Origin of the sequence: Polaromonas sp. YR568 (assembly GCF_943371715.1) — a bacterium.
In the GTDB taxonomy this organism is placed as follows: Bacteria; Pseudomonadota; Gammaproteobacteria; order Burkholderiales; family Burkholderiaceae_C; genus Polaromonas.
This window is the reverse complement of record NZ_CALRVW010000030.1, coordinates 1-45,565: the sequence shown is the minus strand read 5'-3', so window position 1 is coordinate 45,565 and position 45,565 is coordinate 1. Positions and strand designations below refer to the sequence as shown.

The window sequence follows — 45,565 nt, the reverse complement described above, 5'->3', positions numbered from 1 at the left end:
TGCCGGCCTGGACACGCAGGGTTCTGCGCGCTTCGCGCTCGGCATGGAAGTCGCGGGCAATGTCGTTCAGCGGCGCATTGATGCGTGCCAGCTCGGCCGGCAGCCGGGGCGGCCGCTGGGTGGCCGCGTAGGCGGCGTCAATCTGCTGCAGGGCCCAGGCGCGCGGCCCGGCCTGGGCCGCCTGTGCCGAAGCCGGGGTGGGCGCATAACCAAGGCGCGAGGTGGCACGCCAGGCGGCCGCCGTGTTGGCGGAAGGCGCGCCGGTATCGGTCTGGGCTTGCAGCGCCGGGCTGCCGAAGCTGGCCAATCCTGCCAGCAGGCCTGCGAGCAGTCGGTTGAGCGTGGGGGCTGTGGGCATGGACACTCCTGATGCCCCATTTAACGCCGGGACCGGGCCCGGCGTTGAACCGCAGGCGCAGCTTTACACAGCTTTGCCCTTGCCTACAGCGTCAGGATGGTGCAACCGGTGGTCTTGCGTGCTTCCAGCGAGATGTGCGCCTGCTGCACCTGGGCCAGCGGGAAACGCTGGTCGATCTGGATGTTGACCTTGCCGCTGCTGACCATGGCAAACAGCTGGTCAGCCATGTCCTGCGTGCTTTCGCGCGTGGCAATGTGGGTGAACAGCGTGGGGCGCGACACGTAGAGCGAGCCCTTGGCGGCCAGCAGGCCGATGTCCAGCGGCTCGACCTTGCCCGAGGCGTTGCCGAAGTTGGCCAGCAGGCCGAACGGGCGCAGGCAGTCGAGCGACTTGAGGAAGGTGTCCTTGCCGACCGAGTCGTACACCACCTTCACGCCCTGCCCGCCGGTGATTTCCTTGACGCGGGCGACAAAATCTTCCTTCGCGTAGTTGATGACAAAGGCCGCGCCCTGCGCCTTGGCCAGCGCACACTTGTCGTCCGAGCCGGCCGTGCCGATGAGCTGCAGGCCCATGGCCCGGGCCCACTGGCAGGCGATCAGGCCGACACCGCCGGCCGCGGCGTGAAACAGCACAAAATCGCCGGCCTGCAAGCCACCCTGCGGCAGGGTGCGGTTCAGCAGGTACTCCACCGTCAGGCCCTTGAGCATCATGGCCGCGCCGGTTTCGAAGGAAATGTCGTCGGGCAGCTTGCACACACACTTGGCCGGCATCACGCGCAGCTCGCAATAGCTGCCGGGAGGCTGGCTCGCATAGGCCGCGCGGTCGCCGGCCTTCAGGTGCGTGACGCCCTCGCCGACGGCCTCGACCACACCGGAGGCTTCCATGCCAAGCTGCAGCGGCATGGGTAGCTTGTACAGGCCGGCGCGCTGGTAAACATCGATGTAGTTCAGGCCCACCGCCTTGTGCCGGATGCGGATTTCGCCGGGACCCGGTTCGCCGACAGTCACCTCCACCAGCTTGAGTTCTTCAGGTCCGCCGTTCCTGTCAATCTGGACGGCGAGTGAGGTGGTCTGGGCCATGGTGGTTTTCCTTGAATGCGATGGAGGGGATGCGAAAAGTTGACTGCGGCCTGCATCCTGCCACGAATCATCAGGATCCGCTGACCGCGGACGCGGCCGGCCCGGGCGCCGGACGGGTGTTCAGGCTTTCTTCAGCAATCCCGCGGCGTGCTCGGTACAGTCGCCGCATGACACCCGGCCTGACCCCTCGCACCGCCCTGCTCCTGATCATCCCGCCGCTGCTCTGGGCCGGCAATGCCGTGGTCGGTCGGCTGGTCAACCAGCTCGTGCCGCCGATCACGCTGAACTTCCTGCGCTGGGCGCTGGCGTTTGTGATCCTGCTGCCGCTGGCCGGCTGGGTGCTGCGCCGCCACAGTGGCCTGTGGCCTCACTGGCGGCGTTTTGCGCTGCTCGGCCTGCTGGGTGTGGGCGCCTACAACGCGCTGCAGTACCTGGCGCTGCAGACATCGACCCCGCTCAATGTGACACTGGTCGCGGCCAGCACGCCGGTGTGGATGCTGGGCATAGGCTGGCTGTTTTTTTCCCAGAAGGTGTCGCGGCGGCAGATTCTGGGCGCGCTGCTGTCCATCACCGGCGTGCTGGTGGTCCTGTCGCGCGGCCAGTGGTCGCTGCTGGCCCAGGTGCGGCTGGTGCCCGGCGACCTGTATGTGCTGCTGGCCACCATGGCCTGGGCGTTTTACAGCTGGCTGCTGGCCAAACCCGCAGAGCCGCCGGAGATCCGCAACGACTGGGCGGCCTTTCTGATGGCGCAGATGATTTTCGGGCTGGGCTGGTCCGGCCTGTTCGCGGCCAGCGAGTGGGCCCTGACCGATGCCCACATCCAGTGGGGCTGGCCGCTGGCCGCCGCGCTGATGTACGTCGCCCTCGGCCCGGCCATCCTGGCCTACCGTTGCTGGGGTGTGGGCGTGCAGCGCGCCGGCCCCGCGGTGGCGGGATTTTTCGCCAACCTCACGCCGCTGTTTGCGGCCCTGATGTCGGCCGCCTTCCTGGGCGAGCTGCCACACCTGTATCACGGGCTGGCGTTCGCGCTGATCGTGGGCGGGATTGTGGTATCGGCGCGGCGCTAAACCCGTCCGCCGCCGCCCGGCCTACTTCGCCCGCCAGCCCAGGCTTTTGGCATGCAGGCTCTGGATGTACAGCCTGTCGGTTGTTTCGGTGACGCCGGTGGTTTCCGGGTAAGCCCCGCTGGGGTCCTGCAGGTCGGCGACGATTTTTCCTTCTTCCGTGAAGGCCATGACATGCCCGTACGAAGGTGGAATGGGCCACAGGGCACGCGGAAGCCGCAGGGTGAGCTTGCGCAAAAAGGGCTGGTCCGCGAGTTTGTCAATCGTCGGATTTCTGGGCTTGGCCAGGCCCAACCAGATCCTGCCGTCCAGGCCGCGCATGAGGTTGTCGGGATAACCGGGCAGATTGTCCAGCAACACACTGGCCTGCGGGCCCGGCTGCGCGACATCCAGGTCGCGGGCATCGACGGATACCTTCCACACCCGGTACTTGCCGGTCTCCGCCACGAACAGCGCCTTGCCATCCTGACTCAGGGCCACACCATTGGCAAAACTCAGGCCTTTGGCAACGACACGGGCGCTGCGGGTGGCCGGGTCGTATTCCAGAATGCGTCCGGTGGAAGATTGCTCGAGGATGTCCAGCACGCTGGCTTCGAACGTGCCGCCCCAACGGGCCGGCGCAAACCGTGTGGAGGCATCGCTGAGATAGATTTTCCCGTTGCCGGCCACGATCACCGCATCCGCATAACGAATCGGGTCGCTCCCGACCTTGTCGGTCAGCAGCGTGATCTTTTTGTCCGGGCTGATGGACAGCAGGCCCTTGACCGCATCGGCCGCAATCAGATGCCCGGCCGCGTCAAAGTCGAAACCCAGCACCCTGCCGCCGGTGTTGGCGAACACCTCCTGCGCGCTGCCGTCGGGGTTCATGCGCAGGATGTTGCCGCTGGCCACGGCCACATACAGCTTGCCGTCCCTGGCCATCACCACATGTTCGGGGCCTTCTTCGGCACCCAGCGAAATCGTCTGCAAACCCGCCAGTTTGTTGTTGACCGCATGTGGTCCGGTATAGCCAGGGGCCGTGCTGGCGGTCCAGCGGACAGGCTCTATCGGTACCGGCCAAAAGCTCAGGTAAAGACCGGCCACCGCGATTATCAGGACCAGGATCAAGGCTGCCTTTTTCATAGGCTGGACTATAGCGCTGAGCGCAGCCTGCGCCCGGCCGCACTTCCCCGCCAACAGGTCCGCAAATGGCCAGCGGCGGCCAGGAGTCCGGGGCATGATGCGGGTTTCCGGAGAACAGGCACCCCATGACACCCCCGCTTCCGCGCGCCCTGCTGGCCCTCAGCGGGTCCAACCTCGCGGCGCAGTCGGCCGAGCAACTGAGCCTGGCGGCGGTGCCCATCGTCGCCGTCCTGGTCCTGGGCGCCGGGCCCGGCGACATCGGCTTGCTGGCAACCGCCCAGACCCTGCCCTTTCTGCTGCTGTCGATTCCGCTGGGCCTGCTGGCCGACCGCACCTCGCGGCGCCGCCTGATGGTGTGGGCCGAGACCCTGCGCGCCCTGGCCCTATTCGGCCTGCTGGCTGCCGTGGTGTCCGGCCAGCTCTCCATCGGCTTGCTAGCCGTGCTGGGCTTTCTGGGTGCCGTCGGCACCGTGGGTTTCAGCGTTGCTGCGCCTGCCCTGGTGCCCGCGCTGGTGCCGCGTGAGGCCCTAGCGCGGGCCAACGGCCGGCTGGAACTCGCCCGCAGTGCCGCGTTTGCCGCCGGGCCCGCGCTGGGCGGCGCCCTGGTCACCTGGGCCGGCGCTCCTGCTGCGTTTGCGCTGGCCGCCGTGTTGTCCGTCTCCGCGGTGCTTCTGCTGCTACGGCTGGTGGAACCGCCGCGCCCGCCCATGGCCAGGCGTCACCCGCTGCTCGACATCCGGGACGGTGCGCACTGGGTCTGGCGCCATGCGCTGCTGCGGCCGATTTTTCTGACGGCCGTGGCCTGGAACATATCCTGGTTCGTGCTGCAGGCCGCCTACGTGCCCTACGCCATCCGGCTGCTCGGCCTGGGCGCCGCCGCTGTGGGCATGACACTCGCCGCGTACGGCGCCGGCATGGTGGTGGGCGCGCTGCTGGCTCCGCAGGTGGTTGCCAGGCTGCCCTTTGGCCGCGCGATTCAACTGGGGCCGGCCGTCTCGGTGCTGGCAGCGCTGACCATGGTCGCCACACTGGCCCTTCCGTCCGGCGTGCTGGCGGGCCTGGCGTTTTTCCTTTTCGGCGTCGGCCCGATTGTCTGGACCATCACGTCCACGACCCTGCGGCAAACCGTCACCCCCGGCGCCATGCTGGGGCGTGTGTCGGCGATTTTTCTGGCGGCCAATACCGGGGCCCGACCCATAGGCGCCGCACTCGGCGGTTTCGTGGGTGCGACCTGGGGCGAACCCGCCTGCCTGGTGCTGGCCCTCGCGGGCTTCGCCGTGCAGGCCTGGATTATTTTCGGCTCACAGGTCAGAGGGCTGCAGCGCCTTCCGATGCCGCAGGCTTGAGGCTTGGGCTTCTGCGCTGCACATCCTGTTCCGGTCGTTGCCCAGCGCAAAGTCAGGCTGAACGCCGTAACGTTTCCGCACAATTTCAGGTGGGCGCGCCTCAAGCTTTCTCGTGGTTCTGCCGATAAGCAGGTAACGAGGAAAGCGGTGCATGGCGCTTCGCTCCGCCGTGGGTCCTGGCCAGGAAGCGCGTTTTTCAAATGAAGCGCCGGGTCGCCCCAGGGTGGAGGAAGACACACCGCGTTTTTACTCCCCCTCACCTTCTGGAGTCCCGATCATGTTTCTAGGCAATATCTCTATTGGCAAGCGTCTGGCCCTTGTGGTTGGCATCATCCTTGCGCTGTTTCTGACAAGCAGCGTGCTTGCCGTCCTGAAGCTGCGGCAACTGGGCACTGAAATCAACGCCATGGTCGAGAAAAACGTCAAGACCGAGCGGGCTGGTGCCGACTGGCTGCGCCACACCACCTCGGGCGTGCAGCGGGCCGCGGCCATTGCCAAAAGCAGCGATGCCAGCCTGATTGCCTACTTTGCGCCGGCCACGGCCTCGTCCATCACGCAAACCAACGAACTCCAGAAATTCATCGAAACGCAGATGGACACGCCGGAAAAACGCCAGCTGTTCAGCAAAGTGGGCGAGTTGCGCAAGAACTACCTCGCGGCCCGCGAGGAGGTCAGCAAAGCCAAGCTGGCCGGCGACGTGGAAGGCGCCAATCGCATTTTCAACGAGCGCTTCGAACCCACCTCGCGCAGCTATCTTGCGGGCGTGCAGCAAATGGTGGACACCGAGCGGGCTCAACTGGATGTTGCGGCGCAACGCAGTGAAGACTTGCGTGCCCGGACGAGCACGCTGCTGATCGTCTGCTCCGCGCTGTCACTGGGCCTCGGCATTCTGCTGGCCTGGTTGCTGGCACGCAGCATCACGCAGCCCCTGCAGCGCGCGGTGCAGGTCGCCCAGGCTGTTGCTGCCGGCAACCTGACCAGCCGGATTGAAGTGACAAGCCAGGACGAAACCGGCCAGCTGATGCAGGCCTTGAAGGACATGAACGACAGCCTGGCCAAGGTGGTCGGCGAAGTCCGCAGCGGCACCGACACGATAGCCACAGCGTCCAGCCAGATTGCCGCCGGCAACCACGACCTGTCCTCCCGGACCGAACAGCAGGCCAGCTCCCTGGAAGAGACAGCCGCGTCGATGGAAGAGCTGACGTCCACCGTCAAACAGAATGCCGACAACGCCCGCCAGGCCAACCAGCTGGCAGTCACCGCCTCCAGCGTGGCCGTCAAGGGCGGCAGCGTGGTTGCCGAAGTGGTCGGCACCATGGGCGCCATCAATGCTTCTTCCAGAAAAATCGTCGACATCATCGGCGTGATCGACGGCATCGCCTTCCAGACCAACATCCTGGCCCTGAACGCTGCGGTGGAAGCGGCCCGAGCCGGGGAACAGGGAAGAGGCTTTGCCGTGGTGGCCGCCGAGGTGCGCAACCTGGCCCAGCGCAGTGCGACAGCGGCCAAGGAGATCAAGGGTTTGATCGACGACTCCGTCGGCAAGGTCGAACAAGGCAGCAAACAGGTGGCCGAGGCCGGCAAGACCATGGACGAGATTGTCGACAGCGTCAAACGCGTGACCGACATCATGGCCGAGATCACGGCGGCCAGCCAGGAGCAGACCGCTGGCATCGAGCAGATCAACCAGGCGATCACGCAGATGGATCAGGTGACGCAGCAAAACGCCGCGCTGGTGGAAGAAGCCGCAGCCGCAGCGTCCTCGCTGCAGGAACAGGCCAGCGGGTTGAGCCAAGTGGTCAGTGTGTTCAGGCTGGGCAGCGAGCAGCTGCATCACCAGAATCACCAGGCGCCCGCCCGTCCTGCGAGCCCCAAGGCCAGGCCCATGCAGCCTCCACCGGCCAAGCGTGCCATTGCGGCGCCGCGCAGGCCTGCCGCACCGGCCGGCGAGCTGGCCGCGGCCGGGGGCAGCTGGGAAACGTTTTGAGCTCACCCTGGGCCGCCAGTTTGGTACGCGCCACGCCGGCGACAAAACCCGTCAGCCCGCTACCTCGGCCGATCACGCCAACACCATGGCGTCAAACCGTCACCCCGTTGTTCGCAGCGCAGAGCCACGAGTCTGGTGTCGAACACCCCGAAAGCCGGCTTGCCCACCAACAAAAAAGACCATTCAGACAACATTGATATAAATCAACGGACGGGTCCTGTGCCGGGCCTAGCATGGGCTGAAATTTCACAATGCGGAGACAGCACATGAATGACGGTTTACGCCTCAAAGGGCTGGTTGCGGCCTTGGCTTTGTTTGGCGGTGGCCTGTTGCTGTCATGGCTCACCCACGGCACCGGGGTGGTTCACAACGATCCCAAACGCAATATCAGCATCCCCAAGCAACTGACGGTGCCGTTGCAAGTGCAGGCCGCTTACAACGGCTCGCACATGTTCTTTCGGTACCGCTGGCCGGCCGAAAAACCTGGCATCTTTCATGATGTCGTGAAGTTCGAAGACGGCAAGTGGGTTCGCAAGGGTGCGGGTAATCCAGGCCCGGAGAAAGACGGCATCCATGAAGACCGGGTGGCGATGATGCTGGACGATGGCAGCGTGCCGGAGTTCGCCCGTTACGGCGGTTATATGGCGATTGGCTCAGGCATCGACACTTTCACCAGGCATGCAAGCAAGGAAGAGGTGGAGGCGCACCCCCATCTGGGCAAGAAACTCAAAGGGGATGTGGTCACCAAGTCTCTGCCCGGAACCCGCACGGACATTAACGACTGGACCAGCGTGCAGCCCGAAGCGACGCTCAAGGCGCAACGCGAAGCCGGCTATTTCCTCGACCTGTGGCACTGGCGCGGCCACCGCTCAAACCCGATCAACATGTCGGACGACCAGTTGATTGCAGAAGCACGTTTGGGCGACGCGGGCAAAAGTTCAGCCGGCAGCAACTGGGATGGCGAGAAAAAGCAACCCAGGCTGATGTTCAACGCGGCCACCACTGGCTACAAGGCCCTGAAATGGGATGACATCAAGCAGGGCAAGATTGCCCAGGATTCCACCTATTTCCTGCGTGAAGGCGAAGCGGTGCCTTTTGATCCGGCTGCTGGCTGGGTCAACGGCGACACCTTGCCACGACGCACCTTGCGCACACCCGAGGGCTCCATGGCCGACATCGCGGTGCAGGGCAAGGGCCGCTGGGCCGATGGCTATTGGGATGTCACACTCACGCGCAAACTCGACACCGGCAATCCGCTGGACGACAAGGTTCTCAAGGATCAGGGCGCTTACGCGGTTGCATTCGCCATTCATCGCAATGCCACAGGCGGTCGCTGGCACTATGTTTCCCTGCCTGCTTCACTCGGCCTGGGACGTGCCGGGGATATCGTGGCGACGAGCTTTGCAGGTGATGCGCCGCCATGGGGCGCCCAATGGACCACCGTCGAGCTGTTCTACCCCGGCCAGGTCAGCTGGCCTCACCTCAACAGCACAAAACATGCGGGTGCCGAGTTCATCCGCAAGGGTCAGCCGGTGACAACACACCATAGCGTCGATCAACTCAAACATTACGGCATCGAAGCCGAATTTGCCGACGCCATTTATCGCCAGTGGCTGTGGACTCTGCTTGCCGGTGTTGTCCTGATCGCCGCTTTCGGCATCGCCCTCAACCAGTTGCTCAAACGCAACCCAGGAGTTTGACCATGGCCCCGTATCACGTTTTGATGGTTCACTTTCCCATCGCCCTGTGGATGACCGCCACACTGGCCATCCTGTTGCGCGCTTTTTCCAGTGGGCCGCTGGCCAGGTCGGTGGACCATGCGCTCGTGCCCCTGCTCAGCATCAGCCTGATCTTCGGCGTCATCGCCTTCTCGATTGGCCTCATGGTCTGGCCTTGGGAAACCATTTCCGCTTCAGCCCTCGCGCGCAACCATGTGCTGACGGCGAGCTGGACGGTGGCGTACTGGGCCCTTGTCCTGTTTGTGCGTTGGCGCCGCGGTGAAGCAGTGTGGGATGGCATGACACGCTGGATCATGGCCGATCTGGCACTGCTGGGAAGCGCGCTGCTGGGCATCACCGGCACGCTCGGCGGTCATCTGGTGGGCATCTATACCGAGGTATCGACCGCACTGCGCCTGCTGGGCTGGGAGGTCTACACCACCTACTATGTACCCGACATGGCGCTGGCAGGCATCGGCATCATTGCCGTCCTGCTGCTGGTCCTGGCATGGTGGAGCCGCGCAAGGATCCGGTAAGCGCCAGCGCCCCGTTCAGAAACTTCCCGGATAGGCACCACCATCGGCCAGCACGTTCTGGCCGGTCATGTAAGCGGCATGCGTGCTGCACAGGAAGGCGCAGATCGCACCGAATTCGTCGGGTGTGCCAAAACGACCGGCAGGAATTTGCGCCTGTTGCGTGCGGCGGATCTCCTCGACACTCTTGCCGGACTTCTCGGCGGCGGCACGCACGGTGGTGGCGATGCGGTCGGTGTCGAACTTGCCTGGAAGCAGGTTGTTGATCGTCACACCCTGGGCCGCCAGTTTGGTGCGCGCCACGCCGGCGACAAAACCCGTCAGCCCGCTGCGCGCACCGTTGCTCAATCCCAGAATGTCGATCGGCGCCTTCACCGAGCTGGAGGTGATGTTGACGATGCGGCCAAAACCGCGCGCCGCCATGCCGTCCACCGTGGCCTTGATCAGCTCGATCGGGGTCAGCATGTTGGCGTCCAATGCCTTGATCCAGGCGTCGCGATCCCACTCGCGGAAGTCGCCCGGTGGCGGACCGCCGGCGTTGGTCACCACGATGTCGAAGTCCTTGCGCACCGCGAAGACCGCCGCGCGGCCTTCCACGGTCGTGATGTCTGCCGCAACAAACTGCACGCTGGCGCTTGCCGGCCGGGCGCTGTCAGCTATCAATTTTGCAGCAGTTGCTTCCAGCACCTCGGCGCCGCGCGCGACGATCAGCACGTTCACGCCTTCGCGCACCAGCGCCTGCGCACAGCCCAGACCGAGACCCTTGCTTGCGCCGCACACCAAAGCCCATTTGCCTGCAATACCTAAATCCATAATAATTTCCGCTTCTTCGTTGAAAGTTGATGGGCCATGATACTGAGTAAATCCAGGCGCGTTCGGTGGCTGGGCTCTTGCGTCCTTCTGCTGGGCAGCGCCCTGGCCCAGGCACAAACCGAGGCGGTGCTGGTCAAGCGAACCACTGAATTGCGCGAGGCGCCGGGGGAAACATCGCGCAGCGTGGCCCCGCTGGCGGCGCGCACGCCGGTGACGCGCTCCGGCGCACGCCAGGGCGCGTGGATCCAGGTGCGTACCGCCGAAGGCGCCAGCGGCTGGGTCCACATGTTTGACGTGGGCACGGCCAGCAGCGCCGCGGCGCCCAGCGCCGGCGCCAATGCGCTGCGCGGCCTGACCAGCTTCTTCAACAAGGGCAGCGCCCAGGGCGGAGCCACCACCGCCACCTCCACCGTGGGCATACGCGGGCTGGGCGCGGAAGACCTGGCACGTGCGCAACCCAACATGGCCGCGGTGGCGCAAGCCGACGCGCTGCGCATGGATGCCGACCAGGCCCGCCAGTTCGCCAGCGCGGCGGCCCTCAGCAGCCGGCCGGTGGACGCCCTGCCCGAGCCAGCACCAGCGCCGCTGCAAAACGCCGGCCCCATGGGCAATAGCAACTAGGGAGCCACCCATGAACCTGCCACATCGCCTCCTGCAACCGGCCCGGCTGCTGCCGCTGGCCTTGGCCGCCGGTCTGGCCTGCATGCCGGCGCAGGCCCAGGACGCCGGCAAGGCGCTGAACCTGCTGGGCTCCTTTCTGCGCCAGGCCGCCCCTGCCGAAGCGCCGGCGACCGCCCAGCCGGCCTCGCCCGGGGGAATGTTGGGAAACATGCTGGGCGCCAGCTTCGCCCCGGCTGGCGCTGGCCAGGCATCCCGCGCCGGTGACCTCGGCCTGCTGTCGCAGTCGCTCGAGCAGATCGACGAACCGAAGGAAATTGAAATCGGCCGCCAGCTGGCCGCCGTGCTGCTGGGCAGCAAGCCGCTGCATCCCGACATGGTGCTGCAGCGTTATGTCAACCAGTTGGGACGCTGGATCAGCCTGCAGTCCGCGCGGCCGCAGCTGCCCTGGACCTTCGCAGTGCTGGACGATGCCGGCTTCAACGCTTTCGCCGCGCCCGGCGGTTATGTGTTCGTGACCAAGGGGCTGGTCGAACGGGTTGCCGACGAGGCCGAGCTGGCCGGCATCCTGGCGCATGAAATCACCCACGTGACCGCTAAACACCACCTGCAGGCGATTGCCAAAACCGCGCGGGCCGGCCTGCTCACGCAGGTTATCGGCTCGCAGGTCAAGGGCGACCTGGCGGGCGCGGTGTCGGCCCAGTTTCTCAATCTGGGGCGCGACCTGTATTCACGCGGGCTGGACCAGACCGATGAATTCGATGCCGACCGCAGCGGTGTGGCGCTGGCCGCACGCGCCGGTTTCGACCCCTATGGCTTGGTATCCGTGTTGCAGCAGCTGCGTACCGCCACGCCGGACAACCCGCTGTTTGCCTTGTCGCTGAACACCCACCCACCGGCGCAGCAGCGGCTGGACCTGCTGGAGCAGGCCATGGGCAACCGCATGGACGGCCTGAGCGGACAGCAGCCCGTCACCGTGGCCCAACGCATGGAAGGCCTGGCGGCCGCACGCACGGCCAGCCGTGCCGATGCGCCAGCGGTCACCGTGCCGACCGGGCGGCGAGTCCCTGCGAAAAAGTAAGGACCGCTTTTTCAGCGTTCGGACTGGGCCTATGCGAGCTCGAACTTTGCTTGATTTTTCGTACTAGCCGGGTCTCGCCCCGGCGGGCGACTTACTTTTCTTTGCTTCGCCAAAGAAACCTAAGGAAAAGAAAGGCGACCCGATGGTCTGGGTCCCCTGCGCTGCGCTTCGGGGCAACCTGCGGTGCTCGCCGAAAGTGGGGTCGAGCTCGAACTCGCCTTCGGTTCAGACAATCGCTCGCCCTGTTCCACTTTCAGCTGCGCTCCTCGGCCCAGCCCGACGGGTGGGGGGGAAAGACAAAACACAAATTCCCGCATACCGAATTCATCCGGAGTCCTTGAAGCGTGCAGCGCTTCAAGGACGGGAATCCCAACAGACCGTCATGTTTGCACGCGAGCGCAGCGCACGCGGCCAAATGAAGTCCCCCTCCATCGCCCAGCGGGGCGAGGGAGGGGTTAGGGGTGGGAGTGGGGAGTCAGTCCTACTGTTCAGAACCAACCGGGAACGGAGCGTGACGCCAGAAGCCCCCAAAAACCATCATTTGCCAGAACGGCTAAACACAAAAATCCCCGCAATCACCAGCACCGTCCCAGCCGCCACCCAGGCGGTGAAAGGCTCCCCGAGAATCAGCACGCCCATCAAAATAGTGGACATCGGGCCGACCATGCCGGTCTGCGCGGCCATGCTGGCGCCTATGCGTTCGATGGCCATCATCACCATCAGCACCGGGGCCGCCGTGCACAGCGTGGCATTGAGCACGGAGAGCCAGATCACCTCGGGCGCCACAGCCGCAGCACTGAGCGGCCTGAGCAGCAGGAACTGCAGGATGCAGCACAGGCAGGCCACCGTGGTGGCCAGGCCCACCAGCCGCAAGGCGCCCAGGCGTTTGACCATCTCGCCGCTGTAGACCAGGTAGAGCGCATAACTGACGGCGCTGAGAAACACCAGCAGCGCGCCCCAGGCGGCATCCGGCCCCAGCAGGGTGATCTCGTGGCCGAAGACCAGCACCACGCCGCTGTAGCTGATCGCCATGCCCATGATTTGCGGCGTCGTGATGCGCCTGCGGTACAACACCAGACCCAGCAGCAGGACCAAGGTGGGATTGAGGTAGAGAATCAGCCGCTCGAGCGAGGCGCTGATGTAGGCCAGCCCGGCGAAGTCCAGGAAACTCGCCAGGTAATAACCGGTGAAACCGAGCCAGAGCACGCCCAGCCAGTCCTTGCGGGTCAGGGCCGCCTTGCCGCGGCTGGCCCACCAGGCCATCACGGCAAAGATCGGCAGCGCAAACAGCATGCGGTACATGATGAGCGTGACCGCATCGACGCCGTAGCGGTAGGCGAGCTTGACGATGATCGCCTTGCCGCTAAAGGCGATGGCGCCGAACGTCGCTAGCAGCAAGCCGGATGCTATGCTTTTGGTAGCTGCCTGCGCCCGTTCATCGTGGGCTGGAAGTGCTTTTTGCTCTGAACTTCTGGACAAGGGGAAATTTTAGAAACCGACGGCCTGGCCGTCGCGCCGGCTGTCGCTGGCCGCCACATACCCCTCGACCTTGGGATCGCCGGCGCGGCAGATGAACTGGCCCGCGCCGAAGTCCTGGTAGGAGTCATTGATGACTTCCATGCGGTGGCCCCGGTCCGCCAGGGCCTGCACGGTTTGCGGGTTCATCGCCGCTTCGACATTGATTTCGAAACCGGCGTTGTAGCGCCAGCGCGGCGCATCGCAGGCGGCCTGCGGGCTCTGTTGGTAGTCGAGCATGCGCACCAGCGTCTGCATGTGGCCCTGGGGCTGCATGTTGGCGCCCATCACGCCGTAACTCATCACCGGCTGCCCGTCTTTCGTGAGGAAGGCCGGGATGATGGTGTGGAAAGGCCGCTTGCCCGGCGCCACCTGGTTGACACCAGCCTGCACACTGAAGGCGTGGCCGCGGTTTTGCAAACTGATGCCGAAGTCGGGCTCGACACAACCCGAGCCAAAGCCCATGTAGTTGCTCTGGATGAAGCTGACCATCATGCCGTCCTCGTCGGCCGCGGTGAGGTAAATGGTGCCGCCCTTGACCGGGTTGCCGGCGCCGAAGTCCTGCGCTTTTTTCATGTCGATGAGTTTGGCACGGGAGGCGAGATAGCTGTCATCGAGCATTTGATCGACGCTCACCTCCATCGACGATGGCTCCGCCACGTATTTGTAGACGTCGGCAAACGCCAGCTTCATCGCCTCGATCTGCAAATGCTGCGAGTCCACGCCGTCCACCGCCAGGCCGGCCACATCGAACTTGTCGAGGATGCCCAGTGCAATCAGGGCCGAAATGCCCTGCCCGTTCGGCGGAATTTCGTGCAGCGTGTAGCCGCGGTAGTCCTTGCCGATGGGCTGGACCCACTCCGGCTGGTAGGACGCAAAATCTTTGGCCGTCAGGCTGCCGCCGTTTTGGGCCGAGAATTTCTCAATCGCCTGCGCGATCTCACCGCCGTAATAGGCCGCGCCCTTGCTTTGCGCGATCGCCCGCAACGCCCTGGCCGCCGCCTTGAACTGGAACAGCTCACCGACATTCGGCGCGCGGCCCCAGGGCAGAAAGGACTGTGCAAAACCGGGCATCGCCTTCAGTTCGCTGGTCGCGGCCGCCCACTTCTGCTGAACCACTGGCGGCAGCAGGTAGCCCCGCTCGGCAATTTCGATCGCGGGCTCCATCAGGTCGGCAAACGGCAGCTTGCCAAAACGTTCGCTCATGGCCACCCAGCCGGCCACGGCACCGGGCACGGTCACCGAATCCAGGCCGCGCTTGGGCGGGGTGGCGGCGCCGTCGCCGTATTTGCGCTTGAAGTAATCCGGCGTCCAGGCCTGCGGTGCACGGCCCGAGGCATTGAGGCCATGCAATTCCTTGCCGTCCCACAGAATGCAGAAGGCGTCACTGCCCAGACCGTTGCTGACCGGCTCGACGATGGTCATGGCAGCGGCCGCGGCAATGGCGGCATCCACCGCGTTGCCGCCCTTGAGCAGCATGCGCAGGCCAGCCTGCGCGCCCAGCGGGTGCGAGGTGGACACCACATTGCGGGCAAACAGGGGGATGCGGGTGGAGGTGTAGGGATTGCTGTAGTCGAAGTTCATGAATGGCTCTGGAAATGAGAGGGTTGGCGCCAGGCCCTGGCGCCGGACAGGCGCTGTCAGTCGGTGGTGATCCTGCGCTCGGAAATGATTTTTTTCCACTTGGCGTTGTCGGTCCTGACCATTGCCGCAAAAGCCTGCGGCGTGCCGCCGGTGGGCTCGGCGCCCAGACGGGCAAAACGCTCTTTGACATCGGCGTCGGCCAGCGCCGCATTGAGCGCCTGGTTCACCCGGGCCGTCAGCTCGGCATTCAGGCCTTTGGGGCCGTACACGCCGAACCAGGTCACCGACTCGAAGCCCGGCAGGACCTCGGACACCGTCGGCAGATCAGGCGCGAGCGCGGTGCGCTTGAGGGTGGTCACGGCCAGGGCGCGCAGCTTGCCATCCTTGACATGCGGCATGCCGGTGACAAAGGAATCGAACAGCACATCGAGCTTGCCGCTGATCAGGTCCGGCATGGCCAGCGCGGTGCCGCGGTAGGGGATATGAAGAATGAAGGTCCCGGACTGCGCCTTGAAGTACTCGGTGGTCAGGTGCACGATGGTGCCGTTGCCGCTGGACGCGTAGTTCAGCCGCCCCGGATTTTTCCGCGCATGGTCGATGAACTCACGCATGGTCCGGGCCGGCGAGGAGTTGGGCACCAGCACGACATTGGGCGAACTGGCGACATAGGCGATCGGGGTGAAATCCGTCTCGGCGTTGTAGGGGATTTTCGGGTTGATGGCCGGGCCTATGCTGTGGGTGCTCGAGGTCGCCAGCAGCAGCGTGTAGCCATCGGGCGCAGCCTTGGACGCGGCATCGGCGCCTATGGTCCCGCCGGCGCCAGGCCGGTTGTCAACCACCACGGTCTGGCCGATTTTTTCACCGAGCTTCTGCGACAGTGCACGCGCCAGGATGTCGGTGGCGCCGCCCGCCGGGAAAGGCACGATCATGCGGATGGGCCGCGCGGGGAAAGCCGCGCTGGTAGCCGCTGCAGAAGTCTGCGCCGCGGCGGGCAAGGCGGCAGCCACCGCAACGCCAGCCACCGTCATAAAAATGATATGTCTACGTTTCATTTCGCCATTGTGCAACGGTTTTCCGGACGACAGGGTTCAGACAGTTTTACTCAAAAAAAACGGCACCCGAAGGTGCCGTTGGGGCCTGTTGCCGAGGGATCAGTCCTCGACAAAAGCCTCTTCGCGCTTGTTCTTGACCGCCGGCAAGAGCACGATCACCAGCAGCAAGGCCCCGGCGGCAAGCAGGCCGGCAGACAGCGGACGGGTCACAAACACGCTCCAGTCGCCGCGCGAGAGCAGCAGCGCACGGCGCAGGTTTTCTTCCATCATGGGGCCCAGGATGAAACCCAGCAGCAGCGGCGCAGGTTCAGCACCGAGCTTGATGAAAACATAACCAATCACACCGAAAATCGCCACCATCCAGATGTCCCAGGTGTTGTTGTTGGTCGAATAAACACCAATCGCACAGAACAGCACAATCGCCGGGAACAGCAGGCGGTAAGGGATGGTCAGCAGCTTGATCCAGATGCCGATCAGCGGCAGGTTCAGGATCACAAGCATGGCATTGCCGATCCACATCGAGGCAATCAGGCCCCAGAACAGCTCGGGGTTGCTGGTCATGACCTGAGGGCCGGGCTGGATGTTGTGGATCGTCATCGCGCCCACCATCAGCGCCATCACGGCGTTGGGCGGAATGCCCAGCGTGAGCAGCGGAATGAACGACGTCTGCGAGCCTGCATTGTTGGCAGATTCAGGGGCGGCCACACCGCGGATGTTGCCCTGGCCGAAGGGCACTTCACCAGGACGACCCTTGATCTTCTTCTCCAGGGTGTAGGCGGCAAAGGCCGACAGCAAGGCACCACCGCCGGGCAGGATGCCGAGGGCCGAACCCAGGGCCGTGCCGCGCAACACGGCCGGGGCCATGTCCTTGAAATCCTGCTTGGTGGGGAACAGCCCCGTCACACTGGCCGTGAAGACTTCACGTTCATGCTCGGGCTGGGACAGGTTGCTGATGATCTCGCCGTAACCGAACACACCCATGGCGATCACGACAAAACCGATGCCGTCGGTCAGTTCGGGCACATCAAAGCTGAAACGCGCCACGCCGGAGTTCACGTCGGTGCCGATCAGGCCCAGCAGCAGACCCAGCACGATCATGCCCACCGCCTTGAGCAGCGAGCCCGAAGCCAGCACCACGGCGCCAATCAGGCCCAGCACCATCAGGGCGAAATACTCGGCCGGGCCGAACTTGAAGGCCAGTTCGGTCAACGGCGGCGCGAAGGCCGCGATGATCAGCGTGCCCACGCTGCCGGCAAAAAACGAACCGAGTCCGGCGGCGGCCAGCGCCGGCCCCGCTCGGCCCTTCCTGGCCATCTGGTAACCGTCGATACAGGTCACCACGGACGACGACTCGCCGGGCAAGTTCACCAGGATGGCGGTGGTGGAACCGCCGTACTGCGAGCCGTAATAAATGCCGGCCAGCATGATCAGCGCGGACACCGGTGGCAGCGCATAGGTGGCGGGCAGCAGCATCGCGATGGTGGCGACGGGGCCGATGCCCGGCAGCACGCCGATCAGCGTACCCAGAACGCAGCCAAAAAACGCATACATCAGGTTGATCGGCGTGAAGGCCACGCTGAAACCCAAGGACAAATTTGTAATCAGATCCATTTTGTTTTCCTTAGCCGGTGATGAAGGACGGCCACACCGGGAACTGCAGCTTCAGCGCCAGAACAAAGGCGATGTAGCTGCCGACGGCCAGCACCGTAGCGAGGATCAAGGTGGTCTTGAATTTCCAGCCGGCTTCCGCCATGCTGGCAATGAAGGTCAGGGCGTAAATCGCCACAATCATGCCGAAGGCCGGGAACTTGATGGCGGGCAGACCCGCCAGCAGGATGCCAAACACGACGTTGGCGGAGATCACGAAGATCAGAGGCTTCCAGGCAATCTTGCCGATCTTGCCGCCGCCCTCGGTTTCAACCACCAGCGCCGTGAAGGTAATCGCTGCGCCGATGACGGCCAGCAACACACCCAGCATCAGCGGGAAGTAGCCGGGGCCCATGCGCGCGCCCGTACCCACGTTGTAAGTACTGGCGCCCCATGCGAATGCGCCTCCGACGGCCATGAACATCAGGCCGCAAAAAAAGTCTTTTTGACTCTTGATATTCACGGTTTGTCTCCTCTAACTAAAGAATGAATCGCTGGATTGTGCATGGAATTGCCCCTGAAAGGGATGTGGCTTTCACTTACGCAGAAAAGGGGCAGAAACAGCCCATCTGTCCCGGCCGGGACAGGGCTCAGGACATCGGCGGTGTCGTGGACAGGATTTCCTCGATGGTGGTCAGGCCCTCCGCCACCTTGAGCGCGCCCGCCAGCCGCAGCGGCCGCATGCCGTCGGCCACGGCCTGGCGCCGCAACGCGTCAATGCTGGGCTCTTTGGTGACCTTGTCCTTGAAGGCCTCGGTCACCGTCAGCAGTTCATACAGTCCCATGCGGCCCAGGAAGCCGGTCATGCGGCAATCGACACAGCCGGCCGGCTTGTAGGGCTGGTAGGCACCGTTGATCTGCCAGGGCTTGACGATTTCGGTGAGTGTTTCGCGCGAACTGCCTTCGTCCTTCTCGCGGCACTGCGGACACAGCGTGCGCACCAGCCGCTGCGCCAGCACACCCAGCAAGGTGGCGTTGATCAGATAGGAAGGCACGCCGAGCTCCATCAGGCGCGACACCGCCGACGGCGCATCGTTGGTGTGCAGCGTGCTGAAGACCAGGTGGCCGGTCAGCGCGGCCTGCACCGCCATTTCCGCAGTCTGCAGGTCGCGGATTTCGCCGACCATGATGATGTCCGGGTCCTGCCGCATCAGCGCGCGCAGGCCTTCGGGGAAATCGAAATCGAGGTGCGCCTGCACCTGGGTCTGGTTGAAGGCCGGCTCGATCATCTCGATCGGGTCTTCGATGGTGCTGACGTTGACTTCTTCGGTCGCGATGCGTTTGAGCGTTGAATACAGCGTGGTGGTCTTGCCCGAGCCGGTCGGCCCGGTCACCAGCACGATGCCATAGGGCCGCTTGACGAGCTGCTCCCAGCGCGTCGCGTCGTGCTGGGAAAAGCCCAGCGCGTCGAGGTCCTTCACGGTGGTGTCGGGGTCGAAGATCCGCATCACCATTTTTTCGCCGAAGGCCGTCGGCAAGGTGGACAGCCGCATCTCGATTTCGTCGCCGCGCGGGTTGCGGGTCTTGATGCGGCCGTCCTGCGGCCGGCGCTTCTCGACCACGTCCATGCGGCCCAACAGCTTGATGCGTGCCGTCATCGCGTTGTGCACGCCCATGGGCAGCTGGTAAACCGGATGCAACACGCCGTCGATGCGGAAACGGATCACGCCCTGGTCGCGCCGCGGCTCCAGGTGAATGTCGCTGGCGCGCTGGTCAAAGGCGTATTGCCAGAGCCAGTCCACCACCTGCACCACACCCTGGTCGTTGGCGTCGAGCTGCTTGTTGGTTTTGCCCAGCTCCACCAGCTGTTCGAAACTGGCGGCACCGGCATTGCCACCGGCCTTCATGGCCGCCTTCACCGATTTGGCCAGCGCAAAAAACTCGGCGGTGTAGCGGGCAATCTCCAGCGGGTTGGCCACCACCAGGCGCACGCTGCGTTTGGCCTGGCGCTCCACCTCGGAGACCCAGTCGGTGACGAAGGGCTCGGCGGTGGCCACCACCACCTCGGACGGCGTGACCTGCACCGGCAGCACCTTGTGGCGTTCGGCATACACGGCCGACATGGTGTCGGCCACCTTGCCCACGTCCACCTTCAGCGGGTCGATGCGCAGGTAGCCCAGGCCGGCGCGGCCGGCCAGCCACTGGGAAATGGTTTCAATGTCGAGCGGCTTGCCGTCGGACACGCGGGTCATGCTGACGCTGGCGAGCCGGATCAGCGGGTGCTGCGCACTCTGGACCTGCGAGCAACGCGCAATCGTGCGTTGCGCCTCGGCCGCCGAGATCAGCCCGTCGTCCCCGAGCCATTCCACCAGCCGGCGCCAGTCCAGTGGCCCGACCGGGACGGCAGACCGGGTGGTGGATTCAGGGGGGTGTTTGGGAGGCACGGCAGCACGCATGCAGGCACTTTACCTGATCACCCCCTCGCGACGTAGAACTTCTCCCGGGACGCTCAAAAAACGGGTTTGAACAGCCGCAACCACTTTTTGGCCGGCAGGCCATAGCGGGACTCGATCATCTCGGCCCGTTGCGACAACTCCCCCCGCTCCGGCCGGGTCGGCTCACGTTGCGCCGCCACGACGGTGTTGCCCTCGCGCGTCGGCTTGAAGGCCCAGACGGATTCGGGGCCAAAAACCTCGGCTATTTTTTCCAACGAGCTGATGTAGCTGGAGTCGCGCCCGAACAGGTTGACTGTCATGACGCCGTCCTCGGTGAGCAGCTCGCGGCAATCCTCGTAGAAGTCCACGCTGTCGAGCACCGGCGCCGCCGCTTCGTGGTCGTACAGGTCCACCTGCAGCGCGTCCACCGTGCCGTGGTGCACCGGCTTGCGGATTTCCTGCGCGGCGTCGGCCAGGATGACCTTCAGGCGCAGGTCGTCGGCGGGCAGCTTGAACCACAGCCGGCAGGCAGCCAGCACCTGCGGATTCAGCTCGATGGCCGTGGTTTTCATCTTCAGTTTCTTGTAGCAGAACTTGGTCAGCGCCGCCGAGCCAAGCCCCAGTTGCATCGCGTGTCGCGCAGCCACCGGGCCGGACTCGGCCAGCAGCAGCCAGACCATCATGCGCTGGACATACTCCAGCTCGATGTCGAAGGGTTTGTCCAGCAGCATGGACCCCTGCACCCACTGCGTGCCCAGGTGCAAGTAGCGGACATCGCCGTAGTCGGAGAAATTCACCTCGGGCAGTTCTGCCTCGGGAAACGGGTTGCTGGTTTCTTTGCGGGCCATCGGGTCAATCGGTCAATCTGTGTTTTTCAAATACGTCGCGCCAGGCAGCGAGTTTGCGCTCAAACGACCAGGAGGCGTTGGCCGGGCTGGTGGACGGCAATTTATAAACGGGCAAACCCAGCAGCGCAGTGTGGCGCGCGTGTTTGAAACTTTCGCCGCCATTGTGGGCGATGGCTTCCAGCGCCGGACACTGTTGCAGCATCTGCGCGAAATCGTTGACCACCGGCTGGCGGATGCGGCTGTCCAGGCTGCCCTCGCGTTCGCAGGCGGCGTACACGTCCCAGACGCCGAGCTGCCTGTCGAGCAGCCATTCGCTACGACTTTGATAGCTGTCTGCGCCCGTCGGCATTGGGCTGGCTGGCCAAATGGCTTGAAGAATTCGCCAGAACTGGTTTTGCGGGTGGCCGTAGTACTGCTGCGCTGCCAGCGAGGCCACCCCGGGAAAACTGCCGAGGATGAGCACGCGGGTCCGGCGGCTGACCAGCGGCGCCAGGCCGGTCAGCATGCCTGCAGGGCCCGCAACCCGGGCAGCGCCGCGCCGGCGTTGGCCGTGGTCGCCAGCGCCAGGGCGTCAACCGTCATGCCACGCAGTTCCGCCACCACGGCGGCAATACGCGGCAACTCGGCCGGCTCGTTGCGGCCCTGGGCTTGGCCCTCGCCGCGCTGCTGCGCCGTGGCGTACAGCCAGTGCGGCGGAATGTCCGGTGAATCGGTTTCCAGCACCAGTGCCTCCAGCGGCAATTCGGCCGCCAGGCGCCTGAGCTGCCGCGCCGGCTCAAAAGTGACGGCCCCGCCAAAACCGAGCTTGAAGCCCAGCTTGAGAAATTCATCGGCCTGTTGCCGGCTGCCGTTGAAAGCGTGGGCAATGCCGAGCCAGCCATCCTGCGGCGCGAGCTCACGCAGGTGCTTGAGCAGCTTGTCGGCGGAGCGGCGCACATGCAGGATCACCGGCAGGCCGTGTTTGCGCGCCAGCAGGAGCTGCGCGCGGTAGAAAAACTCCTGGCGCTCGCGCAAGGGGCTTTGGGTCAGGGCCGGCACAAAATAATCAAGCCCGATTTCGCCCACCGCAACCAGCCGGCTGTCGGCCTTTCGCAGGGCCAGTTCGGCATCGAGCAGGGCCAGGTCGCCCTCCTGCGCCTGGCCGACCAACAGCGGGTGAATGCCCAGCGCATAACTGTCCCCAAAATCGTGCGCCAGGGTGCGTACGGCCGCAAAGTCAGCCACCCCGACCGCCGGCAAAACGCAATGCGTCACGCCGGCGGCCGTCGCGCGCGCCCGCACGGCGACACGGTCGCTGTCGAATTCGGCGGCATCAAGGTGGCAATGGGTATCTGTCCAGCGAAGCATTTCTCCATGATGCCTGATCAGCGGCCAGCGGCCATGACCCCACGGATGCCTGAAGAATATGCAGGGTTGTGCCAGACGTGATACCGTGCATTTGTCAGTCCGGAAATCCCCGGAAAACCCTTTTCACAGGTGACACGGATGCGCAGGCCCGCCCTCTACAGCAGCTCCAGCAGCCCCCCTACGGTGGAGGCGCTCGGGCAGCAGGCGCCAGCCGGGCCAGCCGCCGCGCCCGCCCTTCCGGCAACCCGCTTTTTCTCGCTGTCCAGCCCGCGCCTGCTGTGGACCGCGCTGGCCGTGATGGCGCTGCTGCTGGTCCTCAGCCTGTCGCTGGCGCTGCGTCCGCAGCCCCGCAAGCTGACGCAGGCCGACATCAATGCCGCTGTTCTGAAAACGCTGGAAACCGCCCAGCTGCCTTCGGCCGTCGCCAAGGCCTACGACACCATTCGCCCCTCAGTGGTGCGCGTCACCGGCTACGGTAAAAGCAAGAACGGCAAGGAAGACGAGGAGTACGGCGTCGGCACCGGCGTGGTGATTGTGGACAAAGGCATCATCCTGACCAACCTGCATGTGGTGCAGGGGGCGCAGACCATCAAGGTGGTGTTTTCCGACGGACTGGAATCCACCGCGCACATCACCGGCGCCCAGCCCGAAAACGATCTGGCGGTACTGCAGGCGCACAAGATTCCTGACGACATGATTGCGGCGACCATGCGTTCCACCGGCGACCTGGCCTCCGGCGACCATGTGCTGGCCGTGGGTTACCCCTTCGGCATCGGGCCGTCGGCATCGGCGGGCGTGATCTCCGGCCTCAAGCGCACCTTCCGCTCACCGGAAGGCAAGCAGGAAATGACCAACCTGATCCAGTTCGACGCGGCCGCCAACCCCGGCAACTCCGGCGGACCGCTGGTCACCATGGACGGCGAGGTGGTCGGCATCGTCACCGCCATCCTCAACCCCAACCAGCAGCGCAGCTTTGTCGGCATCGCCTTTGCCGTGCCGATTGAAAATGCCGCTTCCGCCGTCGGCCTGCCGCCTTTCTGAAGGACCTCCCCATGCAAACACCCGCCACCTCGCAGGACCCCCACACCGCGCAACTGATGGAACAGATCCTCTACGAGGTCAAACGCGTGGTCGTCGGCCAGGACCGTTTTCTCGAACGTGTGATGGTGGCCATCCTGGCGCAGGGCCACCTGCTGGTCGAGGGTGTGCCCGGCCTGGCCAAGACCCTGACCGTCAAGACCCTGGCCAACACCATCCAGGGCAACTTCAAGCGCATCCAGTTCACCCCCGACCTGGTGCCAGCTGACCTGGTCGGCACACGCATCTACAACCAGAAAACCGGCGACTTCAGCACCTCGCTGGGCCCGGTGTTCACCAATTTACTGCTGGCCGACGAGATCAACCGGGCGCCCGCCAAGGTGCAGAGCGCGCTGCTGGAGGTCATGCAGGAGCGCCAGGTCACGATCGCCGGTGAAACCCACCGCGTGCCCGAGCCCTTTCTGGTGATGGCCACGCAAAACCCGATCGAAACCGAAGGCACCTACCCGCTGCCTGAAGCGCAGGTGGACCGTTTCATGATGAAGGTGCTGGTGGACTACCCGAGCGACGAAGAGGAGTTCGTGATTGTCGAGCGCGTGATCGGGCCGGCCGTGGCCGTCTCCAGCGTGGCCACCACCGCGCAGCTGGCCGAACTGCAGCGCGAATGCCGGCGCGTCTATGTGGACCCTTCGCTGATCCAGTACGCCGTGCGCCTGGTCTCCGCCACCCGCACCCCGGAAAAAAGCGGCCTGAAAGACCTGGCCCGATTCATCACCTTCGGGGCCAGCCCGCGTGCCACCATCAACCTGACCGAAGGCGCGCGCGCCCTGGCCATGCTGCGCGGGCGCAGCTACGTCCTGCCCGAAGACATGACGGACCTTGTGCCGGATGTGTTGCGGCACCGGCTGGTGCTCTCCTACGAAGCGCTGTCCGAGGGCCTGAGCGCGGACACCGTGATCGCCAGAATCATGGCCAAAGTTCCGGCGCCTGCGCGTCCGCTTGAACATGAAAAACTGGTGGCGTAAAAATGTTGCCCCCACGGTCGCTCACTGCGTGTAGCTCCCTGCCCCCCGGGGGGGCCACTGCGCCTGCGGCCCGGCAAAGCCGGTTCCGCGGCCCCTGCTTGAAGCAGAGGGCCCCTCGCCGGCGGCCCTACACGAGGTGGTGACTGGTCATGAAAAACTGGTTCCGCAAATCCGTCCAACCCGAACCCGCCGAAGCCCCCGTCCAAGCGTCGGTAGCCCGGGTGCAGGCTGGCAGCCAAGGCAGCGCCGAGCATGTGCTGCGCCGTCTGGAATGGACCGTGCTGCGCCGGCTCGACGGCCTGCTGCAGGGCGACTACCGCACCTTGATGCGCGGCACCGGCATGGACTTGGCCGACCTGCGCGAGTACCAGCATCACGACGACGTGCGCCACATCGACTGGAACGTGACCGCGCGCCTGCAGTCGCCGCATGTGCGCGTGTTTACCGAGGATCGGGAAATGGCCAGCTGGTTTCTGCTGGACCTGAGCCCTTCGGTCGATTTTGGTTCGGGCGACCAGCGCAAAAGCCAGGTCTCCAGCGAATTCGTCGCGGTGCTGGCCCGCGTGCTGACCCGCCACGGCAACCGGGTGGGCGCCATGCTCTACGGCGCCGGTGTGGACACCGTGCTGCCGCCACGCGGCGGGCGCGCGCATGTGCTGCAGCTGCTGCATACGCTGCAGACCCGTCCCGCAACCACCGGCGAGGTCACCACCCGCCTCGACGAACTCCTGAGCTCGGCCGCCCAGTTGCTGCGCCGGCGTTCCACGGTGTTTGTGGTGTCCGACTTCATCAGTGAGCCCGGCTGGGAAAAAACACTGGGCCGGCTGGCGCAGCGCCACGAGGTGGTGGCGGTGCGCCTGCTGGACCCGCTGGAACTCGAACTGCCCGACCTCGGACTGATCCCGATACGCGACGCGGAAACCGGCGAGCAGTTGCTGGTGGACACCCACGACGCAGGTTTTCGCCAGCGCTTTGCACGCATTGCCGCCCAGCGTGAAGCCGACTTGCGCCAGGCGCTGGCGCAGGCCGGCGTGGACACGCTGGAGTTGTCCACCGACGGCGACCTGGTCGACGCCATCATGCGTTTCACCGAATTGCGCAAGCGCCGCGGCCAGGTCTCGGGTGCTGCCGGCCGGCACGGCCGCGGCAAGCTGCCCGGCCACCTGAAGGCGGCTGCCTGAGCCGCAAGGAGATGACCCCATGACACCTCCCATGACTTTTCTCTGGCCCCATTTCTTGTGGTTGATGCTGGCCCTTCCCCTGCTGGTTGGGGTTTACGTGTGGCTGCTGCGACGCAAAAAGAAAATGGCGCTGCGTTATGCCAGCCTGTCCATCGTGCGGGAAGCCATGGGCACGGGCCAGAGCTTGCGGCGTCACATCCCGCCGCTGCTGTTCCTGCTGGCCATCGCCGCCATGCTGCTGGCTGCCGCGCGGCCCTTCGCCGTGGTCACCCTGCCCTCGCAGCAGGAAACCATCATCCTGGCGATGGACGTGTCGGGCAGCATGCGCGCCACCGACGTTCAGCCGAACCGCCTGGTCGCCTCGCAAAACGCTGCCAAGGCCTTCCTGGCCGACCTGCCGCGCAGCGTGCGGGTCGGCATCGTCGCGTTTGCGGGCACCGCTTCGGTGGTGCAGCAACCCACGCTCAGCCGGGAAGATCTGGTCGCAGCCATCGACAAGTTTCAGCTGCAACGCGCTACGGCCATCGGCAACGCCATCGTCGTTTCGCTGGCCGAGCTGTTTCCGGACGCGGGCATCGACCTGGCGTCGCTGACCTATGGCCGCAACCGCAACAGCGGCATCGCGATTGACCAGGCGCCGAAAGAGCCGAAGAAGGAATTCACGCCGGTGGCCCCCGGCTCCTACACCTCGGCGGCCATCATCCTGCTGACCGACGGCCAGCGCACCACCGGGGTGGACTCCCTGGAAGCCGCCAAGATGGCGGCCGACCGCGGCGTGCGCATCTACACCGTGGGTGTGGGTACGGTCGACGGTGAAACCATCGGTTTTGAAGGCTGGTCCATGCGCGTCCGCCTCGATGAGGAAACCCTCAAGGCGATTGCCAACAAGACCCAGGCCGAATACTTTTATGCCGGCACGGCGGCGGATCTGAAGAAGGTCTACGAGACCTTGAGCTCGCGCCTGACCGTGGAGAAAAAGGAAACTGAAATCTCCGGCTTGCTGGCGCTGGTGGCGTCGGTGCTGGCGCTGCTGTCGGCGGGCTTGTCGCTGCTTTGGTTCAACCGGATTCTTTGAAGTCACCGGTTCGCCTTCAAGGCGAATCCGGCATCACGCTGCGTCTGCGGCTTGCCTCTGGCAGTAGGTTGAACTCCCCACTCCCTCCCCCCACCCCTCCCTCGCCCCGCTGGGCGATGGCGGGGAGCTTCATTTGGCCGCGTGTGCTGCATCCGCGTGCAAACATGACGGCCAGGAGTCTGACCTGACGCGCGCAGCGCGTCAGGTCTCCCCGCACCCGAATTTCCCCCCCCTCCCGTCGGGCTGGGCCGAGGAGCGCAGGTAAAAGCGGATCAGGGCTGGCGTTGTTTGAGCGAAGCGAGTTTAGCCAGACCCCGCTTTTACAGAGCACCGCAGGCTGCCCGTAGCGAAGCGGAGGGACCCAGACCATCGGGTCGCCTTTCTTTTCCTTAGGTTTCTTTGGCGAAGCAAAGAAAAGTAAGTCGCCCGCCGGGGCGAGTCCCGGCTTGTTGGCAAGCCGTAGCACTTCAAAAAAGTGAAGTAGCCAACAAACATGGATCCCGGATCAAGTCCGGGATGACAAACCACAGAAAACATTCGCTATTAATTCAATAGCTGTCTGCGTCCGTTCAATAAGGGCTGCAACCCTAAATCGCTTTAGAAAATACGTTTTCCGACACCACAGGCGGCAAGCGTCTACTGCACATGGCATTCCCGCCGCAGCAGCGCCACCGCGTCATTGAGCGCGTGGACCGCATCGCTTTGCAGCGTGGGCTGCGCCTCTTCCACAAAGTCGTCCCACAAGCTGGCGTAGGCGTCCTGATGCTGCGCCGGAGCGTGGTCCAGCAGGTACTGCCGGGCCAGCGCGGGGTGGAAACCTGATTTCCAGATCTTGCGCACCAGGGTCGCGGCGCCTTTTTCGGTCAGCATGGTTTTGGGCGTGGTTCCGGCGGCCACGCACAGCAGCAGGGTCAGCAGCGAACCGTCGTCGCTGTTCCCGCCGGTGACCTTGTTCCACGCTGCCGACGCCTGGCGGTCGTGGTGATCGACTTCGGCCATAGCGTCTTCGACCCAGAAATACCGGCCCATGAAGGCGGGGCTGCGGTCAAACAGCTGGCGCACCGGCAGGGCGGCATCGAGGATTTTCGCCGCGTCGGCCATCACCGACAGCCGCACGGCCTCCACCACGCCCTGCAGATGCGCAGGCAGTTTTTTTGGGACCACGACAGGCAGCGCCCTGGGCGCGGCACCATGCTTCTTGCGCAGGGCAACAATCATTTTCTCGAATGCAACCCAGTCAGGCATCTCGACGCGGCCCATCGCCAGCACCAGCAAGGCGGTGCGGATCACTGCTTCGGCATCCTTGCCCGCCTCGTCCAGCTCGTCGGCGTCCATGCCCAGCTCGCCAGCCAGCCAGAGGGCCGCATCCACCACCTGCGCGACCTGGCTGCGCCTGGCGAGTTCGGCCTGGTAGTCGGTCAGACTGCGCAGCGACCATTTGGCCAGCAGCGGAATATGCTCGTCGCGAAAACCGCCGCGTTCGTTCATGCCAAAGTGGCTGTTCTGCGGCATGGCGATCAGGGCCTTGAGCATGTCCGAACCGCCCTTGGAACGCGACAGCAGGGAAAAATCGCGCAGCGACTCGGCCGCCCGCTGCAAGTCGCCGCCGCAGCTGCTTTCCAGGTAAATGCTGATCAGGTTGACCATGCGGTCGCGGGCTTTTTCAAGCTCCGGGCGCAAGAACTCGTTGCCGAAATAACGCGCGATCTGCACCAAACCCTTGGGACCCTCGATGCGCATGGCTTCGATTTTTTCCGGGCCGATGATGCCGTGTTGCACACCATGCTGCAGCGCCTTTTCGAAAAAAGGGCGGGCATCGTACAGCGAGACGGCGGAAGGCGAAGGCGTGGACACGGTGTTTGCTTCGGTCAGGAAATGATGAGGTTCAGATCGCCGATTCCTCGTCGGACTCGCGCGCCGTCGGCGTGGCCTTGCCACGGTCGGTGTCGCCGGTCTCGACCTTGCCGTCGTCCTCGAGGTCTTCCTCGTCCTCCTCCTCGGAAGCGGCCGCCTGGTGGGCACTGCCCTTGGCGCGCAACACCATCAGCATCTCGATGAACAGGTCCGGCAATTCGTAACGCAGAATCCACGCGAGTTCCATCCAGTCCTGGTCGGCAATTTCATCCTGCTGCACACGCGGCTTCTCGTAGGCCGAGGCCAGCAGGGCGGATTGGGACAGCATCTTGCCGTACTCGTCAGCCGGCTCGAAACTGCCGCTGCGCGCAAAGCCCTCGACCCGGCTCCACTGGTCGGAAAAATAGTCGGCCAGCGCCTCACTGCCGCCGTCCAGGTCGCCGATCGCATTGAGAAAGTCCAGCGGGTCCGCGTCATCGCGGAAGATGACCGCGTTGACCATGCCGCGCAGATGTGTGCGGGTCAGGTCCTTGTAGAGTTTTTCGATCACCACGGCGCGGGCGAACTGCGCGGGCGACACCAGCAGGCTGACCACCGACTCCTTGGAATGGTCGTATTCGCGGATGACGGCCAGGATGTCCTTGGGCGGCAGCTGCTCCAGCACCACCATGAGCGCGGCGTCCCCTTCTGCGTCAGCCAGTCCGACCAGGGCCGACTCGGCGCCCACGATGTCGCCGGCCGCAATCAGGCTTTGGGTTTTTTCAATCAGGGCGAGGTGGTTCGTCATCTTCAAGGCTTCATATTCCATGTCATGGTTGATTCCATCAGTCTTTCTGGTCGAAGCCCTGCTGGACCAGCCAGTCGGCCCCTGCTTCCTGGCGTGCGCGGGCATCACTGCCTTGGCCGCCCTCGCCATCGTCGCCATCCTGGTCGGCGTCTTCTTCGTTTTCTTCGCTTTCCTCGTCTTCATCGTCGCCGCCCAGGGCGAGCCCCGACGCCGCGACTGGCAAGCCCGCCATGTATTCCAGGCCGGCCGTCAGCGTCAGAAACCGGTCGCCGCCCGGTGACTCGAGGACGATCTGCGCCAGGTCCTGAGCCCAGGGCGCCAGCTCACAGCTGCCGGCCAGGCTGCTCCAGGCCGGAAACACATCGGCGTCATGGGTCAGCAGGTGATCCATGGCGACCCGTCCGGTGAAGTCAAAACCCTGGTGAAACACCACCGCCACCATCTCGGGACTGAGCTCCATCATCTGGAGCAGAAAACCGATTTCCTGGCGTTTGCCGGCCAGGCGCTGCTGCAGCACGTCGCGTCCCTCGGAGTCGAAGCGCAGGTCCTCCATCTCGGACTGGTAGGCCGAACGCAGGTCGAGGAAATAGGGGGAAATGCTCATGCCGCCGGGTTTTTCATTGTTCAGTTCCATGGGTCAGCGGGGCTCAGATGTGAGCAGCGGGTTGAAATAGTTTTGCCAGATATCGGTTGCGGTGGCCAACGGGCTGTCGAGCAGGTTGCGGCGCCGGTTGTCGTCGTAGGCCTGGCGTTTTTCCGCGTCCGACAGCACTTCGTAGGCTTCCTGCACCGCCCGAAAACGCGCCGGCGCCTGTGGATCGGCATTTTTGTCGGGGTGCCAGAACGACGCCTTCTGGCGAAAGGCTTTCTTGACGTCAGCCAGCGTGGCAGCGCTGTCCAGCCCGAGGGCAGTGTAGTGATCGGTCATGCGCGGGTGGCGTTGTCCTGGGCCGCGGGCAAGGCACTGCCACGGCATGTTGAAGGGCTCACCGGCAGGGAAAAGCGCAGGCGCGGGCTACGAGGGGACCCAAGATTATGCACGCCCGGCCCTTTTCAGGGCGGGAGGCCTATTAATGCCCTTGCGCGGGACTGGCCACCCGCAGGGGCGCGCTCAGGCCCATTCCGACAAGCGCCCTGACACCAGCCTGAAACGCCGGCCACAACGCGCGGCCAGAGTCTCGTCGTGCGTCACCATCACAAAGGCGGTGCCGTGCTCGCGGGCCAGTTGCAGCATCAGCTCGAACACGCCGTCGGCGGTGGTCCGATCCAGGTTGCCGGTCGGTTCGTCGGCCAGCACACAGGCCGGCCGGGTGACCAGCGCACGCGCAATCGCGACGCGCTGGCGCTCGCCGCCCGAGAGTTCGGCCGGGCGGTGGTGGATGCGGTCTTTGAGGCCCACGCTGGCCAGCATGGCGGTGGCGGTTTGCGCCGCTTTCTCGCGGTCTTCGCCGCGAATCCACAAGGGCATGGCGACGTTGTCGAGCGCGCTGAACTCAGGCAGCAGGTGGTGGAACTGGTACACAAAGCCCAGGTGCCGGTTGCGCAGATCGCCCTGTTCGGCCGCCGACAGCGAGGACATCAGTTGCCCCTTGAGCTCGACGCTCCCGCTGGTGGGTGCGTCCAGCCCGCCCATCAGGTGCAGCAGGGTGCTTTTACCGGAACCAGAGGCGCCGACAATCGCCAGCGTTTCGCCGGCCATCACCTGCAGGTCCACGCCGTGCAGCACGGTCAAGTCGATAGGCCCTTCGTGGAAGCGTTTGGTCAGGCCTTGGGCTTTCAAAACTATCTCGCTCATGCGTATCCCCAAAAGGCTTCTGAAAATTTGATTGTCGGGATGCAGAGTGAGGCGCACGGAGCGCAGGACACCGGAACGTACCCAGGTACGTGAGGATTCCGAGCACCGCGCAACGAAGCTATGCGCCCGAGAATCGGATTTGCAGAAGTCTTTTCACTCATAGCGGAGGGCCTCTGCAGGGTTCACACGGCTGGCGCGCCAGCTCGGATAAATGGTGGCCAGAAAGGCCAGCACCAGCGCAATCACGGCGATCGGCATGATGTCGGCGTATTGCGGGTCGCTGGGCATCCGGCTGATCAGGTAGATGTCTTTCGGCAGAAAGCTGGCGTTGAGCAGCCGCTCCAGCGCGGGCACGATCACATCGATGTTGAGCGCGATGCCAAGCCCCAGCAGCAGCCCCGAGAACGTGCCGATCACGCCGACCATGGCGCCCTGCACCATGAAGATGCCCATGATGCTTTTCGGGCTGGCGCCCAGGGTGCGCAGGATGGCGATGTCGGCGCGTTTGTCGGTCACCGTCATCACCAGCGTGCTGACCAGGTTGAAAGCGGCCACAGCCACGATCAAGGTCAGGATGATGAACATCATGCGTTTTTCCAGCTGCACGGCGGCAAACCAGGTCTTGTTCTGGCGCGTCCAGTCGCGGATCAGCAAATCGCCGCTGAGGCTGCGCGACAACTCGGCCGCCACTTCGCGCGCCTGGTGCAGGTCCTTGAGCTTGATGCGTATGCCGGTCGGGCCTTCGAGGCGGAAAATTTTTGCGGCGTCGTCCTGGTGCAGCATGACCAACGCCGAGTCGTACTCAAAGTGGCCGGAGTCAAACGCCCCCACCACCGTCATCTGTTTCAGGCGCGGCACCACACCGGCCGGGGTCACCTGGCCGCTGGGCGCAATCAGCGTCACCTGGTCGCCCTCACGCACACCCAGCGAACGGGCCAGCTCGCTGCCCAGCACGACGCCGAACTCGCCAGCCACCAGCTTGGGCAGGGCCGTGTCCTTGAGGTCGACCGCCAGATCGGTGACTTGACCCTCCAGCGCCGGGTCGATGCCACGCACGATCGCGCCCTTCATGTCCTCGCCGCGGGCCAGCAGCGCCTGCGCGGCAATAAAGCTGGCAGCGCCGACCACATTCGGGTTCTGCCGGATCTCGGCCAGGGTTTTCTGCACATCGGGCAGGGCGGCGCCATTGGGCGCAAACACCTCGATGTGCGAGATCACGCCCAGCATGCGGTCGCGCACTTCCTTCTGGAAACCGTTCATCACGCTGAGCACGATGATCAGCGCCGCCACGCCCAGCGCAATGCCCAGCATGGAAACGCCCGAAATGAAGGAAATAAACCCGTTGCGCCGCGTGGCGCGGCCTGCGCGCGTGTAACGCCAGCCCAGAATCAGTTCGTAGGGGATTTGCATGAGGGCAATTGTGGCATCCCGTTGCGCCTTCCCGGACAATAAGGGGATGCCCGCCTCCCTCCCCCCGCCCCAACACCACTGGGTGCTGCCCTTTGCCGCCTGCGCCTCCGATGCGTGGCTGCCCGCCGTCCAGGCTCTGCCCGCCACCGCCACGCGTCACCTGGGCAAGTTGCTGCAGGGCATGAAGCTGGCCCACACCGACAGCGGCGATGTGCGCTCACTGTCGCCGCCGCACGAGCGGGTGCTGGCCCGGGGGCTGGGCCTGCCCGCGCCCGACGGCCTGATCCCCTGGGCCGCCTGGGAGCAACTGCAGGGCGGTGGCGCGCCGGGGGCCAGGGCCTGGGCGTTCATCACACCCTGCCACTGGGCCATGGGCCGCGAACACGCCACCATGACCGACCCGGCCGCGCTGGACCTGTCCGAAGCCGAATCGCGCACGCTGCTGGTGGCCATGCAGCCCTATTTCGAAACCTATGGCATCACGCTGCACCATGCGGCGCCGACACGCTGGCTGGCCGAAGGCGAGCTGTTTCGCGACCTGCCGAGTGCCTCGCTGGACCGCGTGCTGGGCCGCAATGTGGACCCCTGGCTGCCCGGCGGCGTTCCCGGGCGCGCAATGAGGTTGCTGCAGAACGAGATGCAGATGCTGCTCTACACCCATGCGGTCAACGATGCGCGTGCAGCAAGAAGGCAGCTGGCCGTCAACTCCTTCTGGATCAGCGGCAGCGGCGCCCTGCCTGACTCCTTTCATGCCCGGGTGCCCCCCGACACCACGGTCTCACGCAGCCTGGCGCAAGCCGCTTTCAGCGACGACTGGACTGCCTATACACAAGCCTGGACGGCGCTTGATGCCAGCGAAGGCGCGCGGCTGCTCGCCTTGCAGCAAGGCGGTGCGAGCGTCCGGCTGAGCCTGTGCGGCGAACGCAACGCCTTGACCTTTGAAACCACCTCCACCGGAATCTTCTCCCGCATGAAAAGTCTTTTTGGCCAGCAGTCCTTGTCAGTCCTGCTCGAGCAGCTATGAAAATAATAGTACGCGAAGCACCGCCGCGCAGCGTGTGGGCGTTGCAGCAGGCCGGCGTCCACCCCTTGCTGGCGCAGTTGTATGCCGCGCGCGGGGTGCGCACCGCCGACGAACTCGACGACGGCCTGGCGCGGCTGCTGCCGCCCGCGTCCATGAAGGGCACACCGGAAGCCGCCGTGCTGCTGGCCGACGCCATCGCCGCGAACAAAACAATCTGCGTGGTGGCCGACTACGACTGCGACGGTGCCACTGCCTGCGCCGTGGCCCTGCGCGGCCTGCGCCTGCTGGGCGCGACCCAGGTCGGCTACATCGTGCCGGACCGCGTGGTTGACGGCTACGGGCTGACCGCGTCGATTGCCGAGCGCGTCAAAGCCACCGGCGCCGACCTGCTGGTCACGGTGGACAACGGCATCGCCAGCATCGACGGCGTGGCGCGCGCGCGCGACCTGGGCATGCAGGTACTGGTGACCGACCACCACTTGCCGGCGCTCAGGGACGGTGCCATCGTGCTGCCCGACGCCGACGTGATCGTGAACCCGAACCAGCCCGGCTGTACGTTCGAGAGCAAGGCCATGGCCGGGGTCGGCGTGATGTTTTATGTGCTGCTGGCCCTGCGCGCGGAGCTGCGCCAACGCGGCGTGTTTGACGCGAGCAATCAGCCGAAGCTGGACACCCTGCTGCCGCTGGTCGCCCTCGGCACCGTCGCCGACGTCGTCAGGCTCGACGCCAACAACCGGCGCCTGGTGGCGCAGGGCCTCAAGCGCATACGCAGCGGCGCCCTGCCGGCCGGCCTGGCGGCGTTGTTCACCGCCGCCGGGCGAGTTACGGCGGTGGCCACCGGTTTCGACTTTGGTTTTGCCGTCGGCCCGCGCATCAACGCCGCCGGCCGGCTCAGCGACATGACGCTGGGCATCGAGTGCCTGCTGACCGACGATGCGGGCCGCGCCGACGAGCTGGCCAAAACCCTGGACGGCATCAACCGCGAGCGGCGCGACATCGAGGCCGGCATGCGCGAGCAGGCGCAGTACGCGGCCGACGCGATGATCGACGAGGACGAGGAGCCGCCGCCGGCGATCGCCATTTTCGACCCTGACTTCCACGAAGGCGTGGTCGGCATCGTGGCCTCGCGCATCAAGGACAAACTGCACCGCCCGACCTTTGTGTTTGCCGCCAGCCAGGCGCCGGGCAAGGAACACGAGCTCAAGGGCTCGGGCCGGTCGATTGCCGGTTTTCACCTGCGCGATGCGCTGGACCTGGTGGCCAAACGCCACCCCGACGTCCTGCTGCGTTTCGGCGGCCACGCGATGGCGGCCGGCTGCACGATTGCAGAGGAACACTTCGAGGTGTTCGAGCAGGCGCTGCAGCAGGTGGCGCACGAGTGGCTGGACGCCGCCACCTTGCTGCGCCGCCTCGACACCGACGGCCCACTGGCGCCCGAATACCGGCGCGCCGACCTGGTCGACACCTTGCACAAAGAGGTCTGGGGCCAGGGTTTTGCGGCGCCCACCTTCAGCGAGGAGGTCGAGGTCGTCTCGCAGCGGCTGGTCGGCGAAAAACACCTGTCGCTCAAGCTCAAACACCAGGGCCAGCCGGTGGATGGCATCTGGTTCGGCCATACCGAGTCGCTGCCGGCGCGCGTCAAACTCGCCTTCCGGCTCGACGCCGATGAATGGCAGGGCATCAAACGGGTGCGATTTCTGGTGGAGGCGGCGGAAATTTAGGCACTTTTGGCCGCCAGCCCCCAACCACAAGCGTAGCCCTTGTCTGACGGCCGCAGGCAGGGGCAGCCTACAGCCGGAAACCGCCGACCCGGTCATGATCTGGGACAGAAGGTGTGCCCCCCGGTGCATCCAGCAACCGCCCAGAGGAAAACATGAACACCATCATTTACATCGTCGGCCTGATCGTCATCATCGGCTTCATCCTGTCCTACTTCGGCTTTCGCTGAAATCGGCGCGGGCGCCGGACACGCTATCGAATCGATAGCTGTTTACGCCCGTCTTTCAAGGGCTGAAGGCACAAAAGACTTGAATATTCAGTGCAGCAGGGTGTATTCCCCGCCGCGCGCGATGGCCCGCTGGTAGGCTGGCCGGGCATGAATGCGCTCCAGAAAAGCCATCAGCTTCGGACGGCTGGCGTCCAGCCCGCCGCGCGCCGCCGCTGCCTCCAGCACAAAACTCAGCTGGATATCCGCACCGCTGAACGCCTCACCGGCAAACCAGGTGCTTTTCCCCAACTCCCCTTCCAGATAATCCAGGTGTTGCCTGATCTGCGGCTCGATGAAGGCTGCCTTGGTCTTGGCGCTGATCGCTTTGGCAATTGGCTTGGCAAAAAACGGCATGGGTGTTTTTTCTATCTTGTCGAACACCAGCTTGAGCAGCAACGGCGACATGGCCGAACCCTCGGCGTAATGCAGCCAGTAGGTGTAGCGCAGCCGCGCCGGTGTTCCCGCCGCCGGCGCAAGCTGCCCGGCGCCATACCGCTCGACCAGGTAATCGATGATGGCGCCCGACTCGGCCAGGGTCAGCTCGCCGTCGGTGATGACCGGCGACTTGCCCAGGGGATGCACAGCGCGCAGCGCTGGCGGCGCCAGCATGGTCTTGGGGTCACGCTCGTAGCGCTGGATCTCGTAGTCCAGGCCCAGTTCTTCCAGCAGCCAGAGGATGCGTTGCGAGCGGGAGTGGTTCAGGTGATGGACAGTGATCATGGGCAAATCCGTTGCGGTTCAGGAGGAGTTGCCATGGTAGGCCATGGCGCGGTACACAACGCCAACAGGGCATAAAGCCTAAAATGGCCGGGTGACCCCTCAAAACATTCTGAACGCCGACCTGCACTGCCACTCCGTGGTGTCGGACGGCACCATGAGCCCCGAGGCACTGGCCGAACGGGCCAAGGCCAACGGCGTCGAACTCTGGGCGCTGACCGATCACGACGAGATCGGCGGCCAGCACCGCGCCGCGGCGGCGGCCCGGGCGCACGGCATGCACTACCTGACCGGCACGGAAATTTCGGTGACGTTTGCCGGCGAAACCGTGCACATCGTCGGCTTGGGCTTCGATCCCGACGACGCGGCCATGCAGCAGGGCCTGCGCAACACGCGCGGCGGCCGCGAACAGCGCGCCATGGAAATGTCCGACTCGCTGGCGAAGGCCGGCATTCGCGGTGCCTATGAAGGCGCGCTGAAGTTTGTCGGCAACCCGGACCTGATTTCGCGCACCCACTTCGCGCGTTTTCTGGTGGAGACCGGTGTCTGCAGGGAAACCTCCGAGGTGTTTCGCAAGTACCTGACCGAAGGCAAACCCGGCTACGTGCCGCACCGCTGGGCCAGCCTGCAGGACGCGGTGGCCTGGATCACCAGCGCCAAAGGCGTGGCGGTGATCGCGCACCCCGGGCGTTACAAATTCACCCCCAACGAAGAATACGCGCTGTTCACCGAATTCAAGTCCCATGGCGGGCAGGCGGTGGAAGTGGTGACCGGCAGCCACAGCACGCAGGAATACGTGAAATACGCCGAAACTGCCATCGAATTCGGCCTGGCCGCCTCGCGCGGCAGCGACTTCCACAGTCCCGACGAAAGCCACACCGACCTGGGCACCCTGCCCTTTCTGCCCGGTCACCTGACCCCCGTCTGGGAGCTTCTGGAAGACCGGATCCGGTGAACCGCGCGCCTTCGGCCCTGGCGGGCATTGTGCTGGTCATTGCAGCCACCAGCTTTTTTGCCACGCTGGACACCACCACCAAGTTTGTCAGTGCCAGCGTGCCGCTGCTGATGGCCCTGTGGTTTCGCTACTTTTTCCAGGCAGTCGCCACCACAGCCGTGGTCTTGCCGCTGCGCGGTCTCAGCGTGCTGCGCACCGCCCACCCGAAATTCCAGTGCCTGCGCGGCCTGCTTCTGCTGCTCAGCAGCCTGTTCGCCTTCCTGAGCCTGAAATACATGCCGGTGGCCGAGTTCACCGCCATCGGCGCCATCGTGCCGCTGCTGATCACGCTGCTGGCCGCCACCGCGCTCGGTGAAAAAGTCTCGGTCCTGCGCTGGTCACTGGTGCTCGGCGGTTTTGCCGGCACGCTGATCATCATTCGACCCGGCGGCGAAGACTTCACCTGGGCCCTGCTGCTGCCGCTGGGCATGGTCGCGACCAACACCGGCTTCCAGGTGCTCACCAGCCGGCTGGCCAAAACCGAAGACCCGATCACCATGCACCTGTACACCGGCTGGGTCGGCACGCTGCTGGCCTCGCTGGCCCTGCCGTTTGTGTGGATCGCGCTGCCCTCCTGGTCGCTGTGGGGCTGGCTGCTGTTGATGGGCGTGGCGGCCACCGTCGGGCATTTCATGCTGATTCTGGGCTACATGCGGGCGCCAGCCGCCACCCTCACGCCCTACCTGTACGCCCAGATCGCTTTTGCGATGGTGGGCGGCTGGATCGCCTTTTCCCATGTGCCGGACGGCTGGTCCATGATTGGCATGCTGATGATTGCCATCTGCGGCGCGCTAGGAGCCTGGCTGACCGCGCGCGAAAGCCGTGTGCTGAAAGAGTTCAGTGTGCGGCCGGCAGAGTCCTGACACCCTTGCGAAACACACACCATGGCCCAGTATTTCGAGATTCACCCCGACAACCCACAAGTGCGCCTGCTCAAACAGGCGGTGGCGCTGCTGACACGCGGCGCCATCATTGCCGTGCCCACGGATTCGAGCTATGCGCTGGTCTGCCACCTCGACGACAAAACCGCCGCCGACAGCCTGCGCCGCATCCGCGGCGTGGACGACAAACACCACCTGACGCTGCTGTGCCGCGACCTCAGCGAGCTGGCCAACTACGCACGGGTCGATAACAAGCAGTTCCGCCTGATCAAGGCCGCCACGCCCGGGCCCTACACCTTCATCCTTGAGGCCAGCAAGGAAGTGCCGCGGCGCCTGAGCCACCCCTCGCGCAAGACCATCGGCCTGCGGGTGCCCGGGCACAAGACCCTGCAGGCGCTGCTGGAGCTGCACGGCGCGCCGCTGCTGGCCACCACACTGATCCCGCCGGGCCAGACCGAGCCACTGAACGACGCTGGCGAGATTCGCGACCAGATGGAACACGACCTGGCGGCGGTCATCGACGCCGGCGCCTGTCCCCAGGAGGCCACCACGGTGATCGACCTGACGCCCATGGGCCAGGGGGAGGACCCGGTCGTCATACGGCTCGGCAGCGGCAGCCTGGCGGCGTTGGGCTTGTAGCACACAGAACGCAATTCACCAACGCGCCATCCCCTTCAAGCAGGGGCCGCGGAACCGGCTCTGCCGGGCCGCAGGCGCAGCGCCCCCCGGGGGGGCAGAGAGCTACGCGCAGCGAGCGAACATGGGGGCATACCGCCAATGAGACAATTGCCCCATGGACTTTGCCAACCTGATTCAAACCGTCGCCATCTACGCCCTGCCGGTGCTGTTCGCCATCACCGTGCACGAGGCGGCGCATGGTTATGTGGCCCGGCACTTTGGCGACAACACGGCCTGGATGCTGGGCCGCGTGACCCTCAACCCGGTCAAACACATCGACCCGGTGGGCACCATCCTGATGCCGCTGCTGCTTTACTTTGCGACCTCGGGCGCCTTTCTGTTCGGTTACGCCAAACCGGTGCCGGTGCAGTTCGGCAATCTGCGCAACCCCAAACGCGACATGGTCTGGGTGGCGCTGGCCGGCCCGGGCGCCAACCTGGTCCAGGCCCTGCTGTGGGGCATCGCGCTCTACCTGCTGCAGGGCGCAGGCATCAGCGAGCCGTTTTTCATCAAGATGTGCCAGGCCGGTATTCTGGTCAACGTCGTGATGCTGGTGTTCAACCTGTTCCCGCTGCCACCACTGGACGGCGGGCGCGTGCTGGTGGGCTTGTTGCCCTGGAAACAGGCCATGCTGGTCTCGCGCGTGGAGCCCTGGGGCTTCTTCATCGTGATGGCGCTGGTGATTGCCGGCGTGATCACCAACCTGTGGATGCGACCGCTGATGACGCTGACCTACGCCCTTCTTGAAATCGTGCTGACGCCTCTGGCGATGCTGGTGCAATGACCCTGGACAAATAATGACAAACAAGCCTTCCGACGCCATCGCGCGCCCCGCCACTTCGCCTTCGCCCCAGCGCTTTCTCACCGGCATCACCACCACCGGTACACCGCACCTGGGCAACTATGTCGGCTCGATCCGTCCCTCGGTCGCCGCCAGCACCGGCGCCGGCGCGGAGAGTTTTTATTTCCTGGCCGACTACCATGCGCTGATCAAGTGCGACGAGCCGGCGCGCATCCAGCAGTCCACGCTGGAGATCGCCGCCAGCTGGCTGGCCGCCGGGCTGGACCCGGAACGCGTGACCTTTTACCGCCAGTCCGACATTCCCGAGATTCCCGAACTCACCTGGCTGCTGACCTGCGTCACGGCCAAGGGCGTGCTCAACCGTGCCCATGCCTACAAGGCCTCGGTGGACAAGAACACGGCGGCGGGCAACGACCCCGACGCCGACGTCAGCGCGGGCCTGTTCATGTACCCGGTGCTCATGGGCGCCGACATCCTGATGTTCAAGGCCCACCAGGTGCCGGTCGGGCGCGACCAGATCCAGCACATCGAGATGGCGCGCGACATGGCGCAGCGTTTCAACCACCTCTACGGCGAACACTTTGTGCTGCCGCAGGCGCTGATCGAGGAGTCGGTGGCGCTGCTGCCGGGCCTGGACGGCCGCAAGATGAGCAAGAGTTACGACAACACCATTCCGCTGTTCACGCCGCGTGAGCAGCTGAAAAAACTCATCGCCGGCATCGTCACCGACTCGCGCGCCCCGGGCGAGCCCAAGGAGACCGAGGGCTCGGCCCTGTTCCAGATCTACCAGGCGTTTGCCAGCGAGACCGAAACCGCTGCGCTGCGCCAGGCTTACAGCGAAGGTATTGCCTGGGGCGACGCCAAGCAGCGCCTGTTTGAACGGATTGACCAGGAAGTGGCACCCATGCGTGCCCAGTACCAGGCGCTGATGAAAGATCCCGCCAGGATAGAAGCCATCCTGCAGGCCGGTGCCGACAAGGCACGCCAGCTCGCGGCCCCCTTCATGCGCGAACTGCGCCACGCGGTGGGCCTGCGCAACCTCGGCGCTCGGACGAGCGCCGCCCCCACGGCGAAGGCCGCCAAGACCTCCCTGCCAGTCTTCAAGCAATACCGGGAGGCCGATGGCAAGTTCCACTTCAAACTGCTCGACCCTCAGGGCCAGCTGTTGCTGCAAAGCCACGGCTTCGATGCGCCCAAGGAAGCTGCGCAGGCGATTGGCCTGCTGCAAACCCAGGGCGCCAGCGCACTCGACGGTTTGCGGGAAAAACTGCAGCCCCTGCCCGGCATCACCGCGGCAGCACTGGATTCGGCCCTGCAGCAACTGGTCGATGCACGGTCCTGAAAATCGGGAAGAGGTCGTCAAAAGACACGCGGGAGAGCGGCGCAGCAGAAAGAAAGTAAGAAGAAAGGATCAGTTCTCGGCTCCAGACCGTGAATTAATTCCGGACTTAAAATCTATCGCTTACTCGCCAACTTGACAGTCCGCAGGTATGCTTACTTTTTGTTCCAGTCACTGACAGACTTTCACTCTTTTACCGCCAGACTCCATGCGTATTTTTGTCATCGATGACCACCCTCTCATGCGGGAAGCCGTGGTGATGCTTATTCGCCGTCTGCATACCAAAGCGATCGTTACTGAGCTCGACAGGCTGGCGGCCATTGGCCCGGCCGTGGAACAGCATGGCATCCCGGACATCATCTGCCTGGACCTCAAGCTGCCGGACACCCACGGCGTATCGGGCGTGCGGGAGCTGCGCCAGCAGTTTCCCGAGGTGCCTATCGTGGTGTTGTCAGCGGCCCCGGCACAGGACTACCAGGACCTCTCGCTGGAAGCCGGCGCCGATGTGTACATTGAAAAATCCGTCGGCGCGACCGAGATCGCCAAGGTCCTGAAAACCTTTCTGGACGACAGCGCCGACCCCGAGGCCAACACGGAACCCGAGAAGCTGTCCAAACGCCAGAAGCAGCTGCTGGTGATGCTGGACAAAGGCATGAGCAACCGCGACATTGCCGCCGAACTGCAGATCAGCGAACACACCGTGAAGGTTCATCTGTGGCGCCTGTTTCGCAGGCTCAATGTCAAAAGCCGCTCACAGGCCAGCCACCTGGCCCGTACCCAAGGCCTGCTCTAGCCTCTGCGCCAGGGCGCCCTTCAATTTCAATGGTGGCTGTCAGGCCGCCCGCGGGCGAGCTCCCCGTCGTCAAAAGCCTCCATGTCCAGCCGGAACACCGTCCCCTGTCCGGGCGTTGACTTCATGCTCAGGCGATGGTTCAGTGCCTCACACAACCGCGAGACGATGGCCAGCCCCAGCCCGAAGCCTTCCTCGGTGCCGTGGTGTTTGGCCACGCGGTAAAACTCCTGAAAAATCGCCTGCTGGTGCTCCGGTGCAACGCCGACGCCGGTGTCCCACACCTCCACACGCCAGCCGTCCTCGCCCGGACGGACCGCCAGCAACACGCCGCCCAGTTCGGTATGGCGGATCGCATTGGACAGCAGGTTGCCGAGCAACCGCTTGAGCAGCACCGGGTCGGAGCGCACCGCCCCTGCAAGCACATGGGTGCGCAGGTCCAGCCCCTTCTCCTTCGCCAGCGGGGCGTACTGCAACTCCAGCTCCCCGACCAGTGACGGCAGGTCCACCCGCTGCCAGTTCACCTCGACCACGCTGGCATCGAGTTTGGCCAGATCAAACAGCGAATTAAACAGCTCGTTGACGGCCTGCGTGGACTGCACAATTTTCGGCGTGATCTGCAGCACCAGTTCCGGCTCGGCGCGCAACCAGTCGGCATACAGGCTGAGGGCATGCACCGGCTGGCGCAAATCGTGGGCGGCACTGGCAATAAACCGGCTTTTGGCTTCGACCGCCTCCAGCGCCACGCGTGTTTTTTCGGTCAGCGAGGCGATCAGTTGCGCGTTGGCAAACTGCAACTCCAAGTTGGACCGCTGCACGCGGTTCAGGCGTTGCCCAGCCATGCGGACGGCCGACCAGTAGATCAGCACCAGCACCACCAGCGCATAGGTCGTGAGGGTGCCCGGGAAGGGCCGTTCTACCGCCATGCTCCAGGCCAACGCGGCCAGGATGGTGTAAGCCAGCCCGTTGATGTACCCGATAAAGCAGCGCAGGCACGCAGCCAACGCACCCACTGAAAAACCCGCCATGCCCACCAGCACGATCAGGCAGATGAACTGGTCAAAGACCGGCGCCTTGAGAAAGTACAGAAACATCGACGCGCCCCAGACCATGCCACCCAAAGGCCAGGTCCAGCCATAACGCGCGATGAAGGCCCGCTGCTGGGCAATGCCGGAGTCGGCATAGTCGCGCTGGTAGATCTGGACCACCCGGTAGCGAATGACCAGGATAAGTACCGCCGCCAGCGTCCAGAGCAGCAAACCCCAATGGTTGACGTTGTTGTAAAGGACAACCACGATGACGGGGATCACCAGCCCGGTCGAATTGAGCGCCGGCCGCGCGTTGCGCATGAAGTTGCGCGTCAGCTTGGCCTCTACCCAGTCATCACGCGCGGCGATGTCTGCCACGACGTGAGGGCTGTCAGCGGGCAAAGGCAGGGCGGCTGAATTCATGGCTGCAGTTTAGCGGCGGGCATGCCGATGTAGCCGCCCCACCAACCCGATCAGCGCAATTCATCTGCCCCGAAGGGGCTGTCTGCGGCACACGCGCACAAAAAAGCCCCGTAAACACTGGGCTTGCGGGGCTTTTGGGGGTCTATGTTGGACTACATCAAACCGGTTCTTGGCGGAGAGGGTGTCGGCGCAATGCGTTTCCATGGTTGTCCATGAATGTCGAACATTGCCGTCATGGCCGCAATGAAGATGGCCAAGACTTGTCCACTATTGTCCCGACCTGCTCTGACGTGCTGTCCATTTAGATCTCACGCATTTTGATAGTCGGATTTTGATAGTTGATTCGCCCAAAGATGCTGGTATCGTGGAGGAACAATGCGAGTTAGGCTCCAGAAACTTTCCGATCTGAAAATCGAATCCGTCCTGAAAGGGGCGAGGCAAGCAGCCGCCGACGACTCAGGCAAGGTCATCCTGCTTGGCGACGGCGGTGGCCTGACGCTCCAAATATCAAAGACCGGATCAGCGTCTTGGCTGCATCGCTACATGCGGGACGGCCGTCCAACCGCGGTTGGCCTGGGCGCATATCCGCAGATCAGTCTCCACGAAGCGCGAAAACTAGCTCAGGAGTACCGGAGACTGCTGATCGAAGGGGAGGACCCCCTTGCCACTAAGAGGTCGTTGGAGGCGGTTTCGAGACTGCGCAAATTGAAAGGCACGACCTTCAATGCATGCGCGGCCAAATACATTGCCGACCACAGAGCCGAGTGGAAGTCATCGAAGCACGCCCAGCAATGGGAGAACACGCTGACAGCTTATGCATTCCCCGTCATAGGGATGCGAGAGATTTCGGCGATCACCACACAAGACCTGGTGCGAATCCTGCAGCCGATCTGGCTAGCCAAAAAGGAGACGGCCTCCCGTGTCCGCGGAAGAGTCGAGGCGGTCATCGATTGGGCGACCGCTTTGGGATATCGAACCGGCGAGAATCCGGCGCGATACAAAGGGCACCTAGAACACTTGCTCGCGCGTTCAACCCCAGAACAAAGGGCGGACAAGCATCACGCGGCGCTACCCCACTCCAAGATCCCGGGGTTCATGAAGTCCCTGTCTGCGCAGGATGGTATGGCTCGGTGGGCGCTCGAATTCCTGATTCTTACGGCGTGCCGGACCTCTGAAGTGCTTAACGCGAAATGGTCTGAAATCTCCGAAGAAGAGTGCCTCTGGGTCATTCCGAAGGAAAGAATGAAGGCTGCGAAAACGCACCGCGTACCACTCGTTGAGAGGGCGCTGGAAATCTTAATGACCGTGAAGACGTTTCAGAAAGGGGACTACATTTTTCCTAGCGGAGCCGAAGATTCCCCATTGAGCAATATGGCGCTTGCGATGTTGCTGCGGCGCATGGGCGCCGAAAACGCGACCGTGCATGGTTTTCGCAGTACATTTCGCGACTGGATTGGCGAAAAGACAAACCACGACTTTAGGACTGCCGAGGCCGCGCTTGCGCACAAAATTCCAGATCGCGTGGCAGCAGCCTACGCGCGCTCGGACTTGTACGACAAGCGATTTTCGATGATGGAAGACTGGGGGGCGTACTGCACGTCCTGGAAATCATGATCGCTGTCAGCACTCCGCGTAAGCGAGGTAAGCAACGGGAACTGCCGTGGTTCAGCGGCAACCCTCACTGGAAGAATTGTTCCTCCTATGACCACTTGCGCGACACGGGGCCCAGCCAGTGGGCGTGGGAATTCCTGCGGCGCACGAAAAAGTATCAGGCCGAAGTTGATGCCGGGCATTCGGCGTCAGCAGTCGAATGGGGCTTGTCCTCTCTCGTACCATATTTGCAAGCTCAAGGGCCCTCGGCGTCAACGGTCGGTCGAGAGGCGCCTCGATGGCTGCCCCTGCAGGCATTCACCATCGTCGGACAGTCGGACGGCACGACTGTCATACGGGCTGGGGTCAACCAAGTTGCAGTGGTCTTTGACCTCTATATTGGGCTGCGACGCGATATCTTGGTGCGCCAGTTGGGGCAGTTGGCCGCTATTTTGGAAGCTGCTGCCTTCGATAACGGCAACCCGTTGGAGCACAAACCGAATCAGGGCGGAAAGGACATTGCAGTAGACACGCTTCTACTTTGCTTGCGGTACGCCGACGCCGTCGCCTCTAACCCGGAGATGTCCGGCATTGAGTTGGCCGAGGAGTTGGGAACCACCCCCAGAAGACTGAGTGAACTGTGGGCGATGGCGGCAGAGTTCATGGGGGAGGACCGCGGCTACTTGAAGCTAGTAGAAAAGGAACTCCCTCCACTTCGACAGAGCAAGACCGACACACGTGCGCGGTGGAAGCGCAGCGCTGGCAATGCGGATTGGGGTACGACACAGAAAGTCGACCTGGATAACCCGCCACCGGCACTATCGCCACAGCCTCAAAAGCTGCCTGACGACAACGCGAAGTGGTAACTCCGGATAACTACCAACGGTAAGCCAGAGAATTGCCGGGACTTTGCCCAAGCGGCACAGTTCAGTCATGGCTGTTGATTTCCACTAAATCCTGACCCCGGTTTTCCATTTAATTTTGACCCCACCTTTGGTGGAGTAGCCGGGCTACTCGATTGTGGATAAGTCTAACGTCGACGGTATTGTTTCTCCTTTCG

At 64.3% G+C, this 45,565-nt stretch carries 42 protein-coding genes; 21 read left to right on the top strand and 21 right to left on the bottom strand.

Annotation, left to right across the window (positions count from 1 at the left end):
- Positions 1-358 (bottom strand): hypothetical protein (locus AAG813_RS17415; protein WP_341917066.1); only part of this gene is annotated, 358 nt, incomplete at its 3' end.
- 83 nt (positions 359-441) lie between these two features.
- Positions 442-1,437 carry a quinone oxidoreductase gene (locus AAG813_RS17410; protein WP_341917064.1) on the bottom strand — a complete coding sequence of 332 codons (996 nt, stop codon included), beginning with the start codon at positions 1,435-1,437 and terminating at the stop codon, positions 442-444.
- A gap of 167 nt (positions 1,438-1,604) precedes the next feature.
- Between AAG813_RS17410 and AAG813_RS17405 the strand changes: the two genes are divergently transcribed.
- Positions 1,605-2,504: a DMT family transporter gene (locus AAG813_RS17405; protein WP_341917063.1), complete on the top strand. Its 900-nt coding sequence runs from the start codon at positions 1,605-1,607 to the stop codon at positions 2,502-2,504.
- Between the two features lie 21 nt (positions 2,505-2,525).
- On the opposite strand, the gene AAG813_RS17400 is transcribed toward AAG813_RS17405, so the two are convergent.
- Entirely contained in the window at positions 2,526-3,623 is a 1,098-nt protein-coding gene (locus tag AAG813_RS17400) for an SMP-30/gluconolactonase/LRE family protein (RefSeq protein ID WP_341917062.1), read from the bottom strand.
- A gap of 125 nt (positions 3,624-3,748) precedes the next feature.
- Here AAG813_RS17400 and AAG813_RS17395 point away from each other — a divergent pair, with 125 nt between their 5' ends.
- The 4 genes from AAG813_RS17395 to AAG813_RS17380 all read left to right on the top strand — a co-directional run bounded on the left by AAG813_RS17395 (position 3,749) and on the right by AAG813_RS17380 (position 9,210).
- Positions 3,749-4,969 carry an MFS transporter gene (locus AAG813_RS17395; protein ID WP_341917061.1) on the top strand — a complete coding sequence of 407 codons (1,221 nt, stop codon included), beginning with the start codon at positions 3,749-3,751 and terminating at the stop codon, positions 4,967-4,969.
- Between the two features lie 277 nt (positions 4,970-5,246).
- Positions 5,247-6,956, top strand: a complete 1,710-nt coding sequence (locus tag AAG813_RS17390) for a methyl-accepting chemotaxis protein (protein WP_341917060.1) — start codon at positions 5,247-5,249, stop codon at positions 6,954-6,956.
- Between the two features lie 266 nt (positions 6,957-7,222).
- Positions 7,223-8,656 carry an ethylbenzene dehydrogenase-related protein gene (locus tag AAG813_RS17385; RefSeq protein WP_341917059.1) on the top strand — a complete coding sequence of 478 codons (1,434 nt, stop codon included), beginning with the start codon at positions 7,223-7,225 and terminating at the stop codon, positions 8,654-8,656.
- A 2-nt stretch (positions 8,657-8,658) separates the two neighbouring features.
- Positions 8,659-9,210, top strand: a complete 552-nt coding sequence (locus AAG813_RS17380; RefSeq protein ID WP_341917058.1) for a hypothetical protein — start codon at positions 8,659-8,661, stop codon at positions 9,208-9,210.
- A 15-nt stretch (positions 9,211-9,225) separates the two neighbouring features.
- Here the strand turns inward: AAG813_RS17380 and AAG813_RS17375 are convergent, their stop codons facing one another.
- Positions 9,226-10,020, bottom strand: a complete 795-nt coding sequence (locus AAG813_RS17375; RefSeq protein ID WP_341917057.1) for an SDR family oxidoreductase — start codon at positions 10,018-10,020, stop codon at positions 9,226-9,228.
- Between the two features lie 36 nt (positions 10,021-10,056).
- Between AAG813_RS17375 and AAG813_RS17370 the strand changes: the two genes are divergently transcribed.
- Together AAG813_RS17370 and AAG813_RS17365 are read left to right on the top strand one after the other, a co-directional pair.
- Positions 10,057-10,641 (top strand): SH3 domain-containing protein, encoded by a 585-nt coding sequence (locus AAG813_RS17370; protein WP_341917056.1) that lies wholly within the window; start codon positions 10,057-10,059, stop codon positions 10,639-10,641.
- Between the two features lie 10 nt (positions 10,642-10,651).
- A complete protein-coding gene (locus AAG813_RS17365) occupies positions 10,652-11,719 on the top strand; it encodes a M48 family metalloprotease (RefSeq protein WP_341917054.1) in 1,068 nt (355 codons plus the stop codon).
- Between the two features lie 537 nt (positions 11,720-12,256).
- Here the strand turns inward: AAG813_RS17365 and AAG813_RS17360 are convergent.
- From AAG813_RS17360 to AAG813_RS17320, 9 genes are all read right to left on the bottom strand, one after another.
- Positions 12,257-13,129: a DMT family transporter gene (locus AAG813_RS17360; protein ID WP_341917068.1), complete on the bottom strand. Its 873-nt coding sequence runs from the start codon at positions 13,127-13,129 to the stop codon at positions 12,257-12,259.
- 78 nt (positions 13,130-13,207) lie between these two features.
- A complete protein-coding gene (locus AAG813_RS17355) occupies positions 13,208-14,818 on the bottom strand; it encodes a gamma-glutamyltransferase family protein (protein WP_341917052.1) in 1,611 nt (536 codons plus the stop codon).
- 56 nt (positions 14,819-14,874) lie between these two features.
- Positions 14,875-15,870 carry a tripartite tricarboxylate transporter substrate binding protein gene (locus AAG813_RS17350; protein WP_341917051.1) on the bottom strand — a complete coding sequence of 332 codons (996 nt, stop codon included), beginning with the start codon at positions 15,868-15,870 and terminating at the stop codon, positions 14,875-14,877.
- Positions 15,871-15,969: 99 nt separating this feature from the next.
- Positions 15,970-17,481: a tripartite tricarboxylate transporter permease gene (locus tag AAG813_RS17345; protein WP_096697261.1), complete on the bottom strand. Its 1,512-nt coding sequence runs from the start codon at positions 17,479-17,481 to the stop codon at positions 15,970-15,972.
- 10 nt (positions 17,482-17,491) lie between these two features.
- A complete protein-coding gene (locus AAG813_RS17340) occupies positions 17,492-17,980 on the bottom strand; it encodes a tripartite tricarboxylate transporter TctB family protein (RefSeq protein WP_096697260.1) in 489 nt (162 codons plus the stop codon).
- A 127-nt stretch (positions 17,981-18,107) separates the two neighbouring features.
- Positions 18,108-19,913 carry an ATPase, T2SS/T4P/T4SS family gene (locus tag AAG813_RS17335; RefSeq protein ID WP_341917047.1) on the bottom strand — a complete coding sequence of 602 codons (1,806 nt, stop codon included), beginning with the start codon at positions 19,911-19,913 and terminating at the stop codon, positions 18,108-18,110.
- A gap of 53 nt (positions 19,914-19,966) precedes the next feature.
- Positions 19,967-20,740, bottom strand: coding sequence for a spermidine synthase (locus tag AAG813_RS17330; RefSeq protein WP_341917044.1), 774 nt, complete (start codon positions 20,738-20,740; stop codon positions 19,967-19,969).
- 4 nt (positions 20,741-20,744) lie between these two features.
- On the bottom strand, positions 20,745-21,245 hold the full coding sequence (locus AAG813_RS17325; RefSeq protein WP_341917043.1) for a DNA-deoxyinosine glycosylase: 501 nt from the start codon (positions 21,243-21,245) through the stop codon (positions 20,745-20,747).
- Positions 21,239-22,087, bottom strand: a complete 849-nt coding sequence (locus AAG813_RS17320; protein ID WP_341917040.1) for a TatD family hydrolase — start codon at positions 22,085-22,087, stop codon at positions 21,239-21,241. Before AAG813_RS17320 ends, AAG813_RS17325 begins: the two co-directional genes overlap by 7 nt.
- Positions 22,088-22,225: 138 nt before the next feature.
- Here AAG813_RS17320 and AAG813_RS17315 point away from each other — a divergent pair, with 138 nt between their 5' ends.
- The 4 genes from AAG813_RS17315 to AAG813_RS17300 all read left to right on the top strand — a co-directional run bounded on the left by AAG813_RS17315 (position 22,226) and on the right by AAG813_RS17300 (position 26,406).
- Positions 22,226-23,128: a trypsin-like peptidase domain-containing protein gene (locus tag AAG813_RS17315; protein ID WP_341917038.1), complete on the top strand. Its 903-nt coding sequence runs from the start codon at positions 22,226-22,228 to the stop codon at positions 23,126-23,128.
- An 11-nt stretch (positions 23,129-23,139) separates the two neighbouring features.
- On the top strand, positions 23,140-24,150 hold the full coding sequence (locus AAG813_RS17310; protein ID WP_341917037.1) for a MoxR family ATPase: 1,011 nt from the start codon (positions 23,140-23,142) through the stop codon (positions 24,148-24,150).
- 149 nt (positions 24,151-24,299) lie between these two features.
- A complete protein-coding gene (locus AAG813_RS17305) occupies positions 24,300-25,331 on the top strand; it encodes a DUF58 domain-containing protein (protein ID WP_341917034.1) in 1,032 nt (343 codons plus the stop codon).
- Between the two features lie 31 nt (positions 25,332-25,362).
- Positions 25,363-26,406 (top strand): VWA domain-containing protein, encoded by a 1,044-nt coding sequence (locus tag AAG813_RS17300; RefSeq protein ID WP_341917067.1) that lies wholly within the window; start codon positions 25,363-25,365, stop codon positions 26,404-26,406.
- Positions 26,407-27,042: 636 nt separating this feature from the next.
- On the opposite strand, the gene AAG813_RS17295 is transcribed toward AAG813_RS17300, so the two are convergent.
- The 6 genes from AAG813_RS17295 to AAG813_RS17270 form a co-directional block, all read right to left on the bottom strand.
- Positions 27,043-28,260, bottom strand: a complete 1,218-nt coding sequence (locus tag AAG813_RS17295; RefSeq protein ID WP_341917032.1) for a hypothetical protein — start codon at positions 28,258-28,260, stop codon at positions 27,043-27,045.
- A gap of 31 nt (positions 28,261-28,291) precedes the next feature.
- A complete protein-coding gene (locus AAG813_RS17290; RefSeq protein ID WP_341917031.1) occupies positions 28,292-29,047 on the bottom strand; it encodes a hypothetical protein in 756 nt (251 codons plus the stop codon).
- A gap of 37 nt (positions 29,048-29,084) precedes the next feature.
- Complete coding sequence (locus AAG813_RS17285; RefSeq protein ID WP_341917029.1) at positions 29,085-29,681, bottom strand: hypothetical protein; 597 nt, start codon at positions 29,679-29,681, stop codon at positions 29,085-29,087.
- Positions 29,682-29,684: 3 nt separating this feature from the next.
- The gene (locus AAG813_RS17280) at positions 29,685-29,975 is read right to left on the bottom strand and encodes a DnaJ domain-containing protein (RefSeq protein WP_341917027.1); all 291 of its coding nucleotides are present in this window, start codon (positions 29,973-29,975) and stop codon (positions 29,685-29,687) included.
- A gap of 183 nt (positions 29,976-30,158) precedes the next feature.
- Positions 30,159-30,842, bottom strand: coding sequence for a lipoprotein-releasing ABC transporter ATP-binding protein LolD (gene lolD, locus AAG813_RS17275; protein ID WP_341917026.1), 684 nt, complete (start codon positions 30,840-30,842; stop codon positions 30,159-30,161).
- 153 nt (positions 30,843-30,995) lie between these two features.
- Positions 30,996-32,252: a lipoprotein-releasing ABC transporter permease subunit gene (locus AAG813_RS17270; protein ID WP_341917025.1), complete on the bottom strand. Its 1,257-nt coding sequence runs from the start codon at positions 32,250-32,252 to the stop codon at positions 30,996-30,998.
- Positions 32,253-32,298: 46 nt separating this feature from the next.
- Here AAG813_RS17270 and AAG813_RS17265 point away from each other — a divergent pair, with 46 nt between their 5' ends.
- Positions 32,299-33,276 (top strand): hypothetical protein, encoded by a 978-nt coding sequence (locus AAG813_RS17265; RefSeq protein ID WP_341917023.1) that lies wholly within the window; start codon positions 32,299-32,301, stop codon positions 33,274-33,276.
- Positions 33,273-34,997, top strand: coding sequence for a single-stranded-DNA-specific exonuclease RecJ (gene recJ / locus AAG813_RS17260; protein WP_341917021.1), 1,725 nt, complete (start codon positions 33,273-33,275; stop codon positions 34,995-34,997). Before AAG813_RS17265 ends, recJ begins: the two co-directional genes overlap by 4 nt.
- Positions 34,998-35,311: 314 nt before the next feature.
- On the opposite strand, the gene AAG813_RS17255 is transcribed toward recJ, so the two are convergent.
- Positions 35,312-35,983, bottom strand: coding sequence for a glutathione S-transferase (locus AAG813_RS17255; protein WP_341917020.1), 672 nt, complete (start codon positions 35,981-35,983; stop codon positions 35,312-35,314).
- 91 nt (positions 35,984-36,074) lie between these two features.
- Here AAG813_RS17255 and AAG813_RS17250 point away from each other — a divergent pair, with 91 nt between their 5' ends.
- The 6 genes from AAG813_RS17250 (at position 36,075) to AAG813_RS17225 (ending at position 41,467) form a co-directional block, all read left to right on the top strand.
- Positions 36,075-36,935 (top strand): 3',5'-nucleoside bisphosphate phosphatase, encoded by an 861-nt coding sequence (locus AAG813_RS17250; protein WP_341917019.1) that lies wholly within the window; start codon positions 36,075-36,077, stop codon positions 36,933-36,935.
- A complete protein-coding gene (locus AAG813_RS17245) occupies positions 36,932-37,837 on the top strand; it encodes a DMT family transporter (protein ID WP_341917018.1) in 906 nt (301 codons plus the stop codon). The genes AAG813_RS17250 and AAG813_RS17245 overlap by 4 nt, the downstream gene beginning before the upstream one ends.
- 21 nt (positions 37,838-37,858) lie before the next feature.
- Positions 37,859-38,494, top strand: coding sequence for an L-threonylcarbamoyladenylate synthase (locus tag AAG813_RS17240; RefSeq protein WP_341917017.1), 636 nt, complete (start codon positions 37,859-37,861; stop codon positions 38,492-38,494).
- 154 nt (positions 38,495-38,648) lie between these two features.
- Positions 38,649-39,317 carry a site-2 protease family protein gene (locus tag AAG813_RS17235; RefSeq protein ID WP_341917015.1) on the top strand — a complete coding sequence of 223 codons (669 nt, stop codon included), beginning with the start codon at positions 38,649-38,651 and terminating at the stop codon, positions 39,315-39,317.
- 13 nt (positions 39,318-39,330) lie between these two features.
- Complete coding sequence (locus AAG813_RS17230; RefSeq protein WP_341917013.1) at positions 39,331-40,677, top strand: tryptophan--tRNA ligase; 1,347 nt, start codon at positions 39,331-39,333, stop codon at positions 40,675-40,677.
- Between the two features lie 205 nt (positions 40,678-40,882).
- Positions 40,883-41,467 (top strand): response regulator transcription factor, encoded by a 585-nt coding sequence (locus tag AAG813_RS17225; protein WP_341917011.1) that lies wholly within the window; start codon positions 40,883-40,885, stop codon positions 41,465-41,467.
- 26 nt (positions 41,468-41,493) lie between these two features.
- On the opposite strand, the gene AAG813_RS17220 is transcribed toward AAG813_RS17225, so the two are convergent.
- Positions 41,494-42,915, bottom strand: coding sequence for a HAMP domain-containing sensor histidine kinase (locus AAG813_RS17220; RefSeq protein ID WP_341917010.1), 1,422 nt, complete (start codon positions 42,913-42,915; stop codon positions 41,494-41,496).
- Between the two features lie 375 nt (positions 42,916-43,290).
- Here AAG813_RS17220 and AAG813_RS17215 point away from each other — a divergent pair, with 375 nt between their 5' ends.
- Positions 43,291-44,529 (top strand): integrase arm-type DNA-binding domain-containing protein, encoded by a 1,239-nt coding sequence (locus AAG813_RS17215; RefSeq protein WP_341917009.1) that lies wholly within the window; start codon positions 43,291-43,293, stop codon positions 44,527-44,529.
- A complete protein-coding gene (locus AAG813_RS17210; protein WP_341917007.1) occupies positions 44,526-45,371 on the top strand; it encodes a DUF6499 domain-containing protein in 846 nt (281 codons plus the stop codon). The genes AAG813_RS17215 and AAG813_RS17210 overlap by 4 nt, the downstream gene beginning before the upstream one ends.
- Positions 45,372-45,565 lie beyond the last annotated feature (194 nt).

Excerpts from the sequence above, each read along its gene's own strand:
- AAG813_RS17230 (WP_341917013.1), top strand. The coding sequence starts at position 39,331 with ATGACAAACAAGCCTTCCGACGCCATCGCGCGCCCCGCCACTTCGCCT.
- AAG813_RS17280 (WP_341917027.1), bottom strand. The coding sequence starts at position 29,975 with ATGACCGATCACTACACTGCCCTCGGGCTGGACAGCGCTGCCACGCTG.
- AAG813_RS17270 (WP_341917025.1), bottom strand. The coding sequence starts at position 32,252 with ATGCAAATCCCCTACGAACTGATTCTGGGCTGGCGTTACACGCGCGCA.
- AAG813_RS17210 (WP_341917007.1), top strand. The coding sequence starts at position 44,526 with ATGATCGCTGTCAGCACTCCGCGTAAGCGAGGTAAGCAACGGGAACTG.
- AAG813_RS17290 (WP_341917031.1), bottom strand. The coding sequence starts at position 29,047 with ATGACGAACCACCTCGCCCTGATTGAAAAAACCCAAAGCCTGATTGCG.
- AAG813_RS17240 (WP_341917017.1), top strand. The coding sequence starts at position 37,859 with ATGGCCCAGTATTTCGAGATTCACCCCGACAACCCACAAGTGCGCCTG.
- AAG813_RS17380 (WP_341917058.1), top strand. The coding sequence starts at position 8,659 with ATGGCCCCGTATCACGTTTTGATGGTTCACTTTCCCATCGCCCTGTGG.
- AAG813_RS17390 (WP_341917060.1), top strand. The coding sequence starts at position 5,247 with ATGTTTCTAGGCAATATCTCTATTGGCAAGCGTCTGGCCCTTGTGGTT.
- AAG813_RS17375 (WP_341917057.1), bottom strand. The coding sequence starts at position 10,020 with ATGGATTTAGGTATTGCAGGCAAATGGGCTTTGGTGTGCGGCGCAAGC.
- AAG813_RS17310 (WP_341917037.1), top strand. The coding sequence starts at position 23,140 with ATGCAAACACCCGCCACCTCGCAGGACCCCCACACCGCGCAACTGATG.
- AAG813_RS17300 (WP_341917067.1), top strand. The coding sequence starts at position 25,363 with ATGACTTTTCTCTGGCCCCATTTCTTGTGGTTGATGCTGGCCCTTCCC.
- AAG813_RS17405 (WP_341917063.1), top strand. The coding sequence starts at position 1,605 with ATGACACCCGGCCTGACCCCTCGCACCGCCCTGCTCCTGATCATCCCG.
- AAG813_RS17325 (WP_341917043.1), bottom strand. The coding sequence starts at position 21,245 with ATGCTGACCGGCCTGGCGCCGCTGGTCAGCCGCCGGACCCGCGTGCTC.
- AAG813_RS17305 (WP_341917034.1), top strand. The coding sequence starts at position 24,300 with ATGAAAAACTGGTTCCGCAAATCCGTCCAACCCGAACCCGCCGAAGCC.
- AAG813_RS17350 (WP_341917051.1), bottom strand. The coding sequence starts at position 15,870 with ATGAAACGTAGACATATCATTTTTATGACGGTGGCTGGCGTTGCGGTG.
- AAG813_RS17220 (WP_341917010.1), bottom strand. The coding sequence starts at position 42,915 with ATGAATTCAGCCGCCCTGCCTTTGCCCGCTGACAGCCCTCACGTCGTG.
- AAG813_RS17215 (WP_341917009.1), top strand. The coding sequence starts at position 43,291 with ATGCGAGTTAGGCTCCAGAAACTTTCCGATCTGAAAATCGAATCCGTC.
- AAG813_RS17365 (WP_341917054.1), top strand. The coding sequence starts at position 10,652 with ATGAACCTGCCACATCGCCTCCTGCAACCGGCCCGGCTGCTGCCGCTG.
- AAG813_RS17345 (WP_096697261.1), bottom strand. The coding sequence starts at position 17,481 with ATGGATCTGATTACAAATTTGTCCTTGGGTTTCAGCGTGGCCTTCACG.
- AAG813_RS17225 (WP_341917011.1), top strand. The coding sequence starts at position 40,883 with ATGCGTATTTTTGTCATCGATGACCACCCTCTCATGCGGGAAGCCGTG.
- AAG813_RS17320 (WP_341917040.1), bottom strand. The coding sequence starts at position 22,087 with ATGCTTCGCTGGACAGATACCCATTGCCACCTTGATGCCGCCGAATTC.
- AAG813_RS17335 (WP_341917047.1), bottom strand. The coding sequence starts at position 19,913 with ATGCGTGCTGCCGTGCCTCCCAAACACCCCCCTGAATCCACCACCCGG.
- AAG813_RS17395 (WP_341917061.1), top strand. The coding sequence starts at position 3,749 with ATGACACCCCCGCTTCCGCGCGCCCTGCTGGCCCTCAGCGGGTCCAAC.
- AAG813_RS17330 (WP_341917044.1), bottom strand. The coding sequence starts at position 20,740 with ATGGCCCGCAAAGAAACCAGCAACCCGTTTCCCGAGGCAGAACTGCCC.
- AAG813_RS17235 (WP_341917015.1), top strand. The coding sequence starts at position 38,649 with ATGGACTTTGCCAACCTGATTCAAACCGTCGCCATCTACGCCCTGCCG.
- AAG813_RS17285 (WP_341917029.1), bottom strand. The coding sequence starts at position 29,681 with ATGGAACTGAACAATGAAAAACCCGGCGGCATGAGCATTTCCCCCTAT.
- AAG813_RS17400 (WP_341917062.1), bottom strand. The coding sequence starts at position 3,623 with ATGAAAAAGGCAGCCTTGATCCTGGTCCTGATAATCGCGGTGGCCGGT.
- recJ (WP_341917021.1), top strand. The coding sequence starts at position 33,273 with ATGAAAATAATAGTACGCGAAGCACCGCCGCGCAGCGTGTGGGCGTTG.
- lolD (WP_341917026.1), bottom strand. The coding sequence starts at position 30,842 with ATGAGCGAGATAGTTTTGAAAGCCCAAGGCCTGACCAAACGCTTCCAC.
- AAG813_RS17385 (WP_341917059.1), top strand. The coding sequence starts at position 7,223 with ATGAATGACGGTTTACGCCTCAAAGGGCTGGTTGCGGCCTTGGCTTTG.
- AAG813_RS17355 (WP_341917052.1), bottom strand. The coding sequence starts at position 14,818 with ATGAACTTCGACTACAGCAATCCCTACACCTCCACCCGCATCCCCCTG.
- AAG813_RS17315 (WP_341917038.1), top strand. The coding sequence starts at position 22,226 with ATGCGCAGGCCCGCCCTCTACAGCAGCTCCAGCAGCCCCCCTACGGTG.
- AAG813_RS17255 (WP_341917020.1), bottom strand. The coding sequence starts at position 35,983 with ATGATCACTGTCCATCACCTGAACCACTCCCGCTCGCAACGCATCCTC.
- AAG813_RS17370 (WP_341917056.1), top strand. The coding sequence starts at position 10,057 with ATGATACTGAGTAAATCCAGGCGCGTTCGGTGGCTGGGCTCTTGCGTC.
- AAG813_RS17265 (WP_341917023.1), top strand. The coding sequence starts at position 32,299 with ATGCCCGCCTCCCTCCCCCCGCCCCAACACCACTGGGTGCTGCCCTTT.
- AAG813_RS17410 (WP_341917064.1), bottom strand. The coding sequence starts at position 1,437 with ATGGCCCAGACCACCTCACTCGCCGTCCAGATTGACAGGAACGGCGGA.